This window comes from Virgibacillus profundi, assembly GCF_002287375.1.
Lineage (GTDB): Bacteria > Bacillota > Bacilli > Bacillales > Amphibacillaceae > Virgibacillus_K > Virgibacillus_K profundi.
Genome location: NZ_NPOA01000005.1, coordinates 173,015 through 230,685, shown reverse-complemented (window position 1 = coordinate 230,685; position 57,671 = coordinate 173,015). Strand labels below are relative to the sequence as shown.

54 protein-coding genes (2 of these 54 running past the window's edge) are annotated in these 57,671 nt (G+C 36.5%); all 54 read right to left on the bottom strand.

What is annotated here, in order from left to right:
- Window positions 1-689: the 5' portion of a helix-turn-helix domain-containing protein gene (locus CIL05_RS09340; RefSeq protein ID WP_095655264.1), read on the bottom strand. The gene continues 220 nt to the left of window position 1, outside the view; 689 of the gene's 909 nt are visible here — the first part of the coding sequence; it begins with the start codon at window positions 687-689; its stop codon lies off the left edge, out of view.
- Window positions 690-706: 17 nt separating this feature from the next.
- Window positions 707-1,498, bottom strand: a complete 792-nt coding sequence (locus CIL05_RS09335; RefSeq protein WP_095655263.1) for a DUF3388 domain-containing protein — start codon at window positions 1,496-1,498, stop codon at window positions 707-709.
- 166 nt (window positions 1,499-1,664) lie between these two features.
- Window positions 1,665-1,928 (bottom strand): DUF3243 domain-containing protein, encoded by a 264-nt coding sequence (locus CIL05_RS09330; protein WP_095655262.1) that lies wholly within the window; start codon window positions 1,926-1,928, stop codon window positions 1,665-1,667.
- A gap of 88 nt (window positions 1,929-2,016) precedes the next feature.
- Window positions 2,017-2,733, bottom strand: coding sequence for an elongation factor P 5-aminopentanone reductase (ymfI, locus tag CIL05_RS09325; RefSeq protein WP_095655261.1), 717 nt, complete (start codon window positions 2,731-2,733; stop codon window positions 2,017-2,019).
- 9 nt (window positions 2,734-2,742) lie between these two features.
- Entirely contained in the window at window positions 2,743-4,026 is a 1,284-nt protein-coding gene (yfmH, locus tag CIL05_RS09320; protein WP_095655260.1) for an EF-P 5-aminopentanol modification-associated protein YfmH, read from the bottom strand.
- On the bottom strand, window positions 4,019-5,308 hold the full coding sequence (gene yfmF / locus CIL05_RS09315; protein ID WP_095655259.1) for an EF-P 5-aminopentanol modification-associated protein YfmF: 1,290 nt from the start codon (window positions 5,306-5,308) through the stop codon (window positions 4,019-4,021). The genes yfmH and yfmF overlap by 8 nt, the downstream gene beginning before the upstream one ends.
- Before the next feature lie 121 nt (window positions 5,309-5,429).
- Window positions 5,430-6,383, bottom strand: a complete 954-nt coding sequence (locus CIL05_RS09310; protein WP_095655258.1) for an ABC transporter permease — start codon at window positions 6,381-6,383, stop codon at window positions 5,430-5,432.
- Window positions 6,384-7,433 (bottom strand): ABC transporter permease, encoded by a 1,050-nt coding sequence (locus CIL05_RS09305; protein ID WP_095655257.1) that lies wholly within the window; start codon window positions 7,431-7,433, stop codon window positions 6,384-6,386.
- The gene (locus CIL05_RS09300) at window positions 7,420-8,958 is read right to left on the bottom strand and encodes an ABC transporter ATP-binding protein (RefSeq protein ID WP_095655256.1); all 1,539 of its coding nucleotides are present in this window, start codon (window positions 8,956-8,958) and stop codon (window positions 7,420-7,422) included. The genes CIL05_RS09305 and CIL05_RS09300 overlap by 14 nt, the downstream gene beginning before the upstream one ends.
- A gap of 159 nt (window positions 8,959-9,117) precedes the next feature.
- Window positions 9,118-10,236, bottom strand: coding sequence for a BMP family lipoprotein (locus tag CIL05_RS09295; protein ID WP_095655255.1), 1,119 nt, complete (start codon window positions 10,234-10,236; stop codon window positions 9,118-9,120).
- Between the two features lie 100 nt (window positions 10,237-10,336).
- On the bottom strand, window positions 10,337-11,062 hold the full coding sequence (locus CIL05_RS09290) for a GntR family transcriptional regulator (protein WP_095655254.1): 726 nt from the start codon (window positions 11,060-11,062) through the stop codon (window positions 10,337-10,339).
- 242 nt (window positions 11,063-11,304) lie between these two features.
- On the bottom strand, window positions 11,305-13,566 hold the full coding sequence (locus CIL05_RS09285; RefSeq protein ID WP_095655253.1) for an FtsK/SpoIIIE family DNA translocase: 2,262 nt from the start codon (window positions 13,564-13,566) through the stop codon (window positions 11,305-11,307).
- Between the two features lie 758 nt (window positions 13,567-14,324).
- Window positions 14,325-14,531, bottom strand: coding sequence for a YlzJ-like family protein (locus CIL05_RS09280; RefSeq protein WP_095655252.1), 207 nt, complete (start codon window positions 14,529-14,531; stop codon window positions 14,325-14,327).
- Complete coding sequence (locus tag CIL05_RS09275) at window positions 14,528-15,262, bottom strand: ClpP family protease (RefSeq protein ID WP_095655251.1); 735 nt, start codon at window positions 15,260-15,262, stop codon at window positions 14,528-14,530. The genes CIL05_RS09280 and CIL05_RS09275 overlap by 4 nt, the downstream gene beginning before the upstream one ends.
- Window positions 15,263-15,458: 196 nt before the next feature.
- Window positions 15,459-16,325, bottom strand: a complete 867-nt coding sequence (dapA, locus tag CIL05_RS09270; RefSeq protein ID WP_095655250.1) for a 4-hydroxy-tetrahydrodipicolinate synthase — start codon at window positions 16,323-16,325, stop codon at window positions 15,459-15,461.
- A gap of 23 nt (window positions 16,326-16,348) precedes the next feature.
- A complete protein-coding gene (gene dapG / locus CIL05_RS09265) occupies window positions 16,349-17,599 on the bottom strand; it encodes an aspartate kinase (protein WP_095655249.1) in 1,251 nt (416 codons plus the stop codon).
- A gap of 49 nt (window positions 17,600-17,648) precedes the next feature.
- A complete protein-coding gene (gene asd / locus CIL05_RS09260; protein ID WP_095655248.1) occupies window positions 17,649-18,695 on the bottom strand; it encodes an aspartate-semialdehyde dehydrogenase in 1,047 nt (348 codons plus the stop codon).
- Between the two features lie 66 nt (window positions 18,696-18,761).
- The gene (gene dpaB / locus CIL05_RS09255) at window positions 18,762-19,349 is read right to left on the bottom strand and encodes a dipicolinate synthase subunit B (RefSeq protein ID WP_095655247.1); all 588 of its coding nucleotides are present in this window, start codon (window positions 19,347-19,349) and stop codon (window positions 18,762-18,764) included.
- On the bottom strand, window positions 19,346-20,230 hold the full coding sequence (dpaA, locus tag CIL05_RS09250; protein ID WP_095655246.1) for a dipicolinic acid synthetase subunit A: 885 nt from the start codon (window positions 20,228-20,230) through the stop codon (window positions 19,346-19,348). Before dpaA ends, dpaB begins: the two co-directional genes overlap by 4 nt.
- Before the next feature lie 292 nt (window positions 20,231-20,522).
- Complete coding sequence (locus tag CIL05_RS09245) at window positions 20,523-20,765, bottom strand: YlmC/YmxH family sporulation protein (protein WP_095655245.1); 243 nt, start codon at window positions 20,763-20,765, stop codon at window positions 20,523-20,525.
- A 72-nt stretch (window positions 20,766-20,837) separates the two neighbouring features.
- Complete coding sequence (locus CIL05_RS09240) at window positions 20,838-22,061, bottom strand: M16 family metallopeptidase (RefSeq protein ID WP_095655244.1); 1,224 nt, start codon at window positions 22,059-22,061, stop codon at window positions 20,838-20,840.
- Between the two features lie 18 nt (window positions 22,062-22,079).
- The gene (locus CIL05_RS09235; protein WP_095655243.1) at window positions 22,080-23,024 is read right to left on the bottom strand and encodes a polysaccharide deacetylase family protein; all 945 of its coding nucleotides are present in this window, start codon (window positions 23,022-23,024) and stop codon (window positions 22,080-22,082) included.
- A 157-nt stretch (window positions 23,025-23,181) separates the two neighbouring features.
- A complete protein-coding gene (locus CIL05_RS09230; protein ID WP_095655242.1) occupies window positions 23,182-25,296 on the bottom strand; it encodes a polyribonucleotide nucleotidyltransferase in 2,115 nt (704 codons plus the stop codon).
- A gap of 132 nt (window positions 25,297-25,428) precedes the next feature.
- Window positions 25,429-25,698, bottom strand: a complete 270-nt coding sequence (rpsO, locus tag CIL05_RS09225; RefSeq protein ID WP_095655241.1) for a 30S ribosomal protein S15 — start codon at window positions 25,696-25,698, stop codon at window positions 25,429-25,431.
- Between the two features lie 147 nt (window positions 25,699-25,845).
- Window positions 25,846-26,784, bottom strand: a complete 939-nt coding sequence (locus tag CIL05_RS09220) for a bifunctional riboflavin kinase/FAD synthetase (RefSeq protein WP_095655240.1) — start codon at window positions 26,782-26,784, stop codon at window positions 25,846-25,848.
- Between the two features lie 57 nt (window positions 26,785-26,841).
- A complete protein-coding gene (gene truB, locus CIL05_RS09215; RefSeq protein WP_095655239.1) occupies window positions 26,842-27,738 on the bottom strand; it encodes a tRNA pseudouridine(55) synthase TruB in 897 nt (298 codons plus the stop codon).
- Between the two features lie 82 nt (window positions 27,739-27,820).
- Window positions 27,821-28,162 (bottom strand): 30S ribosome-binding factor RbfA, encoded by a 342-nt coding sequence (rbfA, locus tag CIL05_RS09210; protein WP_095655238.1) that lies wholly within the window; start codon window positions 28,160-28,162, stop codon window positions 27,821-27,823.
- 47 nt (window positions 28,163-28,209) lie between these two features.
- Window positions 28,210-28,488 (bottom strand): DUF503 domain-containing protein, encoded by a 279-nt coding sequence (locus CIL05_RS09205; protein WP_095655237.1) that lies wholly within the window; start codon window positions 28,486-28,488, stop codon window positions 28,210-28,212.
- On the bottom strand, window positions 28,485-30,674 hold the full coding sequence (gene infB / locus CIL05_RS09200; RefSeq protein ID WP_095655236.1) for a translation initiation factor IF-2: 2,190 nt from the start codon (window positions 30,672-30,674) through the stop codon (window positions 28,485-28,487). Before infB ends, CIL05_RS09205 begins: the two co-directional genes overlap by 4 nt.
- A gap of 20 nt (window positions 30,675-30,694) precedes the next feature.
- The gene (locus CIL05_RS09195; protein ID WP_095655235.1) at window positions 30,695-30,994 is read right to left on the bottom strand and encodes a YlxQ family RNA-binding protein; all 300 of its coding nucleotides are present in this window, start codon (window positions 30,992-30,994) and stop codon (window positions 30,695-30,697) included.
- A complete protein-coding gene (gene rnpM, locus CIL05_RS09190; protein WP_095655234.1) occupies window positions 30,984-31,265 on the bottom strand; it encodes an RNase P modulator RnpM in 282 nt (93 codons plus the stop codon). The genes CIL05_RS09195 and rnpM overlap by 11 nt, the downstream gene beginning before the upstream one ends.
- Before the next feature lie 12 nt (window positions 31,266-31,277).
- Window positions 31,278-32,375, bottom strand: a complete 1,098-nt coding sequence (gene nusA / locus CIL05_RS09185; protein WP_095655233.1) for a transcription termination factor NusA — start codon at window positions 32,373-32,375, stop codon at window positions 31,278-31,280.
- A 14-nt stretch (window positions 32,376-32,389) separates the two neighbouring features.
- Complete coding sequence (gene rimP / locus CIL05_RS09180; RefSeq protein ID WP_095655232.1) at window positions 32,390-32,860, bottom strand: ribosome maturation factor RimP; 471 nt, start codon at window positions 32,858-32,860, stop codon at window positions 32,390-32,392.
- A gap of 863 nt (window positions 32,861-33,723) precedes the next feature.
- Window positions 33,724-38,016, bottom strand: coding sequence for a PolC-type DNA polymerase III (locus tag CIL05_RS09175; RefSeq protein WP_095655231.1), 4,293 nt, complete (start codon window positions 38,014-38,016; stop codon window positions 33,724-33,726).
- Window positions 38,017-38,145: 129 nt separating this feature from the next.
- On the bottom strand, window positions 38,146-39,411 hold the full coding sequence (gene rseP, locus CIL05_RS09170) for an RIP metalloprotease RseP (protein ID WP_095655230.1): 1,266 nt from the start codon (window positions 39,409-39,411) through the stop codon (window positions 38,146-38,148).
- Between the two features lie 121 nt (window positions 39,412-39,532).
- A complete protein-coding gene (locus CIL05_RS09165) occupies window positions 39,533-40,315 on the bottom strand; it encodes a phosphatidate cytidylyltransferase (RefSeq protein ID WP_095655229.1) in 783 nt (260 codons plus the stop codon).
- Window positions 40,316-40,330: 15 nt separating this feature from the next.
- Window positions 40,331-41,092, bottom strand: a complete 762-nt coding sequence (gene uppS, locus CIL05_RS09160; RefSeq protein WP_095655228.1) for an undecaprenyl pyrophosphate synthase — start codon at window positions 41,090-41,092, stop codon at window positions 40,331-40,333.
- 185 nt (window positions 41,093-41,277) lie between these two features.
- Window positions 41,278-41,835, bottom strand: a complete 558-nt coding sequence (gene frr, locus CIL05_RS09155) for a ribosome recycling factor (protein WP_095655227.1) — start codon at window positions 41,833-41,835, stop codon at window positions 41,278-41,280.
- Window positions 41,836-41,837: 2 nt separating this feature from the next.
- Window positions 41,838-42,560, bottom strand: coding sequence for a UMP kinase (gene pyrH / locus CIL05_RS09150; RefSeq protein WP_095655226.1), 723 nt, complete (start codon window positions 42,558-42,560; stop codon window positions 41,838-41,840).
- A 100-nt stretch (window positions 42,561-42,660) separates the two neighbouring features.
- A complete protein-coding gene (gene tsf, locus CIL05_RS09145) occupies window positions 42,661-43,545 on the bottom strand; it encodes a translation elongation factor Ts (RefSeq protein WP_095655225.1) in 885 nt (294 codons plus the stop codon).
- A 108-nt stretch (window positions 43,546-43,653) separates the two neighbouring features.
- Window positions 43,654-44,400, bottom strand: coding sequence for a 30S ribosomal protein S2 (gene rpsB / locus CIL05_RS09140; protein WP_095655224.1), 747 nt, complete (start codon window positions 44,398-44,400; stop codon window positions 43,654-43,656).
- Between the two features lie 196 nt (window positions 44,401-44,596).
- Window positions 44,597-45,031: a DUF6115 domain-containing protein gene (locus CIL05_RS09135; protein ID WP_095655223.1), complete on the bottom strand. Its 435-nt coding sequence runs from the start codon at window positions 45,029-45,031 to the stop codon at window positions 44,597-44,599.
- 11 nt (window positions 45,032-45,042) lie between these two features.
- On the bottom strand, window positions 45,043-45,348 hold the full coding sequence (locus CIL05_RS09130; protein ID WP_095655222.1) for a hypothetical protein: 306 nt from the start codon (window positions 45,346-45,348) through the stop codon (window positions 45,043-45,045).
- A 55-nt stretch (window positions 45,349-45,403) separates the two neighbouring features.
- Window positions 45,404-46,768, bottom strand: a complete 1,365-nt coding sequence (locus CIL05_RS09125) for a flagellar assembly protein A (RefSeq protein ID WP_165769090.1) — start codon at window positions 46,766-46,768, stop codon at window positions 45,404-45,406.
- An 18-nt stretch (window positions 46,769-46,786) separates the two neighbouring features.
- Window positions 46,787-47,566 (bottom strand): FliA/WhiG family RNA polymerase sigma factor, encoded by a 780-nt coding sequence (locus CIL05_RS09120; RefSeq protein ID WP_095655220.1) that lies wholly within the window; start codon window positions 47,564-47,566, stop codon window positions 46,787-46,789.
- A gap of 119 nt (window positions 47,567-47,685) precedes the next feature.
- Window positions 47,686-48,183: a chemotaxis protein CheD gene (locus tag CIL05_RS09115; RefSeq protein WP_095655219.1), complete on the bottom strand. Its 498-nt coding sequence runs from the start codon at window positions 48,181-48,183 to the stop codon at window positions 47,686-47,688.
- Window positions 48,176-48,811: a chemotaxis protein CheC gene (locus tag CIL05_RS09110; protein ID WP_095655218.1), complete on the bottom strand. Its 636-nt coding sequence runs from the start codon at window positions 48,809-48,811 to the stop codon at window positions 48,176-48,178. Before CIL05_RS09110 ends, CIL05_RS09115 begins: the two co-directional genes overlap by 8 nt.
- 4 nt (window positions 48,812-48,815) lie before the next feature.
- Window positions 48,816-49,286: a chemotaxis protein CheW gene (locus CIL05_RS09105; RefSeq protein WP_206207763.1), complete on the bottom strand. Its 471-nt coding sequence runs from the start codon at window positions 49,284-49,286 to the stop codon at window positions 48,816-48,818.
- A gap of 483 nt (window positions 49,287-49,769) precedes the next feature.
- Entirely contained in the window at window positions 49,770-51,782 is a 2,013-nt protein-coding gene (locus tag CIL05_RS09100; protein WP_095655216.1) for a chemotaxis protein CheA, read from the bottom strand.
- Between the two features lies 1 nt (window position 51,783).
- Window positions 51,784-52,839, bottom strand: a complete 1,056-nt coding sequence (locus CIL05_RS09095; RefSeq protein WP_095655215.1) for a protein-glutamate methylesterase/protein-glutamine glutaminase — start codon at window positions 52,837-52,839, stop codon at window positions 51,784-51,786.
- A 5-nt stretch (window positions 52,840-52,844) separates the two neighbouring features.
- Window positions 52,845-53,708 (bottom strand): MinD/ParA family protein, encoded by an 864-nt coding sequence (locus tag CIL05_RS09090; protein WP_240510150.1) that lies wholly within the window; start codon window positions 53,706-53,708, stop codon window positions 52,845-52,847.
- Window positions 53,701-54,828, bottom strand: coding sequence for a flagellar biosynthesis GTPase FlhF (gene flhF, locus CIL05_RS09085; protein WP_095655214.1), 1,128 nt, complete (start codon window positions 54,826-54,828; stop codon window positions 53,701-53,703). Before flhF ends, CIL05_RS09090 begins: the two co-directional genes overlap by 8 nt.
- Entirely contained in the window at window positions 54,825-56,858 is a 2,034-nt protein-coding gene (gene flhA, locus CIL05_RS09080) for a flagellar biosynthesis protein FlhA (RefSeq protein WP_095655213.1), read from the bottom strand. The genes flhF and flhA overlap by 4 nt, the downstream gene beginning before the upstream one ends.
- A gap of 80 nt (window positions 56,859-56,938) precedes the next feature.
- Window positions 56,939-57,671, bottom strand: partial view of a flagellar biosynthesis protein FlhB gene (gene flhB / locus CIL05_RS09075; protein ID WP_095655212.1) — the 3' portion only. It continues 347 nt past the right edge of the window; only the last 733 of its 1,080 coding nucleotides appear in the window; its start codon lies off the right edge, out of view; its stop codon occupies window positions 56,939-56,941.

The window sequence follows — 57,671 nt, the reverse complement described above, 5'->3', positions numbered from 1 at the left end:
ACATCCAACCATGAATAGCCTTCAGATTCAATCGTTAGTAGGACTTCTTCCCCCGGATTATTTAATTCAAATGTCGATACAGGTACAGATCCAGAACCTTCTTCTACAAGACTTAGCTCGGATTCAGACCCTTCTTCAGTTTGTTCATCTTCACCTGTTTCCTCCGTATTTGAATCTTCTGTAGCTTCAGTTCCCTCATCTTCTGTATTATTATTTTGTTCCGTATTGTCATCCGGGTAATTAATAGTTATATTATCATTTGGTTCCTCCTGGGGTGCGGATCCATCCTCAGACATTGTTTCCTTAATCAAATACCAGGCAACAAAGATAATACCAATAATTAATAAAACTACAATAATCGTTGGAATGATGGAGAAAATGGCTGAATTTTTGTCAGAATTATTTTCTTTTCTTGATCGTTGTATCCGTGTATATTGAAGATCATTTTCTTCTTCAGTTTTAGGGATTTCTTCCTTATATTCCTCTAACAAATCATTAGGATTAAGGCCTACAGCATTCGCATATTCTTTAATAAATGCTCTTGCATAAAATTTACCTGGCAGGATATGGAAGTTTCCTTCCTCAATTGCCAGTAAATATCTTTTTTGAATCTTCGTTGTTTCCTGTAAGCTATCCAAAGAAATGTTATTTGCTTCTCTGGCTTCTTTTAATCTTGCACCTATTTCCATAACTAACACCATCCATTTTAAAAATCAAACATAGAAAAGCCATTTCCCTGGCTGAATTGTTCTTTTTCTACAGGTTCATATGTAATTTCTTCATCCTCATGACTGCGTAATTCAATAATGTAATCAAAGTCATCCATATTATATTCTGTAGCCTGAACAAAAATATCCGGATGTTCTACCACTTTAATGGAAGGCAGCTGCATGATTTCCCGAATAAGCTGCCAATGCTTTTCGTTTGATCGTCTTTTAGATACAACGCCATCAATAATATAAATATTATCGTTATTATACTCACCTTCGATCAATTGACTTCGAACAGTTTGTTTAAGCAAAGTACTGGAAACGAATAACCAACGTTTATTTGCACAAACACTTGCAGCAACGACCGATTCTGTTTTACCAACTCTTGGCATTCCACGTACGCCTATCAGTTTATGGCCTTCCTGTTTGTAAAGTTCGGCCATGAAGTCTACAAGTAATCCTAACTCATCCCGTACAAAACGCACGGTTTTACGGTCGCCTGCATCTCTATGAATATACTTACCATGACGTACAGCCAATTTATCACGAAGTTTTGGTTTTCTAATTTTTGTTACTTTTATTGTGTCCATTGTTTGTAATATCGATTTTAGTCTTGTAATATGCTCATCGAACTTTGAAAGAAGCAACATACCTCTTCTTCCGTTCTCAACCCCATTTATTGTAATAATATTAATTGACAACATTCCTAATAAAGAAGAAATATCACCCAGTAACCCAGGACGGTTCATTTGAATTTCATATTCAAGGTACCATTCTGTTTTTTCCATAATTAGCTCCTTTTATTAATATACTTTATTCATGGTAACCAATCCATTTTGTATATGCAATCTATATTCTATAATAAATGATTTTAAGACAAGTGAAAAGAGTTTAATCATATAAATAAAAAGAAGCTGTATTTTTAGTATACAGCTTCCCTCACCTTAATAGTATTTATTGATTTGTATTTCCCTGATTTTGTACAAGTTTAACCATCGTATTCGCAATTGCCTGCTGTTCATTCTCTGAAGCAGCATTCCATAATTCCCGCAGTACTGCTTCTTCATTATTCTTTGCATCAACACTTTGCGCAAGATAGTCGCCTACTTCATGAGCAACATTTTGAATTGTTTGCTCGCTCATGCCCTGTTGCTGTGCAGATTGAAGCTTATTAGCTAAAAAACCTTTCCAATTATCGAAATTATCCAGAACTGACATACATTTGCCTCCTTCAATTTTTTACATGTATAGTATTTGATTTTTTCTATCGTTTATACATGTTTTAAAATTGAACTTGGCTGCTGCCCTACCAGCCACCGGTCATATTAATGATTTCACCTTGAATATAACTAGAGTTATCCTCCAGTAAAAAATGAACAATGCCGGCGACTTCACTCGGTTTTCCTGCACGATTCATCGGTATTTCATTATATAGTTCCTTTTTTTCTTCATTCGTTAAATTATTATTCATTTTAGTTTCAATAAAACCAGGACTAACGGCGTTTACTGCTATGCCACTTGGAGCAACCTCTTTTGCCAATGCTTTTACAAAACTATTTTGGGCACCTTTTACAGAGGAATAGATTACTTCGTTGCTTGCACCCTGTTCTCCCCAAATTGATGTGATAAATACAATCTTGCCGAATTGCTGCCTGATCATGGAAGGCAGCAAATGTTTAGTGATCATCCATGGTGCTTTAACATGTAGTGCCAGCATTTCATCCATTATCTGTTCAGAGGTATCCTGAAATAAACCAAAATGAGCTGTTCCACTTGCAAAAATAATATAATCAACTGGAAAAACCAGTTCGGTAAGCAACCTTTTCGTTTCGGTTTCAATCCTTAAGTCAGCCTGGATCACAGTAAGCACACAATCATTGTTTATTTTGTTCCGGAATTTATCTATCATTTCCCTATTTTTATTATAATGCAGCAATAATTGATAACCGTCTTCTGCCAGTCGGCTGGCAATAGCAACACCAATATCTCCGCTGGCACCAATAATTAATACATTCTTCCCCATCCTATTCCCCTACTCTGCAGCTATTGTACAAACGGTTAATTGATCTTCTTTAATCCAATTTTGTACGAATTCATTAGCTTCCTGAAGTGTTAATTTTTGTATTGACGGGATTACATCAAATAGATCTATTTCCATTGTGTTGTAATGAATATATTTATTTGCAATAAATTCCAATGAATTCATTGCTCTTAAAAGCTGACCAATTTTTTTCTTTTTCATCCGTTCAAAATCCTCATCGGAAAGTGATGCAGTATTTGTCTTCAACAGCAATTCTTTAACTTTATCTGCAAATTGATCAGGCTGCTCCGTATTACTGCCAATCAACGTATAGCCAAAGTTTCTCTCCAGGTTTGTTTCAAAATGGAAGCTTGCATCAATAAACTCTCCATTATATAGTTCCTGATAAAATTCTCCGCCTTTTGAAAAATAAAAATCCAGAACCATACCTTGAAGCAGATCTTTTTTTAAAAATTCTTCCTTGGTTAACTCTGAAGCTGAATCTTTTATGCCAATTGTACATTTCGGAATCGATACAGGCATAATAATTTTATTTTCTTTCGTTGCAACTTTAGTAGGCTCCTCCGGAAATTCTCTTTCAATCGTATCCATTTTTTCGAAATCTTTTGATTGCTGATTATTTCTGATTAAATCCATCATACTTTCAGCATCAAAATTCCCAGCAATAAACAGGGTCATATTTTCCGGGTGGTAAAAGGTGTTATAACATGTGTACAGGTCATCTTTAGTGATCGAATTAATAGAATCTACCGTACCAGCAATGTCGATATTTACCGGATGGTTTTTGAATATAGCTTTAATCGTTCCCATAAATGACTGCCAATCAGGCTGGTCATCATACATTTTAATTTCCTGTGCAATTATTCCTTTTTCCTTTTCAACAGATTGTTCGGAAAAGTAAGGATCCTGAACAAAGTCAATTAATGTTTCCACATTTTTTTCGATATGATTGGTTGCTGAGAATAAATAAGCAGTTTTTGTAAATGATGTGTACGCATTTGGAGAAGCACCCTGCCGGCCAAAATCTGCAAATACATCACGATCTTCTTTTTCAAATAGTTTATGTTCCAAAAAATGTGCGACACCTTCCGGAACGTTAACTTTATCCTCTTTTCCAATAGGTACAAAGGTTTGATCAATTGATCCATAGTTTGTAGAAAACAAACCATATGTTTTAGCCATTTCCCGTTTTGGAAGTAAAAATACATTCAAACCATTATCCAGTTTTTCTGAGTATATCGTTTCTGCAATTGCCTCATAAGTTTGTTCATTCATTAGACACGCCTCCCTCACTTGTTAATAAATAAACTGTATCTTCATCGATTTTATCTGCAAGTTTCGTAACATCTTCCTTCGTTACCTTTTTGATGCTTTCAATTAATTTCTCAGGAGGAAGTTCCTTGTCACCCAATACCTGTTGATATAAAAGTTCAATTAATCCTTGCGGATGATCCATTGTTTCCAGTAACTGATTGACAATCAATTCCTTTGTTTCATTTAATTCCGTTTCGGTAAAATCTCCATCCTTCATTGCCGTCATTTGTAGTTTGATAATATCTTTGGCTTTTTCGAAATCATCTGGTGCAATCCCACTGAGCACCAGCAATAAACCTTTTTGGCTTTCAATACGGGATGCAGCATAATAAGCAAGGCTGTTTTTTTCTCTTACATTTATAAATAATTTAGAACTTGGAAATCCGCCAAATATCCCGTTAAATACATGTAAAGCAAAATAATCTTCATCCTTATACGTGGCATTAGTCCGGTAGCCTATATGCAGCTTAGCCTGCTGAATATTTTGTTTTTCAATAACTTCTTTGGGATCAGATTGTTGTTTACTCTCAAGTATATTTTGCTTCTCAGATGTACTGGTTTCTCCCCGATCCATTGTGGTTGTAATTTTTTCAGCGACTTCCTGTTCATCAAAATCCCCTACTATATAAATATCCAGTTGATCTTCAGACAGCATTTTTTTGTAATACTCATATAGGTTTTCAGCAGTTAGATTGTTTAAATCTTCCTCATAACCATGAACATGTAATTGATAGGCTTCACCTTCACACATCTCATCAATTAATCTCATATTTGCATAACTCATTTTATCATCCTGGATGGCATTTATTTTTTGGTTTAAGGTATTTTTTTCCCTATTAACTATATCTTTTTCAAAAGCATTATTTGAACTATTTGGTTTGAATAATAGCTCACCGAACAGTTTTATCCCCTCATCAATAATGGATGATTCTTTTGGAATAAACTTTTGATTGGCCAGCTCCATGCGGAAGCTGATAATATGGCTTTCACCCTTTTTTGAGCCATCTATTGAGAGTACAGCACCATATAATTCATCCAGTTTTAGTTGAAGCTCCTGTCTGCTGGGGTAGCTTTTTGTCCCCTGCTTTAAAATATAAGGGAGTAAAGCCCTTTTTGTAATGGTCTCACGATTTAATGGAGCTCTCAGCTTTGCTACAATATTAATTGTTTTGAATTTATTACTTTGAATAAAATGCATGTTCAGTCCATTTTTCTTCACAATCTTTTCTTCGACTTTATTCATTAATTATCCTCCAGTACGATGTAATCAACTATATTCTGCACATATTTACCATTTGTAATCCATTATAAACGAAAAAAAACAGACTTGCTATGTATACATAACAAGTCTGTTCCGTAGTCTCCTATCTACTTCCCTTAATATACGGCTCACCATTTGCTCTAGGAGCATCTGCACGGCCGATGAATCCTGCCAAGGCAAGTATTGTTAATACATATGGTGCAATAAGCAGGAACACCTGTGGGACACTTTCAAGCAGTGGTATATTGCCGCCAATTACACTTAAGCTTTGGGCAAATCCAAAGAATAGTGCTGCCCCCATAGCTCCCAGCGGATGCCATTTTCCAAAGATGACGGCAGCCAGTGCCATAAATCCCTGTCCAACAATTGTTGAATGGGAGAAATTTGATACAATCGTAAGCGCGAAAACAGATCCGCCTAACCCACCAAAAGCACCGGATAGAATAACAGCAATATAACGCATTTTATAAACATTGATACCGTTTGTATCTGCAGCCATTGGATGTTCACCAACAGCCCGTAATCTTAAGCCAAATGGTGTTTTATATAAAACATACCATGCAATAAATGCAAATAGGATGGCAACATATGATGTTGAATATATCCCTTGAAAAAATATAGGACCTATGAAAGGTATATCAGCTAGTAATGGTATATCTGTCCTGAAAAACGGCTCTGTGACCATATCAGTCTGGCCTTTGCCATACCATTGTTTCGTTAAATAAACACCTATTCCGAGTGCTAGCATGTTGATAGCTACACCACTAACCACCTGGTTTGCATTAAAAGATACGGATGCAATGGCATGGATGATTGAAAATATAGCACCAATAATCGCTGCAACGAAAATAGAAATCCATGGTGTCCATGATCCAAAAACATCGGCAAATGTCAGATTAAATACAATTCCGACAAACGCCCCCATTACCATTAATCCTTCCAATCCGATGTTTACGACACCGGATCGTTCACTGAATACTCCGCCCAAAGCAGTGAATATCAGGGGTGCTGAAAAGAATAAGACTGTTGGAATAAGTGATTGCAATACTTCAATCATTTATTTCCCCTCCTTTTTGAAGCGAAGTAATACCCAGCGAATAATGTAACTGGATGCTACAAAGAAAATGATAAGTGCAATAATAATATCAACCAATTCTGTCGGGACACCTGCACCTGTTGGCATTTGACCGGCACCCTCTTTAAGAACACCAAACAGGATAGCTGCAAGTACAACACCAAATGCATTGTTTGCACCAAGCAGTGCTACTGCAATCCCATCAAATCCAAGGTTGGTGAAACCGGACATAATCGATATTGTGCCATATGTTCCAAGCCCCTCCATTGCTCCAGCAAGTCCCGCAAAAGCTCCCGAAATTACCATAGAAAGGATAATATTTTTACTTACATTCATTCCGGCATATTTTGAAGCATGCTGGTTGAATCCAACTGCTTTTAATTCATACCCTGCCGTAGTCCTCTGGATGATAAACCACATGACAGCTGCAGCGAATAAAGCTATTACAATACCATAATGCATCCGTGAGAAATATGTCAGTCCCTGCAGCCATTCTGATGCTAATGAAGCTGTTGGGGCAATTGCATCTGTTGTTGTTTCTTGCTCTGTCAAAACACTCCTGACAATTTCGTTTACAGAGTATAATGCAATGTAGTTCATCATAATTGTTACAATTACTTCATGTACGCCTAGTTTAGCTTTTAACAGACCTGGTATAAAACCCCAAAGGGCACCTGCTGCAAGTGAAGCTAAAATCGCAAGTGGAAGATGAATTACCATGGGAGCATCAACAGCAAGACCAACCCATACTGCAGCAAGCCAGCCCACGATAACCTGTCCTTCTGCACCGATATTAAATAATCCGGTACGAAAAGCAAAGGCTACAGCCAGACCTGTAAGGAGCAAAGGAGTAATTCTTCTGACAGTTTCTCCAATTGTAAATGCATCACCAAAAGCACCATTCCATAAAGCTGTATAACCAAGGATTGGATTATAACCGGAAAAAAGCATAATAATCGCTCCGGCAATCAGCCCAAGCAATACAGAAATAATTGGTATTAAAATGGTGAATAATTTGTTACTCTTTGTCATTTGATTCACCTGCCCCACTAACCTGACTACCTGCCATCAAGAGACCAAGCTCATGTTCATTCGTTTCTTCAGGTTTCAAAATGGCATCAATCTTACCATCAAACATAACTGCAATTCTGTCACTAACATCAATAATTTCATCTAATTCAAAGGAAACTAGTAATACAGCCCGTCCTTTATCCCGTTCTTCTATCAATCTTGTATGGATAAATTCGATCGCACCTACATCAAGTCCCCTGGTTGGCTGTGCTGCAATTAACAAATCAGGTGATCGGTCAAGTTCACGGCCGATAATCGCTTTTTGCTGATTTCCACCCGAAAGAGCCCTCGCTTTTGTAAATTCGCTCGGTGTTCTTACATCAAACTCTTCTATTATCTCCTTCGCTTTTTCATATATTTCTTTATAATTAAGGATTGCAGCCTTTGAAAATGGTTTTTGATAATATGTCTGCAGGACAATATTTTCCCCAACTGGATAATCAAGAACCAAACCATATTTGTGACGATCTTGTGGTATATGCCCAATTCCGCTTTCAGTCACTTTTCTCGGTGATAGATTTTTAATGTTTTTACCTTTTAGCATGATGGAACCGGATTCACTTTTTCTGAGTCCTGTAATGGCCTCGACCAATTCAGTTTGACCATTACCATCAACCCCAGCTATTCCGACAATTTCACCTGCGCGTACATCAAGGTTCAACTCTTTTACCATACTTATTTTTCTTGAATCATTTACAACAAGCTTTTCAATTTTTAAAACAGTTTCTTTTGGTTCGGCAGGTTTCTTTTCTGTTTTAAAAACAACATCTCTGCCAACCATTAATGATGCAAGCCTTGAAACACTGGTATCAGCTACATCTACCGTCCCTATTCCTTTTCCTTTACGGATAACTGTACAGCGGTCACAAACCTGCATAATTTCTTTTAATTTATGTGTAATTAATATAATAGATTTTCCTTCGGCTATAAGTGATTGCATAATTTCAATAAGCTCGTGAATTTCCTGTGGTGTCAAAACAGCAGTAGGCTCGTCAAATATTAATACGTCTGCCCCGCGGTATAGTGTTTTTAATATTTCAACACGCTGCTGCATCCCGACTGTAATATCACTGATTCTAGCAGTAGCATCCACCTTTAAACCATACTTGTCTGAAATTTCCTGTACTTCTCTCTCTGCTTTTTTTATATCTATTTTTCCTTTTTTGGTAGGTTCGTTGCCAAGTATAATGTTTTGCGTTACTGTAAATGGTTCAACAAGCATAAAGTGCTGATGAACCATGCCAATTCCAAGATCATTGGCTATATTCGGGTTCGTGATATTTACTTTTTTTCCATTTACACGAATCTCACCTTTTTCAGGCTGATATAAACCAAATAGAACGTTCATTAAGGTAGATTTACCTGCACCATTTTCACCTAATAATGCATGTATTTCCCCTTTTTTCAGTTGAACTGTAATATCATCATTTGCTACAATTCCTGGAAATTCCTTTCGTATATTCAACATTTCTATAACGTATTCCACTATAGCTCACCCCTTTTATACCATAAAACTATTTATATATAGTTTTTATAAATTGCCAAATGAAAAGGATAATCAATTAATTATCCACTTCATTTGAAAATTTCAAAACTGGAATTAATGAAGGAAAAGGCTGAAATAATCAGCCTTTCCTTATTATTTTTAAAGTCCATCTACAAATGCTTCCGTTTCTTCACGGGTTTGAGGAACTTCTAATTCACCACTAGCAATTTTTTCCTGCCATTCTTCTACCTCGCTGATAATATCTTCTGTCATTGCTTCTTCATTTGTAGTAGCAAAACTTATAGCGTCTTCTTCCAGTCCATATTCCAGTAATCCTCCACCAGGAAAATCACCGTTCATCGCTTGGTTAGCAACATCTTGTACAGCAACGTCAACACGTTTGATCATAGAAGTTAACGTTACATTATGATCACCGATTTGTCCTTCTTCATGCTGGTCACGGTCAACACCAATTACCCAGATTTCACGCTCAGGATCATTTTGCTTAAGATCTTTTGCCTCGTTAAACACACCATTACCTGTTCCACCAGCTGCATGGAAAATTATATCAATATCATTATTGTACATAGTTGAAGCAATGATTTTTCCTTTAGCAGCATCACCAAATGACTCTGCATAATCAACTTCCACTTCAATATCAGGATTTACAGATTTAGCTCCTGCAATGAAACCGGATTCAAATTTATTAATTAATGGTGAATCGATACCACCAACAAACCCTAATTTATTCGTGTTTGTTTTTTTAGCTGCAGCTACCCCAACCAAAAACGAACCTTGATGTTCTTTAAATGTAATACTCACACCATTATCTGCTTCGATCGTATCATCAACTAATGCAAATTTAGTGTCAGGATATTGATCCGCAACCTTTTGAAGGTCTTCTTTCAATTCAAAGCCAATCCCAAAAATCAAATCATATTCATCACGGATTAAACGGTTTAAGTTTGGAATATAGTCAGCCTTTTCATCGGACTGTGCATAATTTATTCCATTACCTTTAGAAAGTCCATGCTCTTCTCCCCAAGCCTTCAACCCTTCCCATGATGACTGGTTAAATGATTTATCATCAACCCCACCAATATCTGTTACCATTGCAGCACTAAAATCTGTTGATGCTTCTTCATCTGATGTTTCATTGTCAGAACCACTGTCAGTATCTCCGCTTTCCTCATCAGATCCACCGCTTCCACATGCTGCCAGGATTATACCAAGGCTTAATAGCAAAGCAAATAATAATATAAATTTACGATTTTTCAATCTAAATACCCCCATATTTGTTAAATTTTACTTCCTGAAGCTGATAAAACATAGCTATTCTTTGGCCAATCACCTCCTAAAAAGCATCATATAAATCCCCTTACATTCTTTTCCTAAGAACATGAAAGCTGAACACATCTGGGCGAAAATAATTGGCTGAATAAAGTACGGGCTCATCGTCACTCGTATAATGCATTTGCTTTAGTAGTAGTAATGATTGCTCAGGTCCGCAGTCCAATATATTATAAATACGATCATGATAGCTGATAGGTTCGATATATGTAACAGCATAGGCAATGTGTTTACCTGTATATTCCTCCATTAGTTTGAATAACGAGTCTGCCGTATGTACACGTTCTAAAGGAATTAATTCAGACGGAATCTTATCAATACAAAACACCACCGGACTATTATCAGCTGTACGTACACGCTCGATATTTGCAAGTGATTGGATCTTTTTAGGGGAGAATAGTTTGCATTCCTCTTCTGTTGGTTCAAGAAGTTCTGTAGTTAAATATTGTGAACCCGCAGTTTTCCCCGATTGTTCTATCATATAAGTAACACTGTTCAATTGCTCTATCCCAGACGAATAAATCGGCTTTGGATTAACGAAAGTACCTACCCCATGCCGACGCGCGACTACATTTTCTTCTTCTAATATTCGCAGTGCTTCTCTTAATGTTGCACGTGATACACCTAATTGCCTGGACAATTGAAATTCCGATGGCAGTTTTTCTTTTTCTTTATATTTACCGCTTTCAATATCCCGTTTAATTTCATCAATTACTTGTAAATATAAATGTCTGGAATCTATTTTAATCGACATATAATCCCCCCTTTATCGATAGAGTATTAATTTACCAGAGATCCGAGATCCGACATCTGACGTTTGACTATTTTGTCCGTCATCAATATACCATTATTATTAAAATAAATAAATAGTTTAGATACATTTTATTAATAAAACATTAATATTCCTGTAACAATCAATAGTTTGGGAAAAATTAAAAAGACAATCTATTCCGTTTTCTATGGAACAGATTGTCTACTTATTATCTATTGGTAACTTTAAGATGATCTTTCTTCATCAGTTTGTGAAATCAATACTGTTCTCGGCTTACTACCTTCATACGGGCCGACAATCCCTCTATCTTCCATTGCATCAATTAGTCTTGCGGCTCTTGTATAACCAATTCTAAATCTGCGCTGGAGCATTGAAACACTGGCGCTTTGCATTTCTGTTATCAACTGAACGGCATCATCATATAGTTCATCATCTACCTGTTCGGTAACTTCATTCGTGTCTTCCGGTATCATTTCTTCCTGATAAGAAGCCTTTTGCTGATCAATACAATGATCTACGATTCTTTCAACTTCATCATCTGATAAAAATGCCCCCTGGACTCTCGTAGGTTTAGATTGTCCAACTGGAAGAAATAACATGTCCCCTCGTCCAAGTAGTTTCTCAGCTCCACCGGAATCAAGAATTGTCCGGGAATCTGTTGAAGATGAAACACTAAAAGCAATTCTAGATGGAATATTTGCTTTTATAACACCGGTAATAACATCAACAGAAGGACGCTGTGTTGCTATAATTAAATGAATACCGGCTGCACGAGCCATTTGAGCAAGTCTTGTTATTGAATCTTCTACATCATTTGATGCAACCATCATTAAATCTGCCAGCTCATCTACCAACACTACTATATATGGCAGGTTTGGTTGTGTTTCATCTGAAGTTACATTATATTTACGTATATATTCATTATATCCTTCAATATTTCGTGTGCCCGTATCTGAAAATAACTCGTACCTTCTTTCCATCTCTGAAACTACTTTTTTTAGTGCTCGTGATGCTTTCTTAGGATCTGTTACAACAGGTGCAAGTAAATGCGGGATTCCATTATAAACATTTAATTCCACTTTTTTTGGATCTATCATCATCATTTTAACTTCATGTGGCTTTGTGCGCATTAAAATGGTCGTAATTATACCATTTACGCATACACTTTTACCACTTCCAGTTGCACCAGCTATTAAAAGATGCGGCATCTTATTTAATTCAGCCATTATGGCATCACCGGAAATATCACGCCCTAAAGCAAATAACAACTTGGATACCTGATTATTTAACGTACTATCCAGTACCTCACGGAGCGAAACCATAGCAACTTCCTGATTTGGCACTTCTATACCAACTGCTGATTTACCTGGAATAGGTGCTTCAATTCGAATATCCTTAGCAGCCAGTGCAAGTGCAAGATCATCATGTAAACTAACAATTTTACTTACCTTCACACCTGCTTCCGGATATACTTCATATTTTGTTACAGCAGGCCCTACATGTACTTTCGTTATTTTTGCCTTGACTCCAAAACTATTAAAGGTTCTTTCCAGCTTTCTTACCGTTGCCTGAATTTGCGACTTTTCCTGCTGTTGTGAGTTATGTGCAGGCTCAGCCAATAAATCCGGTGAAGGTAATAGATATTCATGATTTTCTGTTTCCGTCATAGGCATCGTTTCTAAATTGATCTCTTCCTGCTTATCATCTGCCGGGGCTTCTTCCATTGTTTTTTCTATTTGCTGCTTTGGATTCGGATTGGCATAAGCCACGTCCGTGAAATCCTGGATAAATGGTTCTTCAATTTCCTCATCACTTTGTGGTACTTCAACTTCTGATTGCTTCTCCTCTTTAAGATTATTTTTTTCAATTCTGGCATGCTTCCATTTTTCCTGGACGTTTTTTATAAATACTTTCATTTTTTTCCCTATTTTAGAAAAAAGATCTCCTATAGAGAACTCTGTCATAAAAATAAGTCCAATAATAATTGAAAATACAGCAACAATTTTTGCTCCTGCTAAAGAGAATAAATAATAGCAAAAAGTAAATAGGAGAGCACCAACCATACCTCCGCCTAATTGACCAGCGGTACCTTGTCCTTCAATAAACATAAAGAAATTGTCCCAGGTTGTTCCAATAATTGAGACATCACCTGAGCCTAGTAATCTTTCAAATGTCTGAATATGTGTTAAGAGTAATACCCCAATGAATAAAATATAGAAACCTATCAGTTTTTTATTAAAAAAATTAGGATAGCGTCTTTTCACAACTAAAAGGATACCTGTAATCAATAAAAATATGGATGCTGTAAAATACCATATGCCTAAAAAGAAGCGAAAGATATTTTCTAATCCGCCTGGAATTGCCCCATCACTAATTGCACTGGCACCACTGCCAAAAATGGCCAGAAAGATAAATAGCAGTCCCAGTAATTCAAATTTCAGCTGTTTTTTCAGTTTACCTTTTCTTTTTTTTCTATTCTTTGCCATATTTTCACCTCTATTATTTTACAGGCAATCACACATGAGCAGTAAACCCCTGCCGAAAAAATGGCAAGGGTGTTCAATACATAATTATTATAAATTATATCATAAAACAGGACTCTTTTTGTAAGTATTGCTGCTTTAAACGTCGAATTAGATATAAAGTGCGACGTATGCGCTTGGTTGTTTTCCGCTGCGGATCGTTGCGGACCTTAGGGTACGGCTTCAGCCTCCTCGCGGAAGATCACCGCTGTGGGGTCTTCAGACACGTGCTGGGACTGCGTTTACTCGTCCCACCGAAAACCTCTTGTTCCCGCAGGAGTCAACGATCCTCCACTCCAAACAACTGCCAAAAATGTGCAAGCATTTATTTGAATTAATCAAGAACTTTTTAAAAAATTACAAAGCACAATTCTAGCGAAGGAAACACATGAAGACTCCTGCGGGAGGAGAGGCATAGGTGAGACCCCACAGTGCGAAGCACGAGGAGGCTCACCAGCCGCCCGCGGAAAGCGAAATGTGTTTCCGGAGCGCTGGACTAGCACTCATCTTGTAAAGACAGGCGAGAAAAGTCATGCTAAAGTTACGTCGTCTCTTATATTTTTTGTAACAAACAACAGATTTTTGGTGGGCGCAAGCAGTTCACAGACCCCAATCCTTTAGAAAACAGCCTAAAACAAAGCAGCATTCAGCTGGAATCCTAATTACAAATTCCCTTTTGCTTCTTCTTTGATTAGGCTGACAAAGTAAAAGTGACACGAAAATTAACGTAAAATTGTTCCAGGTGTATAGTTTTCATCCATAAAATCCTGTGGATCGGTCGAAAGCAACTGCAACAACTGATAGGAGCCATCAGCTGTTTGTTCTACATATAGGGATTTTCCTCCATAGGAAACACAGTGCCTGTTTGAAAAATCCTCTGGTGAATTTGGATAAATATCTGCTTCTGATAAAGGCGTATATAATATCATTGGATCACCTGATTTTCCACGGTTTTATTATCGTTTATTAATTCATTTATTTTTTGCATTGCCTCCTTAACACCACCGACTCCATCAATTAATCCATATTCAACGGCATCTGTTCCAATAACATTTGTTCCAATATCTCTAGTTAAATTTCCTTTGGCAAACATCAGATCCTTAAATTTCTCTTCCTTTATATTGGAATGGTTAACCACAAAATTAATTACCCTGTCCTGCATTTTATCTAAGTATTCAAATGTTTGAGGTACTCCAATCACCAGACCTGTTAAACGAACCGGATGTATTGTCATTGTCGCTGTTGGTACAATATAAGAATAATTCGTAGCAACTGCAATTGGTACCCCAATAGAATGACCACCACCTAAAACAATGGAGACAGTAGGTTTGGAGATAGAAGATATCATTTCTGAAAGTGCAAGTCCTGCTTCTACATCCCCTCCGACTGTATTAAGCAAAATAATTAATCCTTCTATTTTTGGATTTTGTTCAATTGCAATCAGTTGTGGCAGCAAATGCTCATATTTAGTTGTTTTATTTTGTGGTGGTAATTGAATATGACCTTCTACTTGTCCAATAATGGAAAGAACATGAATATTTGAATCTGGGGCCTGTGGTATGTTGGATTGACCTAATTGCTGTATTTTTTGTACCAATGCAGATGAGTTTTGCTGTTGGTCCTGATTCTGATCTTCTTTTTTCTCGGTTTTATTATTCATTATTCAACACTCCTCATATAAATTGATCACACTAATGATAGTATGAACGTAATGGAGTATTAACATGCGTAAGAAAAGCAGTGCCAGTTTAACAATGTAAAAATATATATCCAACAGGTCAGAAATGGCTTTTCAGGGAAATCACATTAAAAAGCTATCTACTGCCAAAATGAAATAAAACCGGTATAAACCGGTTTTATTGATCAACTATTTTCTTTAATTCTAATTTTTCCTGTTTGGTAAGAGCTACTAATGGCAAGCGTACACTGCCGACTTCGATTCCCTTCATTTGCAAAGCGGTCTTAACAGGTATTGGAGAGGGCTGAGAAAAAAGGCCATTCATAACAGGTAATAATTTACGATGTGTGAGAGCAGCCTTTTTTACATTCCCTTTTTTAAAATTGTTAACCATATCCTTTATTTCATTACCAATAATATGGGATGCGACAGAAACAACACCATCTGCCCCAATGGAAAGCATTGGTAATGTCAGCCCATCATCCCCACAGTAAACACTAAATTGATCACTGGTTTCTTCAATAATTTCTGAAACCTGGTCAAGGTCGCCACTCGCTTCTTTTACTGAAACAATGTTTTTAATTTTACTTAGGTTAATAATTGTTTCTGCATTCATCTTCACAACAGACCGCCCTGGTATATTATATAACATAATAGGTAAGGTTGTTTCCTTAGCAATAGCGGTAAAATGCTCATACATTCCGCTTTGGCTAGGTTTATTATAATATGGGACAACCAACATGATTGCATCCATTCCACAATTTTCAGCGTATTTTGTTAAAGTAATTGAATCGGCAGTATTGTTACTTCCGGTACCGGCAATTACCGGTACTCTTTTATTGACGACTTTTACGACATGCTTAAAAAGGTTTATTTTTTCTTCTGTAGATAAGGTTGGTGACTCACCGGTTGTACCCGATACTACAAGTCCCTCCGTTCCATTATTCAGCAAGTATTCGATTAACACAGTTGTTTTCTCTAAGTCCATATTTCCATCTTCATCAAATGGAGTTACCATCGCTGTTAATACATTACCGAAATTCATTTATTTCACCTTTCTTCGGGAATTTATGATGACATGATTTGATAATTTGTTCTCTTCTTTATATTGCTTAATTCAAACACATCATGTAATGCATTTACTGCCGTTACCAGATCTTTTTCATGGATAAGAATCCAGATTGTCGTATGACTATCTGCAGATTGTAAAATTTGCACCTCTGCATTCGTTAGCGCCTGCACAATTTTAGAAGCAACACCAGGAATTCCAGTCATTCCGGCACCTACAACAGATACCTTTGCACAGTTTTCAGTTATTTCCGGTTGAAATCCCAGATTTTCCAGTATATTAACAGCTTTTTTTGTAAATGCTTCAGGAACTGTATAAATAACTCCTGTTGGCGAAATATTGATGAAATCGATGGAAATACCTGCCTCTGCCATTGCCTTAAATACGTTTGATTGAAGGTGAAATACGTCTTCCCTGGTTGGAACTTTGATTTGTGTTATTGATACAAGATGTGCAATACCGGTAATTAGCCGGTCGGGAATATCAGTTCCAGCTTCCGGAATAATAGATGAAGTTATCATTGTACCTTTTTCGCTGGACCGGGTAGACCTGACCTGTAGTGGAATTTTTGCCTGCATTGCAATTTCAACCGCACGGGGGTGTATTACTTTAGCACCCTGGTATGCCAAATTGCAAATCTCAGTATAGGTAACATTAATTAATGGGCGTGCAGTTTTCACTACTGACGGATCTGCCGTCATAATACCGTTAACGTCTGTAAAGATTTCAATACGTTCAGCCATTAAAGCTGAACCAAGCGCTGCGGCTGTAGTATCACTGCCACCCCGTCCAATTGTCGTTATTTCACCACTTTCTGTTTGTCCCTGAAATCCAGCAACAACAACAACATCATTATTTTCAAATTCATTTAAAATTCTTTTTGTCTCCACTTTTTTAATTTTAGCTTGATTAAAGTCTGCTGTTGTTACAATTCCCGCTTGTGCACCTGTTAATGCAGAAGCAGTTATATGATTCTTCCTAAGTTCATTTGTTAGAACTACAGCAGAAATAATTTCTCCACATGACATGAGTAGATCGAGTTCACGATTTGAATTATTATTTGCAGGAAAGTCAACCATACCGAGTAATGTATCGGTTGCATACGGATCTGATTTTCTTCCCAATGCAGATACTACAACAACCAGCTTATATCCTTTAACCAAAGCTTTTTTAATATGTTTGATAACATATTTCCTGCTTTCTTCAGATTGTACAGATGTTCCACCAAATTTTTGAACTAATATCTGCATTGTAACACCTCTTACGTTAGTTACATTTTAAAGAGCGTTCATCCTCTTTTTATAGCCATTTATTTTTTATTAAACTCTCGGCAATCTGCACCGTATTCCATGCAGCACCCTTCATAAGATTATCGGCTACTACCCACATATGGAATCCCTTATCATTATCTAAATCTTTTCGAACACGACCAACAAAAACATCTTCTTTATTTACTGCATCTAATGGTGTTGGATAAGTCTGAGTACTTGGATCATCCTGTAAAACTACACCATCCGCAGTTTCTAATACTTTCCAAAGGTCAGCTACTGTCAAGCCTTCCTCTTCTACTTCTATATAGATACTTTCTGCATGAGAAGTGAAAAAAGGTAATCGAACACAAGTTGCTGCTACAGATAAATCAGGAGCATGCAAGATTTTCTTTGTTTCATTTATCATTTTCATTTCTTCAAATGTATAGCCATTATCCTGGAAAACGTCAATCTGCGGCAGCGCATTAAACGCAATTGGATAATGCTTTTTATCTCCTTTTACTGGAAGTAATTCTGCAGTTAATTCATCTTTATTCAAAAACTGCTTCGTTTGATTTTCCAGTTCCAAATTAGCTTCTGCTCCTGCGCCTGATACTGCTTGATATGTTGATACAATAACCCGGTTTATACCGTAAGAATCCTTGATTGGTTTTAATGCTGCAACCATCTGGATTGTAGAACAGTTAGGATTTGCAATAATACCCTGGTGGTTTGCTATATCTGCCTGGTTAACCTCAGGCACAACTAATGGAACATCCTCAGCCATTCGATAAGCACTGGTATTATCAACAACAACAGCTCCTCGTTTCACTGCTTCCGGAGCAAGTTGTTTTGATACAGAACCTCCTGCAGAAAATAAAGCAATATCTACACCTGTAAAACTTTCGGGAGTTGCTTCTTCAACAACTATTTCTTCATTTTTAAACATTACTTTTTTTCCTGCAGATCGTTTTGAAGATAATAGCTTTACCTCATTTATCGGAAAAGCTTTATCCTCCAGGATTTGCAATATTTTCTGTCCTACTGCACCTGTTGCTCCCAGTATTGCAATATTGTATGTTTTGTTTTCTGTCATTTTGATAACTCCCTTCACCCTAAAAAAATATTTATAGTCTTAACATTGTATTTTATCATAATTTACTTATTTATAGGGAATTATTACAGGCTGAATTTGTTCATGCTCCAATGCAGCTTTGACAGTATCAACTAAATAATCCAAATTAGCTACTAAAGAGTTAGGCTTTTTATATGGATTATCCTGACCGTATGGAATAAAATAAATATATTTAGTTGCCATTAAACGCATTAAATTAACCCCGTTTAATCCAAGGGCATCATTTGTTGTTATACCTAAGACAACAGGGCTTTGATTTCTCATGGTGGATTTGGCAGCCATTAATACAGGAGAATCTGTCAATGCGTTTGCCATCTTACTTAATGAATTTCCTGTTAATGGTGCAATTATCATACAATCCAGTGGATTTTTCGGTCCTAACGGTTCAGCTTCCGGCATAGTAGAAATAACACGTTTCCCGGTAATTGATTCAATTTTTTCAATATGCTCTTCTGCTTTTCCAAACTTTGTATCAATATTTTTTACCGTATAAGAAACGATCGGAATAACTTCAGCCTTTTCAGCCATCAGCTTTTCTATTTGCGGAAAGATCTGACTATACGTATGATGTGAACCAGTTAAACCAAAACCAATCCTTTTTCCCTCAAGGCTCATTTTGCTCCTCCTTCTTCCTGCAATAATTGTTTAATGACATCTGCCAAGATCTTTCCAGCTGTTTTTGGTGCTACAATACCCGGCAGGCTTTTTGCTAGGATGGCCTTAATCCCACGCTGTTCTGCATACTTAAAATCAGTTCCACCGGGATTTGAAGCCAGATCAAATATTAATGCATGTGGTGGCAGCTGTTGGATTGTTTTCTTATCAATTACCATGGCAGGAATTGTATTTATTAATAAATCACATGAATCCGTATACTTATCAAGCTTATCTAATGGTATTGCAGTTAAGCCTCTTTCCGTAATTCGCGCCAAATCCTTTATACTACTGGCGCTGACAGAAACTTTTGCTCCAAGTGCAGAAAATTTATTTGCAACCGTGTTTCCGACTCTTCCAAAACCGGTTACAATAATACGGGAAGAATGAATGGTATAGTCTGTATGTTCAATAGCCATCATTATTACCCCTTCTGCAGTGGGGATTGAATTATAAATAGCAACATCATCACGATTTAATAAAGGTATTAATGAAATATCAGCTTCTTCTGTTGCCGTATTTAAAAAACTATTTGTAATTCCAGTAAATACAAGTGCTGTTTTTTTCAATTTTTTAAACCATTGTTCAGTTATTTGAATCGGCTGATCCGAAAAAACAGTTTCTACATTTCCTTCCAGATCCATTCCGGTAATTGGTAAGATAATAGCATCCAATTTTTCTACTTCCAAATCTTTAAATTCTGTCTGTTTTAGACCTGTAAATCCCTGTTCCAATTTATTGTATCCTACAAGTATAATGGTTGTGTCAGGCAGTCCCTGCAACTGCCGGATTAATTCAAGATAGCGTCCGTCGCCACCTATAACAGCTATTAATCGACTCATTCTTAGTAAATACCTCCAGACCATACTTTTCCTAATAGTGGATGTTCAAAAAGCCTATTCTATCCACCTTTTGAACACGTTTTAAAATCATTTCTTTATAGCTTATGTGTTTGTAGGCTGATAGTGATAAGGTTTTTAAAAATATTAGAAAACTGGCTATCGCCATGCCTTTTTTGGCGATGCCTTAGCCCGCACTTATGCAAGTGGGAAAGTTTTATACTTTCCTCCTTGCCAAAAATAAAAAGGCTGGTATCTCTAAAAATCGATACCAGCCTTGCTTTGATACGAGTTGCTACTCGAATTGATCGGTTTCTACCATGATCATATCTTCACCAATCTTCTTTATTGCTTTCCAGCGGATTTTCGTTTCTTCTCCCTCTTTTTTTAGTCCAAACCATTTATAGTTCGGAATAATAAATGCTTCTATCTGCCCTGTTCTTTCATCAATTTCCAAATCTGTCTGCCCCAGGATTCCTAACCTTGATCCCTGATTGACATCTACAATTTCTTTTCCACTGATTTCTTTATAGCGCATCGATTACCCTCCATCATTAATAGGTAATACATATATATGCAAAAAAAACTAACCTATGTTAGTTCACATAAGTTAGTTAATCATTTTAGGTGCAATTAAAGCTTGAGAAGCCGATTGTTTAAATATGGTTTCAATTACTTCTTGAATGGATTCATGACTAACTTCATCAATTTCCAGAATCATTTCATCTAATGTACGATGTCGCTGTAACAGTAGCTCATTTCTGCCATTACGGCTCATTCTGCTATTTGTACTTTCAAGACTCAACATTAAGTTACCTTTAAGTTGTTCTTTGCTATTATTTAGTTCTTTATCAGTTAGACCTTTAGCTATCAGGCTATCCACCGTTTTACTTATTGTCTCTTTTAATAATGGTAATTGTTCTTTACCGGTTCCAGCATAAATTGTGAGTAATCCATTGTCCAGGAAGGATGAATGATAAGAAAAGACCGAATAGGCTAATCCTTGTTTTTCCCTCACGTCCTGAAAAAGTCTTGAACTCATGCTTCCACCGAGAACATTATTCATGATAACCAAGCTGTAAACATTTTCATGGCCAATTTCCAGTCCATCATACCCTAAACATAAATGTGCTTGTTCTGTATCTTTGTTACGTTCGATATTATTTGCCAAAAAGGCTGGTTTTATTATTTGTGCACGTTCAAAATCAGATTGATAGCCTCCAAAATGACTATCAATTTTATTTATAAAAGACTCTTCCACATTCCCCGCTACCGATATCACAACATTATCCGGAGTATAACGCTCTTTGATATAATTTCTCAATGTATCCGGTTTAAAGTCCTTAAGATGGTCTTCTGTTCCCAGAATTGCATATCCCAATGGATGTTCACCATAAGAAGCTCTTGCTAACAGGTCATGAACGATATCATCCGGTGTATCTTCATACATTTTGATTTCTTCATATACTACTTTTTTCTCCCGTTCCATTTCTTCTTCATCAAATGATGAATTAAAGAACATATCTGCTAAAATTTCTAAAGCATACTCTTTATGTGTATCCAGTACTTTTGCATAAAAACATGTGTACTCTTTGGAAGTAAAAGCGTTAACCTGACCACCAATGGAGTCGAATGCCTCAGCAATATCCTGTGCTGATCTTGTGTTTGTCCCTTTAAAAAACATATGCTCGAGAAAATGTGAAATACCATTATTTAGTTCTGTTTCATTACGGGATCCAGTTAGTACCCATATACCGATTGTAACAGAGCGAACGGCAGGGATCTTTTCCAATACGACTCGAAGTCCGTTCTTACTAGTGTGTTTTTCAATCAATTTGTATCCTCCTACGTGTTATCTTTCTTCACTAAGTAATTTTTCTATTGTACTTATTTTATAGTCCTGGTCTTTAATGTTTTTAATTAAAGCTCCAAGGTTATTTGCGATAGAAGATGTTGGATGCATTAATATCGTTGCACCTGGATGAATTTTACTATTTACTCGGTTTATCATAACAGAAACAGAAGGATTCTTCCAATCAATTGTATCAACCGTCCATAAAATTGTTTCCATTTTCAATTGGTGTGCCGTGAGAACAACCTGATCATTAAAACTTCCACTTGGGGGAGCGAACCATTCAGGTGTTTCTCCTGTTATTGCTTCGATTATTTCATTTGTTTGATTTATCTGTTCGAAGATACTTTGATTTGATATCCTTGCCATATCGGGGTGATTATATGCGTGATTCCCGATTACATGGTCTTGTTCATCAATCATTTTAACAAGTTCAGAATTATCTTTCGCCCACTTGCCTTCAATAAAAAATGTTGCTTTCACTTTATTTTCTTTTAATATATTTACTATTTCCGGAATGAACTCTGCTCCCCAGGAAACATTTATTAAAAATGCCACCATGTTTTTTTCCGGATGACCCCGATATATCGGAGAAGCAGCCAAATCTTTTATTGATATCTCGGGAGATTTCTGTTCATACACAAGTAGTGATTCGTTATACTGTCCTTCTTCTTTCATTTTCTCATATGATTTATCCAAATTTACGATGAGACCATTTCGTCCGGGTGTTTTCTTCCAAACATCATCAATATATGCATTTTGCGGAGGATCTTTTAAATCTGTACTTTTATCCTGGATTTCTTTATATAATACATCTTCTGTTTTAATTGCTTGTGATAATGTTTTGGCTTCCTTCATCATAAACGGATTATATTCCGAATTATATGCTAATCCAACGATAATTATAAACACACATAAATTAACAACACTTCGATATCGGTACATACAAATCCCCCCTTGTTCATTCATATGAACACATGGGACGAGGTATGATTTATTATCTTAAAAAATATTGACTCAATATCAGGTTTGTATAGCGTTACTCCGCTGGAAATCTATAAGTGCAAAAAAAAGAAACTGGCTATCCAGCTTCTCTTACTTCTTATGATTTAGCTTGTTCTTTTCTTTCTCTTTCTTCTTTTAAAATTGCTTTGCGAGAAAGGTTTACACGTCCCTGGTGATCAACTTCTTTAACTTTCACCATTATTTCATCACCAATTGCTACAACATCTTCCACTTTGTTCGTACGTTCTTCAGCAAGCTCGGAAATGTGAACAAGGCCATCTTTACCTTTAAATAATTCAACAAAGGCGCCGAATTTCTCAATTCGTTTTACTTTTCCTAAATACATTTGACCAACTTCAACTTCTCTTACAAGATCTTCAATAATCTTTTTGGCTTTATCATTCATTGCTGAATCTGTTGATGAAATGAATACACTTCCATCCTGCTCAATATCAATTTTAACTCCTGTTTCGTCAATGATTTGATTAATCTGTTTACCGCTTGGTCCAATGACAGCACGTATTTTATCAGGATTAATCTTCATTGTTAAAATTTTCGGAGCGTATGCGGAAAGCTCTGTTTTAGGTTCTTTAATTGTAGCAAGCATGGAATCAAGAATCTGCATACGACCTGTCTTAGCCTGGCTTAAAGCTTCTTCTAAAATTTGCTGTGAAAGTCCATCAATTTTTATATCCATTTGTAATGCAGTAACACCCTCTGCTGTTCCCGCTACCTTAAAGTCCATATCACCAAGTGCGTCTTCCATTCCTTGAATATCGGTTAGAATTGTATAATCATCTCCGGATTTAACCAGACCCATTGCAATACCTGCAACCGGAGCTTTAATAGGTACACCTGCAGCCATCATCGCCAGAGTACTTGCACAGATACTTGCCTGTGAAGTGGATCCGTTTGATTCCAATACTTCCGAAACAAGGCGTATCGTATAAGGAAATACTTTTTCAGATGGAATAACTTTTTCAAGTGCACGTTCTCCTAGTGCTCCATGTCCGATCTCGCGGCGTCCAGGGCCTCTAATTGGTCCCGTCTCACCAACACTATATTGTGGGAAGTTATAATGATGCATAAATCGTTTTGATTCTTCCAGGTCTAAACCATCCAAAATCTGCACATCACCTAGTGCTCCAAGTGTACATATACTAAGTGCCTGGGTTTGTCCACGTGTAAACAGCCCTGAACCATGAGTTCTTGGAAGTACATTGATTCGGGAAGATAATGGACGGATTTCTTCAGGCTTACGACCATCCGGGCGCACCTTTTCTTTTGTGATAAGACGACGCACTTCTTCTTTAACCATTTTATCCAGTACAGATTTCACTTGTTTGATAACTTCAGGTTCTTCTTCCACATAACCTTCTAGTACTTCATCTTTTACATTACTGATTGCTTCTTCTCTTGCATGCTTTTCTGTTACCTGAATTGCAGCAATTAGTTTTTCTTTTGCATCTGCTTCAATTTTTTGGGTTAATTCATCTTCCGGCTCAAATAATTTAACTGGTGACTTGTCAATTCCTGTCGCTTGTATAATTTCTTCTTGAAAAGCTACCAGCCGTTTAATTTCTTCATGGCCAAACATAATAGCTTCAAGCATCACGTCTTCAGGTACCTCATCTGCTTCAGCCTCAACCATGTTTATAGCATCCTTCGTACCTGCTACAGTTAGTTCCATATCGCTTTTTTCTTCCTGAGCAATTGTAGGATTAATTACGAACTCCCCATCTACTCGTCCAACATTAACACCTGCAATCGGTTCAGCAAATGGAATATTTGAAATGCTAAGTGCAATGGAGGAACCAATCATTGCCGCAATCTCTGATGGACAATCCTGATCAACACTCATTACCGTACTAATTACCTGTACTTCATTTCTAAAACCATCCGGGAATAAAGGACGGATAGGCCGGTCAATTAATCGTGAGGATAAAATAGCTTTTTCGCTGGGTCTTCCTTCACGTTTAATGAATCCTCCAGGTATTTTTCCAACGGCATATAAACGTTCTTCATAGTTCACAGTCAATGGAAAAAATGGTAAATCCTTTGGTTCTTTAGATGCTGTAGCTACTGATAATACAGATGTATCACCATAATGTATCATACATGCGCCATTTGCCTGCTTTGCTAATTCTCCTATTTCAACAGTAAACTTTCTACCAGAGATTTCTGTAGAGAATATTTGTTTTTCTTCTGACATTTTATATAGTACTCCTTTCAATAGAACATTCTATCCTTCATTTTATAGTTTATAAGCACGAATGTAAATTTTATGTAGTAAAAAATTCCCTTAAGTATAAAAAAAGCAGGATTTCTCCTGCTTTTTGAATAATTATCGGCGTAGGCCAAGTTTTTTAATTAATTCACGATAGCGGGTAACGTCTTTATTACGTAGGTAGTTAAGTAAATTACGGCGTTTACCAACCATTTTCAAAAGACCGCGACGTGAATGGTGGTCTTTTTTATGAACACGTAAATGTTCATTTAAAGTTGTGATCTCTTCAGTAAGTACAGCAATCTGTACTTCTGGAGAACCAGTGTCAGTTTCATGAACTTTGTATTCACTAATAATTTCATTCTTACGTACTTGTGTGATAGCCATCTGGCTCACCTCCTATTATTATGTCATAGCCCCAGTCCCCTAGCAAGCGTCGGAGTTACGATTTGCCAAGCGATGGTTTTACGTTATTTATCGTACATCTTTTTCGCGAAAAATGCAAGTAAAATCCGGGTTTATCTACATTAAAAACTAATTCAGAAAATAATCACGAATCTTTCTTTCGTCATCAGCAATTTTTTTAATGAGAGCTTCGGCACTATCGAACTTCGCTTCCTCGCGAATATATTTATGCCATTCAATGATAAGTTCTTCGCCATATAAATCATTATTATAATCAAAAATATTTACTTCTACAGATAAATCTTTTCGATCCGCTGTAAAGGTAGGATTTGTGCCGATATTAGCCATACCCTCATAAATTTCATTTTTATAATGTACTTTTACTGCGTATATTCCAGATTTAGGAAGTAACACATCAGGGTTTACTTGCAAATTTGCTGTTGGGTAACCAAGTTCTCTGCCCCGCTGGGCGCCTTTAATAACTATACCATCAAGTGTAAAAGTTCTTCCCAGCAGTACATTGGCCTCTTCTATTTTGCCTGTTTTAAACAGCTCTCTTATTTTCGTGGAACTGATTTTCTCCTTATCCAGTGTCACCTTATCGATTGCAGTATGTGTAAATAAACCATTTGCATGATCTTCTATCGTGCTCATATTTCCTTTTCCTTTATGCCCATAGGAATAATCAAACCCTGCAACCAAATGCTTCATATTTAATCCTATAATAAAATGATTAATAAATTCCTGTGGAGATAATAAGGATAATTCTTTATTAAATTTTATAATATACAAACGGTCAACATTTAATTTCTGCAGTATTTCTTTCTTTTCACGCATTGGTGTAATATATTTCACATGACGCGTGTCTTTTTTTAAAACAACGGAAGGATGGGGATGAAATGTAATAACCGCACTTTCCATATTTTCATTTATCGCCTTATTGACAGCAGCCCCGATTACTTCCTGATGACCTTTATGTATTCCATCAAAAAACCCGATTGCACATGCTGTCTCAGGTAATTCCTCCACATTCAATGTATGGGGGTATGTTAGCTCAATCGTTCTCAAATTCATTCACCTACACTTTTTTGTCCAGCTCCGACTTCTGAAGGGAAGCAGCTTATATTAATTATTAAACACACGAACAGGTTTAATTTGATCCGGTTTTTCCGGATGTATTTGATAAATTGCCAATAATTGCTGTTCGTGCATCATAATAAATGGATCTGTTAATATTCTTTGTTCAGGCTTTGGAAGCTTTTGGCCATTAAGCACTCTTTTTTTTGTTTCGTCATCAACAAGGTATTTATCTAAATGGTCCAAACCTGACAAAATTGACAGTAGCAGCTGATCCTGTTGATTTAATTTTACTTTCTCTTCTATAGTAGCAAAAGTTACCGTATTTTGCTGTTTAAATGCAGCAGTTTCTGTACGGATTAAATGAGACATATGTGCGGGGTAGCCTAACTGGTTTCCAATATCAACACATAGTGTACGGATATATGTACCTTTGGAGCAAATAATTTTCATACGAAAAGAATTCTTTTCCTCCTTATCTGTCGGCAATTTTTCTATGTGATGTATGACTACTTTTCTGGTCGGCCGTTCCACATGTTCATTTGCTCTTGCATATTCATACAGTTTTTTTCCGTTTACTTTGACAGCAGAATACATTGGCGGTATTTGAGTAATTGTCCCATTAAAAGATGTTAGCACCTCTTCAATTTCCTCATCTGTTGGGGGATAAACTACTTCCTTCTCTTCAATCACTTTTCCTTGGCTGTCTTCTGTATCTGTAGCCTTTCCAAGCATAACTTCTGCAATATAAGTTTTCTTTGTATCTGTTAAAAAAGGAACAATTTTGGTAGCCTGTCCAATACAAATTGGGAGTACTCCTTCCACTTCCGGGTCAAGCGTGCCTGTGTGTCCTACTTTTTTTGTTTTAAAAAGCTTGCGGATTATCATCACACAATCATGCGAAGTCATTCCTTTTGGCTTCCATAATGGTAAAATACCATTCATATTCTCTGCCTCCATCATGTATCTGTAGTACATGGAAAAAATCTGACTTGCTACATTAACAAGTCAGATCACTATTTTCCTATTAATCATTTAAATCACGTAAAATTGTATCTATACGATTACCATATTCAAATGCTTCATCGAATTCAAAGGTTAATTCAGGTGTCTTTCGCAATCGAATCCTTGAGCCAATTTCTGAGCGGATAAATCCTTTTGCTTTTGAAAGCCCTAAAAGGGTATCCTTTTTTTCCTGCTCATCACCTAAAACAGATATAAACACTTTAGCCTGCTGCAGGTCACCTGTAACTTCTACATCTGTAACTGTAACAAAACCCACTCTAGGATCTTTAAGTTTACGGGTAAGGATTTCACCCAATTCTTTCTTCATTTGTTCTGCTACTCTATTTGCACGTAATTCAGCCAATTTTTTCACCTCGTTTGTGGAAGCTTTTTATCTTTTAAAATCTCAGCTTATAAACGATCTACATTTGTTATTGTACGTTCCAGTTCCGGATATCCATCAATTATTCGCAGAACTTCCTGTATTACCTGTTCTGCATGATCTCGCATCGTTGAAATCGTAACAATCCCTATTTTGGTACGTTGCCATAAGTCATGAAAATCCAATTCCGTAATTGCTATATTAAAATCTTTTTTTAACTTAGCAAATAAACGTTTGATTACAGACCTTTTCTGCTTTAGTGAATGTCCATCATAAAACATACATTCTACTTCTGCATAGATAATCATTTACGCTCAATTTCCTCCATCACATATGCCTCAATTATGTCGCCTTCTTTAATATCATTGAAGTTTTTAATGGTAATCCCACATTCATAGTTCTGGGCTACTTCTTTTGCATCATCTTTAAATCGTTTTAATGCATCAATTTCTCCCTCGAATATAACGATACCGTCACGAATAAGTCTGATTCCGGCATCCCTTGTGATTTTGCCATCTGTAACATAACTGCCTGCAATTGTTCCAATTTTAGATACTTTAAATATTTCCCGAACTTCTGCTTGGCCGATAACTTTCTCTTCATATTCTGGGTCAAGCATGCCTTTCATTGCAGCTTCAATTTCTTCAATTGCTTTATAAATAACGCGGTGCAGACGGACATCTACTTTTTCGGATTCTGCAGCTTTTTTAGCATTAACGTCCGGACGAACATTAAAGCCGATTACTATTGCATTCGAGGCAGAGGCTAGAATAATATCTGATTCTGTAATGGCACCAACTCCAGTATGAATGATTTTGATATTCACACCTTCTACCTCGATTTTCCGAAGTGAACTTGCCAGTGCTTCAGCAGAACCCTGTACATCCGCTTTAAGAACAATATTAATTTCTTTCATTTCCCCCTGTTTGATTTTTTCAAACAAGTCATCCAGGCTAACCTTGGACTGTTCGCTGCGATTTTCAACTATAAAGTTCTGGTGACGGGCTTCTCCAATTTGACGGGCTTTTTTCTCATCAGCAAATACCAGGAATTGATCTCCTGCCTGTGGAACCTCATTTAAACCGGTTATTTCTACAGGAGTAGATGGTCCTGCTTCATTAACACGCTGACCAATATCACTAACCATAGCACGGACACGTCCATAGGTATTTCCAATTACAAGCGTATTCCCAACACGCAATGTCCCATTTTGTACAAGTAATGTTGCTACAGATCCTCTTCCTTTATCAAGCTGGGCATCAATTACCGTACCAAAAGCATTTGCCTTGGGATTAGCTTTTAATTCTTCAACTTCTGCAACTAAAAGTATCATCTCCAATAGATCGTCAATGCCTTCACGTTTTATTGCTGATAGGTTAACGAAAATTGTGTTTCCGCCCCAGTCTTCAGGAATAAGTTCATATTCTGTTAATTCCTGCATTACTCGATCCGGATTGGCCGCTTCCTTATCCATTTTGTTTACTGCTACAATAATAGGTACTTCTGCAGCTTTCGCATGATTAATAGCTTCAACAGTTTGAGGCATAACCCCATCATCGGCAGCTACAACCAGTATTGCAACATCGGTAACTTGAGCTCCTCTGGAACGCATGCTTGTAAAAGCAGCATGTCCTGGTGTATCAAGGAATGTAATTTTTTTACCTTCACTCTCTACTTGATATGCACCAATATGCTGGGTAATTCCACCTGCTTCTCCAGCCGTTACTTTTGTATGGCGAACCGAATCCAGAAGTGTTGTTTTACCGTGGTCAACGTGACCCATAATCGTAACTACAGCAGGTCTTTCAATTAGGTCAGCTTCATTTTCTTCACTGATGTATTTATCAAGGTCTGTATCTTCTAGTATAATCTCTTTTTCAACCTCTACTTCAAATTCTCCACATATTAACTCTATTGCATCATCATCAAGATCCTGGTTTTTTGTTGCCATTACACCAAGGAACATAAGCTTTTTAATTATTTCTGCTGATTCTTTATTAAGTTTCTCTGCAAGTTCACTTACAGTAAGGGTACCATTGTACTTAATATGTTTAGGTGTTTCTTTTATGATTGGTTTTTGATTAGTCACTTGTTTATTGTTTCCTTTTCCTTTTTTGCCCTTAGGTTTCCTGTTTTGGAAATTATTATTTCTGTTTGCTGGTTTATTATGAGCATTATTATTTTTATTTTGCGGCTTATTTTGCTGCCCTTGTTTATTTGGACTGTTTTTGGGCTTTTCTTTATTCTCTTGTTTATTATCATTTTTATTCACTGACTGCTTTACTTGGTTGGATGGAGTCTTTGTTTTTTGCTGCTGATTTTGATTTGTAGTTGATTTAGAATTAAATTTTCCATCCAATTTTGTTTTTGTATCAGCAGAAATAGTTGACATGTGATTTGTTACTTCAACCTTTATTTCTTTTAAATAATTTAATACATCTTTACTTGACGTATTATTTTGTTTTGCATATTCATATACACGCATTTTACTCATACGTTCACCCCCGAATTTAATTACCCGAGTAACGATTTAATCTTAGTAGCAAACCCTGCATCTAAAATAGCAATAGCTACCCTATGGGATTTTCCAATAGCATGTGATAATGTTTCCCGATCATCTACTATTTCAATTGGTACTTCATAGAATTTACATTTATCTGTTAGTTTCTTCCTGGTTTGTGGCCCTATATCACTGGCCAGTAATACTAATTTTGCCTTATTTTGCTGAATATCTTTCACAATTGTTTCTTCACCTAACGAGCACTTTCTAGCTCTGTAGGCAAGCCCAATCATATTCAAATAATTATTTTTCATTTTTTGTACCATCTACCAGTTGTTTTAACTCTTCATAAACAGCTGGGTCTACCTCTGCATTTAATTGTCTGCTTAACACATTTGCCTTTTTAGCTTTTTCGATAACACCCAAATCACGTGATAAATACGCCCCCCGACCATTTTTCTTTCCCGTCGGATCAACAAAAACCTGTCCTTCTTTATTACGGACTACACGGATTAACTCTTTTTTTGGTTTTAATTCATTCGTTATAATACATTTTCGTTCAGGAACTTTCCTTTTTTGAACCATCATGGATCCTCCTTATTCAAACAAATCTTCAACATCATTGTCAGAATAAGTATCTTCTTCCGTAAGAAGACCTTGTTCTCTTGCTTCCGATTCACTTTTGATATCAATTTTCCAGCCAGTTAATTTAGCGGCAAGTCTTGCGTTTTGCCCCCGTTTTCCAATAGCCAGTGATAATTGATAGTCGGGAACGATAACCGTGGTAGCTTTTTCTTCTTCTTTAACTAAGACATCAACTACTTTTGAAGGGCTGAGTGCATTTGAAACATACACAACGGGATCCTCTGACCACTCCACGACATCTATTTTTTCACCCTTAAGTTCATCAACAATTGTTTGAACACGCTGTCCTTTTTGTCCTACACATGAACCAACCGGATCGATATCAGGATCAGCAGCATAAACAGATACTTTTGACCGGTCTCCAGCTTCTCTTGCAACAGACTTAATTTCGACAATTCCATCATAAATCTCCGGAACTTCCATTTCAAACAGACGTTTCAGGAGTCCAGGATGAGATCTTGAAATATAAATTTGTGGTCCTTTGCTTGTATTTTCCACTTTCGTAATAAATACTTTCAATCGATCATGGACATGATATTCTTCTGTAGGCATTTGCTCAGGTTCTGCGAGTTTAGCTTCAATTTTACCAAGATTTACATAGACAAATCTTGGATCCTTACGCTGAATAATACCAGTCATTACATCCTCTTCACGGTCAGCATACTCACTAAAAATAACTCCGCGTTCTGCTTCCCTTACACGCTGTGTAACAACCTGTTTTGCCGCTTGAGCTGCGATACGGCCAAAGTCTTGCGGAGTAACTTCAACTTCAATAATGTCTTCCAGCTCATAATTCGGATCTATTTCCTTCGCTTCATCTACAGACAATTCCTGTTGTTTATCCTCAACTTCTTCTACAACCGTCTTCCTTGAGAAGACACCCATTTTACCTGTGTCCTCATTTAATTCCACCCGAACATTTGTTGCGGATTTGAAATTCTTTTTATACGCAGATATTAAGGCTGCTTCCAATGCTTCCATAAGAACATCTTTATTAATACCTTTTTCTTTTGCTAAATAATCAATCGCATCAAACAATTGACTGCTCACTTTCTTTTCCCCCTTTAGAACATTACAGCAAGTCTGGCTTTTGCTATCTTGTCATATGGAATTTCCACTTGTTTTTTTCGAGTTTTTATTTTGTATTCTATAGTAAGCATATTATTCGTAAATTCCTTTAAAATACCTTCATACTCTTTTTCACCATCAATTGGCTCATACAATTTTATATACATATTTTGGTTCAGATTTTTCTCGAAATCATTTTTCGTTTTTAAAGGACGTTCAACCCCCGGTGATGATACTTCCAGAAAATAAGCTTCTTTAACAGGATCCATTTCGTCAAGTTTTTCACTTAATTCTTCTGAAACTTCACCACATTCTGCAATGTCAATCCCACCATCTTTATCAATATAAACACGCAAGAACCAGTCTTTTCCTTCTTTTACATATTCAATATCAACTAATTCCAGGTCCTTATCCTCTAAAATAGGCTGTACTAATTCCTCAGTTGTTTTAATTACTTGGGAACTCAACATTCATCCTCCTTTATTCAGTTGTATTTGTTCCATTGACATCCTTATTATGAACAATCATACCGATTTTCATTTGAGTACTTCCTAAATCAATATAAAACCCCTGCCGGAAGACGTGGCAAGGGGAAGTTTAACTCATGAAGATTGAAGTATGAAGAAAGAGTGGGCATTCACCCACTCTTTTTACCGTCCGTATCAATTACTTACCAAGAAAATTATATCATAAGAGTGCTTATGACGCAAGACAGCTTAATTTAATAATAGTATATCCTTAAATCCTGTTTATTAAACATAACGCTGTATGCTTTTTTCATCAAGGATCTTTTTGTAAACTCTGGGACTGCACTTCGTTCGCCCCACAAAAATACTGTTGCTTTTATAACTTTCGTAGTTTCTATAGAAGACGACGTAACTGCTCCGTTGATTTCCGCTTCGGGCAGTCGCTTTCCGCGGGCACGGCTTCAGCCTCCTCGCGGAAAACCACCGCTGCGGGGTCTTCAGACTCGTGCTTTTCCCGCAGGAGTCGACTGCCCTACGCTCCAATCAACCATCATAAGAATGGGTAGCAATAGTTTAATTCAATCAATAATAATCACCTTTTGAAGTTGCAAAACACTCTCTCAGCGAAGGAAATACACGAAGACTCCTGCGGGAGCAGAGGCCTAGATGAGACCCCGCAGTGCGAAGCATGAGGAGGCTCATCAGCCGCCCGCGGAAAGCGTAGTGTATTTCCGTAGCGGTTGATGAAATTATCACTATTGATTTTACGTCGCAGTTTACATCAACTATGATGCAGAATAACACCAAATCTCTTCGGTGGGACGAGCAGTGCGCAGTCCCAATCTATGCAAAACAGCCTTCATTTAAAACAATGACAATTGATTTTTTTCTGCCATTCCTTCTAAACAGCCGTGATTATCAAGATACTCCAAAACTGTTTTCGAGATTCTGCTTCTCTCACGCAAATCTTCTTTTGATAGGAATTCACCTTCTTCACGCGCTTTAACAATATTTATCGCAGCATTCGTCCCAAGTCCATCAACTGCGTTAAATGGCGGTGTTAACGAGTTACCATCCACAATAAACTCAGAAGCGCTTGATTTATAAAGATCTACCTTATTAAAGGAAAAGCCTCTTTCACACATTTCCAGTGAGATTTCCAATACGGTTAACAAACTTTTTTCTTTTGGTGCTGCATCATTTCCCTTTACAGTAATACTTTCAATTCGTTGTTTAATAGCCTCTGAACCTTTGACCATTGTATCCAATTCAAAATCAGCAGCACGAACAGTAAAATAGGCTGCATAGAAAAATATCGGATGGTGCACTTTAAAATATGCAATCCGGACTGCCATTAAAACATATGCAGCAGCATGGGCTTTTGGAAACATATACTTAATTTTTTTACAGGATTCGATATACCAATTTGGAACATCATGTTTTTTCATTTCATGGATCCATTCATCCTTAAGTCCCTTACCTTTACGAACAAACTCCATGATATTAAATGCCAACGAGGCATCCAGGCCTTTATGCATTAAATAAACCATAATATCATCACGACAACCGATAACATCAGGAAGTTCGCATATTCCATCATTTATTAATTCCTGTGCATTTCCTAACCATACATCCGTACCATGTGATAGTCCGGAGATTATAACTAGTTCTGCAAAAGTACTCGGTTTTGTATCTTCAAGCATTTGTCTAACAAATTTTGTCCCAAATTCGGGTACGCCTAATGTTCCGGTTTTACAATTAATTTGTTCCGGAGTAACTCCAAGTGACTCCGGACCTGAAAATATTTTCATTACTTCCGGGTCGTCAACAGGTATTGTTTTCGGGTCAATTCCGCTTAAATCCTGAAGCATACGAATCACTGTTGGATCATCATGTCCAAGTATATCAAGCTTCAATAAATTAGCATCTATAGAATGAAAGTCAAAATGTGTTGTTTTCCATTCACTTTTCCGATCATCTGCTGGAAATTGTATTGGAGTGAAATCATAGATTTCCTTATCATCAGGTACAACAATAATTCCACCAGGATGCTGACCAGTTGTTCTTCTCACACCGGTACAGCCTTGTACTAAACGATCAACCTCAGCATTTTTATACACAAGCTGTTTATCTGATGCATATCCTTTAACATATCCGTATGCTGTTTTTTCCGCAATCGTACCAATTGTACCTGCACGGTATACATTATCTTCACCAAATAATTCTTTCGTATAGTTATGTGCTTTCGGCTGATAGTCCCCTGAGAAATTCAAATCAATATCGGGAACCTTATCCCCTTTAAAGCCCAGGAATGTCTCAAATGGAATATCCTGGCCATCTTTGGTTAATGGTATATCGCAATTGGAGCAATTTTTATCAGGTAAGTCAAAACCACTGCCTACTGTTCCATCTGTAATAAATTCATTATGATGACATTTTGGACAAACATAGTGTGGTGGCAGTGGATTTACCTCTGTAATTTCCGTCATTGTTGCAACTAAAGAAGAACCCACAGACCCACGAGAGCCAACTAAATATCCATCATCCAGTGATTTCTTTACCAGCTTATGTGAAATTAAGTAAATCACAGCAAATCCATGTCCAATGATACTGGCCAATTCTTTTTCCAAACGGTCAGTAACTATTTGAGGAACTTCCTCTCCATAAATTGCTTTCGCATGATTATAGCAAAGATCACGCATTTCCTGCTCTGCACCTTCGATTGTTGGTGTGAATAACCCATCTTTAACCGGAGAAACTTCCTCGATTGATTCAGCTAAAGCATTCGTATTTGTAACAACGATTTCCTTCGCTTTTTCTTCGCCTAAAAAGTTAAAACATTCCATCATTTCATCAGTTGTTCTAAACGGTGTATCAGGCAAAGTTTGACGACTTAAAGGGTTCCCGGCCTGTGAAGCAATAAGAATCTGTCGGTACAATTTATCATGATCATCGATATAATGTACATTTCCGGTCGCTACAACTTTTTTACCCATTCGTTCTCCAAGCTCTGTCAGCTTCGTAATAATATCTAATAATTGTGCTTCATTCTGGACAAGATCTTTTTCAATTAAATGTGCATAATTAGCTGGTGGCTGCACCTCTATATAATCATAAAATTCAGCAGCACTTTCAGCTTCCTCAGCTGATTTTTGCATCATTGTTTCAAAAACTTCCCCTTTATCACAGGCAGAACCGATTAGAATACCTTCCCGCATTTTTTGCATGAGAGAACGTGGAATTCGTGGAACCCGATAAAAATAATCAATATGTGCACGGGAAACCAGCTTATAAATATTTTTTAATCCTACCTCGTTTTTTGCAAGTAATATACAGTGGAAGGGACGTGAACGCTGGTAAGCATTTCCTTCACCCATATGATTATTCAAATGCTGGTGGTTGCTTATTTCTTTTTTCAAAAGTCCCTGTACTAATTTCCAAAGCAAGTATCCAGTAGCTTCAGCATCATAAATTGCACGGTGATGCTGGGTTAATTCAATATCTAAATGCTTACATAACGTATTTAAACGATGGTTTTTCAATTCCGGAATTAAAAATCTAGCAAGCTCTAATGTATCTATAACCGGATTTTTTACTTTCTCATAGTCTATTCTCTTAAATCCCTGATTTAGAAAGCCGATATCAAAACTTGCATTATGAGCTACTAGAATACTGTCATCCATCCATTCGTAAAAATCCTTTAGTACATCATTAATTTCCGGTGCATCCCTGACCATGTCATCCGTAATCCCTGTTAAATCGGTAGTTGTTTGTGATAATGGATGATGCGGGTTAGCAAAAGATTCGAAACGATCAACGACTTCACCCTGCTGAATTTTTACACCAGCAAGCTCTATTATCGTGTCATAGACTGCGGAAAGACCAGTTGTTTCCACGTCAAATACGACATAGGTTCCTGTTTCTAAATCGATATCATGTTCGTTGTACGCAATTGGAACACCATCATCCACGAGATTGGCTTCCACCCCATATAACACTTTAATACCATTTTTCTTCCCTGCCGCATGCGCATCTGGAAACCCTTGAACTCCTGCATGATCTGTTATCGCTACAGCTTTATGTCCCCATTTTGCCGCCTGTTGGACTAAGTTGGAAGGTGAAACGACTGCATCCATCTGACTCATCGTTGTATGGGCATGAAGTTCAACTCTTTTCTCGTCTTCAGGAGCTTTATCATTACGTGTCTCCACCTTAATTTCCTGGATGTCGTTAGCCATCATAGCCAATTCATTTGTATACATATCTGTTTGTATACTACCTCTTGCCTTGATCCACATTCCTTGTTTGGCAGATTTAAATTTCTCTGCATCTTCATCCCCTTTGGAGAACATCTTAATTTGCAGGGAATCAGAGTAGTCTGTAGCTTTAATAATCAGCAGACTTCTACCTGAGCGTAATTCACGAACGTCAACATTAAATACATATCCCTGAACGGTTACCCGTCGCTCTTCATCCTGAATTTCTTCCATAAGAATCGCTTCATCCTGAATTTTATACCCAAGCATTAAAGGTTTATTGCCATCTTGTATTTTTTCCTGATCCCGTTTTTCTTTTTCCTGGACGGTTTTTAACACGATTTCTTTGTCTTCCATAGCCTTTTGGTCTCTAAATTTCTGAATATCTGCATCATCGATTGTTTTCACTTCTATATCCAGAGAATATGACAGTGTACCTATTTTTCCACAGTAAACCTTAAAGCTTTCTTCCAGGCGTTTTTTTAATGCACTTGCTTCCGCTCCGTTCCTTGCAGTTAACATAATTTTATTATTGTTCACACGAGGAACTTGATTATGAACTAAATCTTTATATGCTGGTGACAAATTAGTTATCGAATTTATGAAGTTCTGCCAATATCCACTAATTGTCTTTTCGTCACACTCTTTTTCATCTGCTTGTAGGGTTAAATCCACATTCGCAACCTGCTGAAACGATTCTTTCAGCTTTACTGTCAGCAGCTGGTATATGTCAATTGGAAGAACCTTCTTTACACTGATATAAAAATGCCATGTTTTCGTTTGCTTATATACTTCCAGTTTTTCCAGGTAGCTTTCCTGAAAGTAGCTTTCAACGTATTCTTCAGGTATTTGCAGCTGTTTTAATAATAAATTCATTTTTTCTATTTTTGATATATCCAAAGGTACCCCTCCTAATACGCCTAACAATTTAGCTATAATAATGGAAACCCTTGTCACAGTTAAAAGACAAGGGTTTTTGTATCGTACTGAAATTTGAGTATGTTTGTTTTAATGGTAATGGACACCCTCCTACAGAAATAGACGCTGTATATCATTCCATGTTACTACAATCATTAGAAGCATTAATAATGCAAATCCAACAAAGTGGAAGATCCCTTCTTTTTCAGGGGCAATAGGCTTGCCTCTCACAGCCTCGAGTCCAACAAACATTAATCGGCCCCCATCAAGTGCTGGGAGTGGTACCAAATTAACAATCCCTAAATTAACACTTAGGATTGCAGTCCACATCATGAAGTTCATAAAACCTGTTTGAATAACCTGATCTGTTGCATCATAAATCCCCACAGGACCTGATAGCATCTCAATCGAATACTGACCTGTAACCAACATCATCAGATTTGTCAAAATTAATTTAGTATATTCATATGTTTGTGTAAATCCATATTTAAATGTACCAAAAAATGATTTTTCTATTGCTGTGTATACACCGATTTGTCCAATTGCTTCTTCCTGTCCTTCCAATGTTACTTCATTTGGAATAACAGTTAGTGATTCCTGTGATTCGCCTCGCTGTACAATCATATCTAACTCCTGCCCTGGATTATCTCTTACTATTGAAGTAAATTCATCCCAGGTTGAAATGGAATTCCCTTCCATTTCAATTATTTCATCATTTTGTTGTAGTCCAGCTTCTTCCGCAGGACTTCCTGCCTGTATTTCACCCATTTTAGCTTCTTCGCTAGGGATCCCCCAGATCAAACCAATTAGAACAAAGATTACAATTGCCAAAATGAAGTTCATCATTGGACCTGCAAATAATTGCATGGCTCTTTTTCCAACACTTTTTGATGCAAATTGACGATCATATGGAGCGATCTGTGTTTCTTTTTCATCCATAACAAAAAATGCTTTTCGGTCAACTTCAAAGATGAGTTTTTCATCATGTTCATCAATCTCATAACCTTCAATGCGCAAGTTATGATCCAAATCAGCATATTCAACTTCAATAACCCGTGCATTAGGATGTTTGGATTTATTATTAACAATTATTTTATTAACTTGTCCCGCGTCATTAAATTCCAATCCAATATGATGACCTGGTTTTAATTCTACAATTTCAGGGTCCTCTCCAGCAACCCTTACATATCCACCTGCAGGGATCAAACGAATCGTATATAATGTTTCATTTCTCGTAAATGAGAATATCTTTGGTCCAAAGCCAATCGCAAATTCACGTGCGAGCATTCCAGCTCGTTTCGCAAAAATCAAATGGCCCCACTCATGAATAAACACAAGTAAACCAAACATAAATATAAACGCAATAACTGTAGTCAAAAGAAGCACCTTCCTTTATTCGGTATGGAAACGGATCTGATTGTTAAAAACGGTTCAAAAATAGCTTGCCTTATAAGTATATTTTGAGCAGTACTGAAATATTTGCTTTTTATTATTTTTATTAGATAAAACCAACAAAGTGCAACAATGGTAGTACAAAAAGCAAACTATCAAATCGATCCAATATTCCACCATGTCCAGGTAAAATATTACCTGAATCTTTTACACCGTAGTGACGCTTGAAGGCAGACTCAACCAAATCTCCAATTTGTCCGAAAACAGACGCCAAAACAGTTACGCCTATTACTACAAGCATGGAAGAAGAAACGGGACTTACGAGCTGAAAAATAACTGCAACAATACAGGCTAATAAAATCCCTCCAAGTGCCCCTTCGACCGTCTTATTTGGACTAATCATTGGCCACAGCTTCTTTTTGCCAAGTGCACGTCCGAAGAAGTAGGCTCCTGTATCAGTTGCCCAAACGATGAATAATGCAAAAAACACAAAACTCAAGCCTTCCTCACGGGTTTCAATTAAATAATAGAACCCCATACCAACATAGATTACTGATAACAAAGTAAATCCGGCATCATCAAAATTAAATTTATTTTTCACCAACACTGTGTATGACAATAAAAGCATCACACCAAGCATGATTATTTCTGTTTGAGAAAACCATGTGTATGGAATAATATCAGTATTATCCAATAAAATGATCCATAATAAACCAATTGATAAAATAGATGGAAGGGAATATCCAGCTATTTTATGCATTTTCATCAGTTCAATTAGTCCAATTGTCGCAATAACATACACAAAAAGTGTAAATGGCAAATTACCATATATAACAAAGGGCAGGAATATGATTATTGCTAATATCGCTGTTATAACTCGTTGTTTCATGTAACATTCATCACCTTAAATGCCCCCGTATCTTCTTTTACGCTGTTGATACTCCATTAGAGCCTGCTTGAAAATTACTTCATCAAAATCCGGCCATAGTACATCTGTAAACCAAAACTCAGTATAAGCTAGCTGCCATAATAAAAAGTTACTCAATCGCTGTTCACCACTTGTGCGAATCAATAAATCAGGATCACTTAATCCCTGTGTATACAAGTATTCCGAGAATACTTTTTCATCCAATGTATCAAGGGAAATTTTTGAACAATCAATATCTGACATAATTTGTTTAATTGCACGCATGATTTCCAATCTACTACCATAGTTTAATGCAAAGTTTAATAATAATCCATTATTATTCTTTGTTTTATCTTTCGCATATTGAACTGCTTGTTTTGTATGATCAGGTAAAGCATCAAAATCTCCAATTGTATCAATTCTGACATTATTATCCATTAATTCAGGTAAATAAATATGTAAAAATTCCTTTGGGAGCTTCATCAAAAATTCAATCTCTGATCTTGGCCTTTTCCAATTTTCAGTTGAGAATGCATATAAAGTAAGAACTTTAACATTAGATTGACTGGCAGCTCTTACAACCTTATTAACTGAGCTTATGCCTTCTTTATGTCCCGCAATACGAGGCAGTCCTCTTTTCTTTGCCCAGCGACCATTACCATCCATGATTATCGCAACATGATTTGGAACATTTTCAAGTATATTTTCATCATGAAGTTCAGTTTGTTTATTTTTAAAAAAAGGAAGTTTCATTGACATGTTCGATCCTCCGAATGCTGTTGATTATCCATTTACAATCCTTTCAACTAAGATCACTGTGAAGGAAAAAGAATGAATCATCATTATATCATTAAAATCATTCTATATTATAACGATTTCCAATAAGAATACAAAAGCCCCCTTAAACAAGAGGGCAATTACATCCTATTCTACATTGAATCGGACTAAACTTCCATGATTTCTTTTTCTTTATTTTTTGCTAGGCTATCAATTTTACCAATTTGATCATTCGTTTCTTTTTGAACATCATCCTGAGCAGAACGTAACTCATCTTCTGTCAGATCGCCATCTTTTTCTACTTTTTTCAGTTGATCATTTGCATCACGACGTACATTTCGTACCTGAACACGTGATTCCTCCGCATATTTCCCAACAAGCTTAACTAAATCTTTACGTCTTTCCTCCGTTAAAGATGGAATACTGATTCGAACGACATTTCCGTCACTTGATGGAGACAAGCCAAGGTCTGCTTTTTGAATTGCTTTTTCCACATCAGAAATTGCTGATTTATCATATGGAGTAATTACAAGTAATCTGGCTTCAGGAGCTGAAACTGTTGCTAATTGATTTAGTGGTGTAGATGCTCCATAATAATCAACATAAACACTGTCCAATAGACTTGGATTTGCTCTTCCTGCCCTAACAGTTGCCAGACTCTTTGAAAATGCCTGTACAGCCTGAGTCATTTTCTCCTGCATTTGTTTCTTAATTGCTTCCGACATACTTATTTCCCCCTTATTGTTGTTCCGATTGTTTCACCCTGAACAACTTTTTTAATATTTCCTGCTTCCGTAATGGAAAATACAATTAATGGAATGTCATTATCCATACATAATGAAGAGGCTGTTGAATCCATTACACCAAGTCCTTCATTTAGCATTTCCATATAAGATAGACTATCATATTTCCTTGCATCTTTATTAATTTTTGGATCATCTGTATAAACACCATCAACATTGTTTTTTGCCATTAAAATTACTTCTGCTTCAATTTCGGCTGCACGTAATGCAGCTGTAGTGTCTGTAGAAAAATATGGATTTCCTGTACCTGCTGCAAAAATGACAACACGTTTTTTTTCTAAATGGCGAATAGCTTTTCTCCTTATGTAAGGCTCAGCTACCTGGCGCATCTCAATTGATGTTTGAACACGGGTTTGGATTCCAATCGTTTCCAGTCCATCCTGAAGTGCAAGTGAGTTCATAATCGTTGCTAACATGCCCATATAATCGGCTGTAGCCCGATCCATTCCCATTTCACTTCCGACTTTTCCACGCCAAATATTTCCTCCGCCAACAACGACAGCAATTTCAACACCTAATTCAGCTACCTCTTTAATCTGGTTTGCAATAGAATGTATAATTTTGGGTTCAATACCTTGCCCTTGTTCGCCACTTAAAGCTTCTCCGCTTAATTTCAGCACAATTCTACGGTAACGAGCTGTTGTCATAATAACCTCCATAGATATTTATTAGTTTATATATGGTATATTTCCTATTTATTTACTTAAGAAATAGGGAACAACAAGTGTCCCCTATTTTAAATTTTAATTATTTTTTAATTTGGCTCATTACTTCATCAGCAAAGTTTTCTTCACGTTTTTCCATTCCTTCGCCTACTTCATAACGAACGAATGATTTTACTGTAGCACCTTTATCTGCAACATATTTTTTAACTTTTTGATCTGGATCTTTAACGAAGCTTTGATCCAAAAGACAAATTTCTTCAAAGAATTTACCCAGACGGCCTTCTACCATTTTTTCAACAATTTTTTCCGGTTTTCCTTCATTGAGAGCTTGTGCTTTTAATAATTCGCGCTCATGATTAACTTCTTCTTCTGAAACCGCATCACGGGAAACATAACGTGGATTAACTGCAGCAACATGCATCGCTATATCTTTAGCAAGTGCCTCATCTGTAGAACCTTCGATTAATGAAAGTACACCAATACTACCACCCATATGAAGATATGCACCAAATGTATCGTTATCTGTTTTGTTTAATACTGTAAAACGGCGCAATGAAATTTTTTCACCAATTTTTGAAATAGCTGAGTTAATATAAGTTTCAATTGTATCGCCATTCCCATGAAGCTCCTGTTTCAAAGCTTCCTCTACAGTAGCTGGCTTTTCTTTTATAATATGTTTTCCAAGCTCTGCCAGTAACTCTTTGAATTGATCATTTTTTGTTACAAAGTCAGTCTCACAATTCACTTCTAATAGAACAGCTGTATTATTATCTACTTCAATGTAAGTAGATCCTTCTGCTGCAATGCGATCAGCCTTTTTTGCAGCCTTGGAAATACCTTTTTCACGCAGGTAGTCCATTGCTTTATCAATATTTCCATCAGTTTCCTGTAGTGCTTTTTTACAATCCATCATACCTGCACCAGTTTTTTCACGTAATTCTTTAACCATCTTAGCAGTAATAGCCATTGTTAGTCCTCCTTGTAGTGGATGTTTTTTAATATTGCTTAGTCATTTTCTCAAAAAAGGTGATAAAAGGCTTTTATCCTCTTATCACCCTCAACTTTTTTGTAAAGATTACTCTTGATTTGATTCAGTATCAGCCGGAACGGTTTCTTCAGCTGGAACTTCTTCTACTTCTTCGCTTTGTTTAACTTCTAAGATAGCATCAGCCATTTTTGAAGTTAGAAGTTTCACCGCACGAATAGCATCATCATTCGCTGGAATAACATAATCAATTTCATCCGGATCACAGTTTGTATCAACAATTCCAATTATAGGAATCTTTAATTTATGTGCTTCAGCGATCGCAATACGTTCTTTACGAGGATCAATAACAAACATTGCATCCGGAAGCTTAGTCATTTCTTTAATTCCACCAAGGAACTTAACTAAACGATCTTTTTCTTTTAATAAATCAACAACTTCTTTTTTCGGTAATACTTCAAATGTTCCATCTTCTTCCATACGCTCAATGTCTTTTAGACGATTAATACGTTTGCGGATCGTTTGGAAGTTTGTAAGTGTACCACCTAACCAACGTTGGTTAACATAGTACATACCAGAACGAGTTGCTTCATCACGCACAGAATCCTGTGCTTGTTTTTTTGTACCTACGAAAAGAACCGTGCCACCATTTGATGCGATCTCTTTTACATATTTGTACGCTTCATCAACCTTTTTAACTGTTTTTTGCAGGTCAATGATATAAATTCCGTTACGCTCCGTAAAGATGTATTTTTTCATCTTTGGATTCCAACGGCGTGTCTGATGTCCAAAATGTACACCAGCTTCCAACAATTGTTTCATAGAAATTGCTGCCATAATAAATTCCTCCTAAATGGTTTTTTTCCTCCGCTTTAGATCATTTTTGCATAAAGACTATTAATATAAATAGCAACCCATATACAAATTACTAAGCGTGTGTTTTTATAACTTGTTCATGATTTTATACTGAACATAGTATTTACACCAGAAATTACTATATCACAAAGAGCTCATGTAATCAAGTTTTTATTTTTTATCCATACAATTTTATGATTAGAGCTGCTTCCGTTTTTCCACAGTTTAATTGTTGAGCAATTTCTGTTTCGGAGAAGCCTTCCTTGTATAATTGCAAAATTCTTGCCTGCAAAGAGGCTTCCACCCGGTCTTCCACATTACTTTTTGGGGGCGTATAATAAATTTGTTCATCTTCTTCCTGTTGGTTTAGTTTTGTGTCAACTAGACTCTCTTGCGGGTCTGTCACCGATTTTTCTTTTGTAGCAATGGTTGAAGATTCTTTTTGCAGCAATCTATTTTCATTTTTTATTTCCTGCAGATATGTCTCAAAAAGTTCAGTTATATCACTGGAATCCTTTTGCTTTAATTCCTGAATCTGTTTAAGTAATTGGTAAATCGCAAATAATGCGATCAAATGTAATATAAAACTTATAATTAGTAAAAACGATACCATTTAAACCCCTTCTATCCATTTAAATCTAACCTGCTACCTAAATAAGGATGATTAGTTTTTTTGTTAAGTTGTTGGGACTTTTCCTGCTCTTGGTCATTATCATTCGAGTCATTGTCTCTTTCTTTTTTTATCTTCACACCATCATTAATATGATCAGACTCATTAATCCGTTTTCGTTTTAATTCTTCCTGTTTTAATTGACTTTGGGCAAGTGACCCTTGAAATTGTTGACTTTGCTTCTGCATTTGATCCTGAAGCTTTCCAGCGTCCTGTGTCCTTGGAAGTGCCACCTGCATTTCTATCGATTTCCAGCCCATCCAAATCACTTCCTAGAAAATTATAGTACTTGTCTGAACTTTCATCATGAAGTAATTAAATAGAATGAATTACAATTTCGTTATGGCTTAACTTTATTTGAACATAATGATGATTTGTATTCATGATACGTTTGTATTTTCCAAAAGTAACAACAACACTCTGGTATATATTATTTCTGACTACAAGCCTGGCTTCTGTTTCACTACCTATAGCAGAATTCATCTCCTCCAGCATAAAATCGATTTTTTCCAGTTGCTCTTTCGTTTTATTTAACGAATTTTTTTGTTTAAGCACGGTGATACGCAGCCTTGGATTATTTGAAAGATCCTGTGTATGTAATTTTTCACCCAGTATAGCTAATTTCTCCAATGTTGACCGTAATTCCTCTTTTTTGGTGAGCAAACTTTTTTCTTTTTTATCAATCGTATTATCCACCCCAAATATTATTTCTGTTTTCGTACTCATTCGGTTGCCGATATCTTTTGCTTCAACAGATTTTCCTGCTGACAAAGATCCGCCAATAATATTTCCTTGTTGGCAAAATACATGATTTACAGCGGTACATTCACTGTGCAAAATGGAGTTCTCCACATACAAGTCATTTCCGGCAAATACATTACCTTGATTTATGTAGCCAATATTAATATTTTCATTTGCTCTGATATATCCTTTTTTCTGACCTGCCACTCCCTCAGATATATAAATGGAACCACCGGCAATTACAGTAGCCGCTTCGACCATACCATGGATTTTAATGTCTCCATCTGCTTTCACTGTATATCCTGCGGGAATATCACCATGTACAATTATCGTCCCTGTAAAATTCAAATTCCCATTTTTCATGGAAAGTGTTTCATCCACTTCAAAAACCGGTTGAACTTGGATGTAATTGCCACTAACACTTAATTGCCCATCTGAGGCTGCATAAAAAGATTGATCCTTTTCATTATAAACAACATTTTTACCGGCTTTTTTGGATACGGGCTTACCTTTTATTGCCGGAACTTTTACTTTACCTACATTTATGCCTTCCTTCCCCTCTGTAGGCATGGTAAGTATTGCTAACTTTTGCCCTTTTTTTACAGAAGGTATATGCATAACATCACGAAAATCCCACTCAGAAGTACGATCTATTTCATTCGTATATTTTAACTCATATGTAATTTTACCATCTATTCCATTTACAGGAAGTGTGCCATGTGCAATAGTTAATGGAAAGTTTTCGAATGAAAAATTGGTAAGTACCTGTTTTATGATGTCCTGCTTTATACCATAATTCACTTTATTTTTCTGTAAAAATTGTTTTAGATTTGTTTCATTGATCTCCAACTCATTTTTATATGAATCCGTACAATAGAGTACTGCAGACATTTGATCACTTGATAGCTTAATGTAAAAGTATTCGTTCAAATTATCCATATCCATTCCCCTCTCTTTTTAAGAGAATGCCTGTATCTTTTTCATCGTATTTCTTAATTTAAATATGGATTTCTTGTGTATTTGTGAAATTCTGGAAGTCGTCAGACCCAAAACCTGTCCAATTTCAGTTAATGTTAATTCATCATTATAAAATAGACTGATTACCATTTGTTCATTTTTATTTAATGATTTAATACCTTGAATAAGCTCTCCATTTATTTCGTTATTCAGAATATGGTCCTCTGGCATTACTGCTGTTTCATCCGGAATCGTATATCCGACACCTTCTTTGTGTGAACTGCCTGAGCCGGTTGGCTTTTCTTCAATTGAGAGCACATTTGCAAAAAGAGAATCATTTATCAAACCTTCCACTTCCTGTGGTGTCATATCCAATTGTACAGCTATTTCTTCAGCTGTCGGTTCTCGTTGAAGGTGCTGTTCCAATTCTCTTGATACGCGTTCTATCTTTTTTGTTTTCTCTCGTAAAGAACGCGGAAGCCAATCCTCTTTTCTTAATCCATCAATAATTGCCCCGCGAATACGGAAAGATGCATATGTATCGAATTTCAAATCACGACTTGGCTCAAATTTTTTTAATGCATCGTATAAGCCTATTAAACCAAAGCTTCTAATATCATCTTTGTTTACATTACTCGGTAAATGGCTTGAGATTCGCTCTACATGAAAGCTTACTAAATACATATAATTCTGTATTAAATCGTTTGCCGCATCATTGCAGTTGTTATTCAACCAATCATTCCATAGTTTTTGTTCCTGGGAAGAATTATTGGCTTTCATATATACACTCCTCTCTGTCACGGTTTTTTTAATATTACTGGAAATTATAAAATTCCAGGCTTTACTTGGCTAATACATGTCAGGACATACTCAGCTCCGGCGCTTTTGTTGACCTCCTTTCAAATAAACGTTTCCTCTTTATTAACTTTGCGTATTTTTAGTTTGCTTGTAACTGGATCAAATTCAATCGTTCTTCCAACATTTCCACCTACATCAGATGAAATAATCGGAATGTGGTTTTTATTTAATATATTTTGTACAGCCTCAACGTTTCTTGGGCCAATTCTTATAATATCTGAATTAGAACTAAACTGAAACATCTGTGCACCACCTGCCAGCTTAGCTTTAAGCCGACTTTTTCCAGCACCCGCATTAACCAATTTTTCCACTAAAATTGGGACGGCTGTATCTGCATATTTATATTCATTAAAACTGGATTGCCTGGTTAAACTGGAATCAGGCAGTAGAACATGTGAAAGACCGGCAATTTTTTTGGATGAATCATATAGTACGACCCCAACACATGAACCCAGTCCCATCGTTCTAATTAAATTTGGTGCAGATACGATATTTAAATCAGCAATCCCCACACTTATAACTGTTTGTGTTTTATTCATGGCTATTAATTCCCAGTGCGTTAAAAATTTTCGGAAAAGAATCAGGATCTGGAAGAAAAAGGAAATTACCATGTATTCCTTTAATTGAACTACTATGATTAATTTTTGTATCTATTATGATGGCATAATCAGACACTTGTGAAAGCTCCAGTAATCCTGCAGTTAGTATTGCACCAGCCATATCTATACTCAAATGTGGTATAGATGGCTGCATATTTATATTCGTGAAATCAGATAGGGCCGATAAATAGGAACCTGTTAAAATATTACCAGCTTCCTGTAAAACAGATATCGCTAATTCGTTTTCAAATCCATCTGCCAACAAATCAAATTTCGGATCATTTGTCATTTGACTTATTAAATATTCAGCTTCTTCAATCGTTAAAATAAAATACACTGTACCTGGCGCATCCCCATGGATTCTAAAAAAAACTGTTGCAACAATTTCTTCAGCTCCACCGATCAAATCCATCATTTCGTCATAGCTGACTATATTTACAGAGGGAACCTGCATATCTACTTTCTTATTAATCAATTTGGACATGGAAGTTGCTGCATTCCCTGCACCTATATTACCTATTTCTCTTAGCGCATCTTTTTGGAAACTTGTAAGATTAGTAAATTCCATTTGCTTAGCCTTCCGCTGTCTTTAACTCATTAATTTCTTCATGTGTTAAAACCTTCTGTAAGTTAAGCAATATAAGCAGGCGATCCTCAAGTTTAGCTACACCTTCAATATAATCTACATCAACAGTTCCAATTACTTCTGGGGCAGGCTCTATGGATTTTTCCGGAATATCAATGACATCATTTGCAGAATCAACAATCAGACCTACTTCCATCTCATCTAAATATATAATAATAATTCGGGTAGATTCATTAAACTGCGTTTCCTCTAATCCAAAACGAACTCTTAAATCTATTATTGGAGTAACAACACCTCGTAGATTTATAACCCCTTTTACGAAATCAGCTGTTTGCGGGACTCGTGTAATTGGCTGTATTCGTTCGATTGAACCGACCTGTTGAACGGAGACTGCGTATTCTTCCTCTTTCAATTGAAATACAATTACTTTTCTATCAACTATAATTTCATTTTCCATCATAATTCCTCCCAGAAAGGTTCTTTACTTTAGGCTGTGTTTTTAAATTTTTTTACCGCAAAAGATATAAATAGCAACGTAAATGGTAGTGTGTCTAATCGACCGCTACGGAAACACACTTCGCTTTCCGTGGGCGGCTGGTGAGCCTCCTCGTGCTATGCACTGCGGGGTCTCACCGAGGCCTTTCCTCCCACAGGAGTCTATGTGTGTTTCCTACGCTGGGATGGTGCTTTGTAACTCTTTAACTTTTTGATTAATTCAAACAAATACTTATACATTTGAGGGGTTGTTTGGAGCGGAGGACCGTTGACTCCTGCGGGAACAGCACGTGTCTGAAGACCCCACAGCGGTGATCTTCCGCGAGGAGGCTGAAGCCGTGCCCGCGGAAAGCAACGGTCCGCAGCGGAAAACAACCGAGCGCATACGTCGTCTTTCACATCCAATACGAGGGATTAAAAAGCAACGGAACTTACAAAAAAAGCGTTATTTTATTAATGCATTGCTATCAATGATTAAAGCTACTTCGCCATCTCCAAGTATTGTCGCACCTGATATTGCGAATGTGTTTGATAAATAATTTCCAAGCGATTTTAAAACAACTTCCTGTTGGCCTATAAAGGAATCTACTATTAATCCAGCCATTTTATCCCCTTTTTTTACAATGACAATGGAGATATAATCATTCTCCTCATCATCATTTGTTTTTACAGAGAATATATCACTTAAAAAGGCCAATGGAACAATTTTCCCGCGAAAATCAATTACTTTATTATTATGGGCATGCAGTATTTGATCTTTATGAATAATTGCTGTTTCCAAAATAGAAGATAATGGAATTGCATATTTTTCATTTTCCAGTTCAACAAGCAATACGGAAATAATTGTTAATGTTAATGGTAACTGAATCGAAAAAGTAGATCCCGCATCATGTTTGGCGTCAATGGATATACTACCACCTAATGATTCGATTGTATTCTTTACAACGTCAAGACCAACACCACGACCGGAAATATCCGAGACACTTTCCGCTGTAGAGAATCCACTTTCCATGATCAATTCAAATATTTGCTGATCTGTTAAAAGGGAAACCTGATTTTCACTTACTATCCCCTTATCCAGCGCTTTCTTTAACACTTTCTCTTTATCGATGCCGGCACCATCATCGGCAATTTCAATAAACACATGATTTCCACTATGATATGCTTTGAGTTTTATTGTACCTTGTTCAGGCTTTCCTATCGTCCTGCGTTCCTCAGGCATTTCAATACCATGGTCAACCGCATTTCGTATTAAGTGAACCAACGGATCGCCAATTTCATCAATTACAGTTCGATCCAATTCGGTTTCTGCACCAATAATTTCAATTTCCACATTTTTTTTCAGGTCTTTTGCCAGCTGCCGGATCATCCTTGGGAAACGATTAAACACCTGATCAATTGGAACCATTCGCATTGTTAAAATTATATTTTGTAAGTCAGCAGAAACACGGGAAATATGTTCAACAGTATCTTGCAGGTCATGGTGATCCAATTCCATTGATATTTGCTCCAAACGTCCTTTATCGATCACAAATTCTTCAAATAGATTCATCAATACATCAAGTCTATCAATATTGACTCTGATTGTTTTACTTGAAGTTGATTTATTAGTTTTAGCAGCTGGGCTTCCCTGTTGCTTATTTTCATTTGTTTTCTCAATTTTACGGTTATCTGTATTCTTACTTTCCTGGTATGTATTAGTGGAAAACTGATTCATTTGCACTGTGTCAATTTCAGATACTTTATTAATTTTTTCAGCAATATCTGTCTGTTCATGGTTTGAGACAAGCAAAACAGTGAATGATAAATCAAATTTCTCTTCTTCCAGATCATTTACTGATGGTTGTGTTTTAATCACTTCACCAAGCTTTTCCAATACATCAAATACCATGAATACACGCGCACCTTTTAATAAACAGTCCACACGTAGTGTAACCGTAATCTCATAATTGGAAAAACCTCTATCAGATGATTCGTTTAGAATGGATAATTCAAACTCATTTAGTGATTCAATTGTTTGCAAGGAATTTATATCAACTTGTTCAGGACTTGTACCATCTGCTACTATTTGTACTGAATTTCCATTTTCAAGTCTATCAAGCTTTGAAACAACTTGCTCTACATCACGCTTACCATTTCTCCCGTTAGCTATATCTTCGACCATTTCGGTTAAATGATCGACCGCCTCAAACATAATGTCCATCATGTCTGTATGTACGGAAATTTTTTCGTATTTAATCGCATCAAAAATATTTTCCAGTTTATGTGTAAGACTGGCTAAATCGTTATAACCCATTGTTGCAGACATGCCTTTAAGTGTGTGGGCTGCACGAAAAATTTCATCAATAATCGATTTTTCTGCAGGACTTTTTTCAAGTGCCAGTAACTGTTTATATAAAGCCTCTATATGTTCCTTGCTTTCATCAATAAAAACATCTAAATAATCAGCTGTCTCCATACTAGTTCCCCCTTGTATGATTCACCAGATTTGATATTGTTTCACTAACTTGATTTAATGGAACCACGTAATTTACACATTTTGTCTTAACAGCAGCTTTAGGCATCCCGTATACAATTGATGTTTCTTCAGTCTCAGCAATGACAACCGTATTTGGATCAGTCTTTCTCAAATACTTGATCCCCTCTGAGCCGTCACTGCCCATACCGGTTAAAATAACAGCAATTTTATTTCTGTTTTTCAAATCACCTACAGATTTAAATACTAAATCCACCGCTGGTCTGTGTCCATATAAAGGAGAATCTTTATTCAGCTCAATTACAATTGAATTCCCATCACTTTTTGCTAACATATGGTAGTTACCTGGCGCTATATAAGCAGTGTTATCCTTTAATGTTTCTCCGTGTTCCGCTTCTTTTACACGAATAGGAGCTATTAAATTAAGTCTCACGGCAAGAGATTTAGTAAATCCGGCCGGCATATGCTGTACAATCAGAATTGGTGCATTAAAGTCTGCAGGCAATGCTGTTAGTACAGCCTGTAATGCCCTTGGTCCACCTGTTGATGTTCCAATTGCAACAACTGTTTTAACGTGAGACCTTCTAGAGGCAGTCCGAGATGTATGTATGTCTTCTGCTTGATATGATGTATTCATTTTAACTTCAGCAGCTGTTAACACTTTAGATATGATCTCCTGTTTAATTGTAGTAATATCCAAAGAGATCGGCCCAGATGGTTTTGTGATAAAATCAACAGCTCCATTGGAAATTGCCTGAACTGTTTTTTCTTTTCCTTCTTCGGAAATACTTGATAGCATAACAACAGGCAATGGATTGTTCTTCATAATTTCCTTTAATGCAGTAATTCCATCCATCACCGGCATATGAATATCTAAAGTAACTACATCAGGCTTCAGCTTTCTAACCTTTCTGAGACCATCCTCGCCATTTCTTGCAGTTCCAATAACTTGTATCCGATGATCACTGTCCAAGATGTCCTGGATTACTTTTCTCATAAATGCTGAATCATCAATTACGATTACACGAATAGGACACATTTACATTACCTCGCCATGATATATTGTTTTAACTTCTGTACAAAAGAAGTCGCTTCTATATGATTTATATCTTGTGATTTTGTCAGATAAAACAAGCTAATTTGTTTTACTGCTTTTGATGCAGCTGATTTTTCATTTAACAAAAGAAAAGGAATTTGCCGCCTGACAGCACTGGTTACCGTCTTATCTTCAGGGAGTATCCCCATCATATGAATATTAATATGTAAAAACTTTTGAATAACATTTTTAAATCTTTCAAGCGATTTCAGTCCTTCTTTTTGCGTGTTAGAGCGGTTCATTACTACATATATCGGCATTTCAGGCTGATTGTTTATAACATGTTTTATCATTCCATATGCATCTGTGATCGATGTGGGTTCCGGTGTTGTAATTACAATACATTCATCGGAAGCAAGGATGAAAAATAAACTATCCTTTGTAGCTCCTGCTCCCATATCAAAAATGATGTAATCATACATCTGTATTAATTCATTATACTGATCTAAAAAATAATCCATTTTCACCTGATTCAGATTAAATAAACTTCCGGCTCCTGAACCACCTGCTATGTAGGCTAGATTATTTGGCCCATGTTCTATGATCTCATGAACAGATAACTGTTCATTAAACATATCGATAATTGTTTTCTGAGCATTTAAGCCTAATAAAATATCAATATTTCCCATACCGACATCTAAATCGAATAATAGTACTTTTTTATGATTATTAATTAGTTCGAGTGAAAAATTCAAGGCAATATTAGACTTTCCAACGCCTCCCTTTCCACTTATAAATGAAAGGGTTTTCGCCTGCTTTGGCTCTTTCGATATCTGCAATTGTCTGCGTAAAACTGCAGCCTGATCACGCATCAGCATTCGCTCCTATTATATACCCACTAATTACAGCCGGTGTAACCCGCAGCATGTCATCAGGCACATCCTGCCCATTAGTCAAGTAAGCAATTCCAATTTGTTTGTTAACAGCAATGTTCAGCATGCTTCCATATTGCTTCGTTTCATCAATTTTTGTAAATATGACACCTTTAATAGGCAAATGATAAAATTGATCGTAAATCTCACTAAGATCCTTTGGTTTTGCAGTGAGTGCCAGGACCAGGTATGTATCCACATCTAAGTTAATATCCATATTATCTTTTAATTGATTCACATATTTCTCGTCACGGAAATTCCGTCCTGCAGTGTCAACAAGCACCAAGTCATATGATTCTAATTTATTTATAGCGTTTTGATAATCTTCCATCGTATAAGCAACTTCTATTGGAATATCCAGAATCCTGGCATATGTTTTCAATTGTTCTATTGCCGCTATCCTGTAAGTATCCATTGTAATAAAAGCTACTTTTTTATGATCTTTTAACATGCAGTTTGCGGCAATTTTTGCCAGAGTCGTTGTTTTCCCTACACCTGTTGGCCCAATAAAATGAATAATTTTCTTTTCATACGTTATCCCCTCGAAGGATAATTCACTTAAGTCATTTTCCAATTCCATTTTAACATCAGACATAATTTGATCGTAACTTGGTTTAATTTCACTTTCAGCATGTTTTTCCACTACTGTATTTATGACCTGATCTGCCAGCTTTTTCTGAATCTCCTGATCTATCAAATGCTGATGGACTATTTTAAAATCAGCTGTGTAATTGTTTTTCTCCTGTATGGTTTGAAGTTCGATAATTTTCTTTAAGTGTTTAATTTCATTTAGCACTTCCGTATTCGAATTATCATTATCGGCATTTTTCCGGGTAGAGAAATGTTCTTTTGCCGTTCCTTTGAGTTTATTTGATTTAATGTCTACTGGCTGTGGATCCAGTGCTGCAACTACCTCTATTTGCTTCTTTTTAAAAAAACCAAAAAATCCTCCCTGTACAACCTCTTTGGAATTCAGGATAACAGCATCTGAACCGAGCTCTTTTCTTATTTGATTCATTACTTCTGGCATTGTTGGTGCCACATATTTCTTTACCTTCATGCTATATTCACCACCCCAACACTTTGGACATTTACAGTAGGTTCTAATTCATTATAGGATAATACAGCCACCTGTGGTAAGAATCGCTCCACTAATTGTTTTAAATACATTCGTATAGCCGGGGAACATAATACTACAGCTGTTTCTTCCTGTAATGTCAGTTTTTCAACTTCTTCATGCATTATTTTAATAATATTCTGCTGTGATTCCGGATCAAGTGATAAATAATTACCATGCTCTGTTTGCTGAATATTTTCGGCAATCATTTTTTCCACCTTGCCTGATACAGTGATCACTTTCAAAGCCATGTCATCATGTACAAATTGTTTGGTGATTTGTGATGACAATGCCTGCCTCGCGTATTCTGCGAGTAATTCCGTATCATTCGTCATTTTTGCAAAATCAGCAAGTGTTTCAAAAATAATTGGTAAATTACGGATCGAAATATTCTCTTTTAGCAGTTTAGCAAGTACTTTTTGAATGTCACCAATGGCCAAGGGTTCAGGTGTGACCTCTTCAACGAGAATTGGATAATTTTCTTTTAAATGATCAATTAGTTGTTTGGTTTCTTCTCTGCCAAGCAATGTATGGGCATATTGCTTGATCACTTCCGTAATATGTGTAGAAACAACGGAAGGAGGGTCTACTACTGTATAACCTGATAATTCGGCCTCATCCTTACTCTCTTCATTAATCCATTTTGCCGGCAGACCAAATGCCGGTTCCTTTGTATCGATTCCCTCAATTTGATCGTCATCAATATCCGGTGCCATTGCCAAATAATGATCGAGTAACAATTCTCCAGCAGCCACTTCATTTCCCTTTATCTTTAATCGATATTCATTTGGATTCAATTGAATATTGTCACGGATACGCACAACAGGGATTACGATACCTAATTCAATCGCTAACTGGCGCCGTATCATTATAATTCGATCCAATAGATCGCCACCCTGGTTTGTATCAGCCAAAGGTATTAGTGCATAGCCAAATTCAAATTCTACTGGATCCATATTTAATAGATTTACTACATTTTCCGGTGACTTCATCTGAGAGCTCTCTGTTTGATCCTCTTCCTCTATATCAGGGATATCTGGTTCACTCGACTGCCTTTGCAGTAGATAGCCACTAAGGGCAAGAAGTCCTGCAATTATGGTTGTTAAGAAAAAGTTAATTGGTGTTAAACCAAGCAGAAAAATAGTACCTGCAGCAATAAAAATTAATTTAGGATATTGTAATAGCTGTCCTGTTACTTCCGTTCCAAGGTTACCTTCACTGGTAGCTCTTGTTACAACAATCCCTGTTGCTGTTGAGATTAATAATGCAGGAATTTGGCTGACTAGACCATCCCCTACGGTAAGTCGCATAAAGACATTGATCGATTCCTGAAAAGACATATCCAGTTGAACCATACCAATAATAAGACCAAAAATAATATTGATTAAAACAATGATTATTCCAGCAATTGCATCCCCTTTTACAAACTTACTCGCACCATCCATTGAACCATGGAAGTCTGCTTCTCTTTCTACTTTTTCGCGCCTTTCCCTTGCTTGTGTTTCTGAAATTAAGCCAGCATTTAAATCAGCATCAATACTCATTTGCTTCCCTGGCATGGCATCAAGTGAAAACCGTGCTGCCACTTCTGAAACACGCTCCGAACCTTTCGTAATAACAAGGAAATTAATAATAACCAGGATGATGAATACGACAAAACCTACCAATGGATTACCACCGATGACAAATGTACCAAACGTGTCTACTACTCCACCGGCATCTGCTTCAGATAATATCGAGCGGGTTGTGGAGACATTAAGTGCAAGGCGAAATAAAGTTAAAAGTAATATAAGCGTAGGAAAAACGGAAAATTGCAGTGCCTCCTGTGTATTCATTGATACTAAAATAACGATTAATGCAAGCGTTATATTAATCAAAATGAGTACACTTAATAGCCATCCGGGTAAAGGGATAACCAACATAATAATAATTAAAATAACTGCTAAAAGTACGGATAGATCACGTGCTTTCATTGATGTCTCTCCTCATTGCTTTAAGTGGATGTTCAAAGAGTAAAGAGTCTACTATTCATCCTCCATTTTGAACACGCTCTTTAAACTTTTTTCTCTAATCTGTAAACATATGCCAATATTTCAGCAACAGCCTGGTAAAATTCCTCCGGTATAATGTCATCAATATCAATTGCGCTATGTAGTGCTCTTGCAAGTTGTCTGTCTTCAACTGTTATCACACCATTTGCCTTAGCAATTTCTTTTATTTTTAAAGCTATTTGATCTGCCCCTTTTGCAATGACATAAGGAGCTGCAGCCTTTTCTTCATCGTATTTAATGGCAATTGCATAATGTGTAGGGTTTGTAATAACAACATCTGCTGTTGGCACCTCACTCATCATACGTCTTGTTGCCATCTGCCTTTGTCTTTCTTTAATTTTGGATTTAATTAAGGGATCACCCTCAATATTTTTATATTCATCCTTAACATCCTGTTTCGACATTTTCATATTCTTTTCAAAATCATAGCGCTGGTAGGCATAATCAAAAACAGATAAAAATAGTAAAGCAATGGTTGCTGATATCCCCATGATGACAGTAACTCTTCCAAAAAAAGCCAATGCATTTTCAGCATTTTTAAAGGCAAGCATCATCATTTCATCTTTGTAAATCCAGATAACCATAAATGTAATAACACCGATAAAAACAATTTTTAAGAATGACTTTAGTAATTCAACAATAGCTCTTATTGAAAATATGCGTTTTGCCCCTTGAATTGGATCGATTTTTTTCAAATCAAGTTTTAATGGTTCTGTTGTGAACAAAAATCCAATT

What these genes read in the sequence shown, in the direction of transcription:
- CIL05_RS09335 (WP_095655263.1), bottom strand. Translation starts at nt 1,498, where the DNA reads ATGGAAAAAACAGAATGGTACCTTGAATATGAAATTCAAATGAACCGT.
- CIL05_RS09330 (WP_095655262.1), bottom strand. Translation starts at nt 1,928, where the DNA reads ATGTCAGTTCTGGATAATTTCGATAATTGGAAAGGTTTTTTAGCTAAT.
- ymfI (WP_095655261.1), bottom strand. Translation starts at nt 2,733, where the DNA reads ATGGGGAAGAATGTATTAATTATTGGTGCCAGCGGAGATATTGGTGTT.
- yfmH (WP_095655260.1), bottom strand. Translation starts at nt 4,026, where the DNA reads ATGAATGAACAAACTTATGAGGCAATTGCAGAAACGATATACTCAGAA.
- yfmF (WP_095655259.1), bottom strand. Translation starts at nt 5,308, where the DNA reads ATGAATAAAGTCGAAGAAAAGATTGTGAAGAAAAATGGACTGAACATG.
- CIL05_RS09310 (WP_095655258.1), bottom strand. Translation starts at nt 6,383, where the DNA reads ATGATTGAAGTATTGCAATCACTTATTCCAACAGTCTTATTCTTTTCA.
- CIL05_RS09305 (WP_095655257.1), bottom strand. Translation starts at nt 7,433, where the DNA reads ATGACAAAGAGTAACAAATTATTCACCATTTTAATACCAATTATTTCT.
- CIL05_RS09290 (WP_095655254.1), bottom strand. Translation starts at nt 11,062, where the DNA reads ATGTCGATTAAAATAGATTCCAGACATTTATATTTACAAGTAATTGAT.
- CIL05_RS09285 (WP_095655253.1), bottom strand. Translation starts at nt 13,566, where the DNA reads ATGGCAAAGAATAGAAAAAAAAGAAAAGGTAAACTGAAAAAACAGCTG.
- CIL05_RS09280 (WP_095655252.1), bottom strand. Translation starts at nt 14,531, where the DNA reads ATGATATTATATACGCCTTTATCAGAAGCAGATATTTATCCAAATTCA.
- CIL05_RS09275 (WP_095655251.1), bottom strand. Translation starts at nt 15,262, where the DNA reads ATGAATAATAAAACCGAGAAAAAAGAAGATCAGAATCAGGACCAACAG.
- dapA (WP_095655250.1), bottom strand. Translation starts at nt 16,325, where the DNA reads ATGAATTTCGGTAATGTATTAACAGCGATGGTAACTCCATTTGATGAA.
- dapG (WP_095655249.1), bottom strand. Translation starts at nt 17,599, where the DNA reads ATGCAGATATTAGTTCAAAAATTTGGTGGAACATCTGTACAATCTGAA.
- asd (WP_095655248.1), bottom strand. Translation starts at nt 18,695, where the DNA reads ATGACAGAAAACAAAACATACAATATTGCAATACTGGGAGCAACAGGT.
- dpaB (WP_095655247.1), bottom strand. Translation starts at nt 19,349, where the DNA reads ATGAGCCTTGAGGGAAAAAGGATTGGTTTTGGTTTAACTGGTTCACAT.
- dpaA (WP_095655246.1), bottom strand. Translation starts at nt 20,230, where the DNA reads ATGAGTCGATTAATAGCTGTTATAGGTGGCGACGGACGCTATCTTGAA.
- CIL05_RS09245 (WP_095655245.1), bottom strand. Translation starts at nt 20,765, where the DNA reads ATGCGCTATAAAGAAATCAGTGGAAAAGAAATTGTAGATGTCAATCAG.
- CIL05_RS09235 (WP_095655243.1), bottom strand. Translation starts at nt 23,024, where the DNA reads ATGTACCGATATCGAAGTGTTGTTAATTTATGTGTGTTTATAATTATC.
- CIL05_RS09230 (WP_095655242.1), bottom strand. Translation starts at nt 25,296, where the DNA reads ATGTCAGAAGAAAAACAAATATTCTCTACAGAAATCTCTGGTAGAAAG.
- rpsO (WP_095655241.1), bottom strand. Translation starts at nt 25,698, where the DNA reads ATGGCTATCACACAAGTACGTAAGAATGAAATTATTAGTGAATACAAA.
- truB (WP_095655239.1), bottom strand. Translation starts at nt 27,738, where the DNA reads ATGAATGGTATTTTACCATTATGGAAGCCAAAAGGAATGACTTCGCAT.
- CIL05_RS09205 (WP_095655237.1), bottom strand. Translation starts at nt 28,488, where the DNA reads ATGATTATCTATGCAGAAGTAGAATGTATGTTTTATGATGGACATTCA.
- infB (WP_095655236.1), bottom strand. Translation starts at nt 30,674, where the DNA reads ATGAGTAAAATGCGTGTATATGAATATGCAAAACAAAATAATACGTCA.
- CIL05_RS09195 (WP_095655235.1), bottom strand. Translation starts at nt 30,994, where the DNA reads ATGAAAAATAATTATTTGAATATGATTGGGCTTGCCTACAGAGCTAGA.
- rnpM (WP_095655234.1), bottom strand. Translation starts at nt 31,265, where the DNA reads ATGGTTCAAAAAAGGAAAGTTCCTGAACGAAAATGTATTATAACGAAT.
- CIL05_RS09165 (WP_095655229.1), bottom strand. Translation starts at nt 40,315, where the DNA reads ATGAAACAACGAGTTATAACAGCGATATTAGCAATAATCATATTCCTG.
- uppS (WP_095655228.1), bottom strand. Translation starts at nt 41,092, where the DNA reads ATGTCAATGAAACTTCCTTTTTTTAAAAATAAACAAACTGAACTTCAT.
- frr (WP_095655227.1), bottom strand. Translation starts at nt 41,835, where the DNA reads ATGTCGGAAGCAATTAAGAAACAAATGCAGGAGAAAATGACTCAGGCT.
- pyrH (WP_095655226.1), bottom strand. Translation starts at nt 42,560, where the DNA reads ATGACAACAGCTCGTTACCGTAGAATTGTGCTGAAATTAAGCGGAGAA.
- tsf (WP_095655225.1), bottom strand. Translation starts at nt 43,545, where the DNA reads ATGGCTATTACTGCTAAGATGGTTAAAGAATTACGTGAAAAAACTGGT.
- rpsB (WP_095655224.1), bottom strand. Translation starts at nt 44,400, where the DNA reads ATGGCAGCAATTTCTATGAAACAATTGTTGGAAGCTGGTGTACATTTT.
- CIL05_RS09135 (WP_095655223.1), bottom strand. Translation starts at nt 45,031, where the DNA reads ATGGTATCGTTTTTACTAATTATAAGTTTTATATTACATTTGATCGCA.
- CIL05_RS09130 (WP_095655222.1), bottom strand. Translation starts at nt 45,348, where the DNA reads ATGGGCTGGAAATCGATAGAAATGCAGGTGGCACTTCCAAGGACACAG.
- CIL05_RS09125 (WP_165769090.1), bottom strand. Translation starts at nt 46,768, where the DNA reads ATGGATAATTTGAACGAATACTTTTACATTAAGCTATCAAGTGATCAA.
- CIL05_RS09120 (WP_095655220.1), bottom strand. Translation starts at nt 47,566, where the DNA reads ATGAAAGCCAATAATTCTTCCCAGGAACAAAAACTATGGAATGATTGG.
- CIL05_RS09115 (WP_095655219.1), bottom strand. Translation starts at nt 48,183, where the DNA reads ATGAATAAAACACAAACAGTTATAAGTGTGGGGATTGCTGATTTAAAT.
- CIL05_RS09110 (WP_095655218.1), bottom strand. Translation starts at nt 48,811, where the DNA reads ATGGAATTTACTAATCTTACAAGTTTCCAAAAAGATGCGCTAAGAGAA.
- CIL05_RS09105 (WP_206207763.1), bottom strand. Translation starts at nt 49,286, where the DNA reads ATGGAAAATGAAATTATAGTTGATAGAAAAGTAATTGTATTTCAATTG.
- CIL05_RS09100 (WP_095655216.1), bottom strand. Translation starts at nt 51,782, where the DNA reads ATGGAGACAGCTGATTATTTAGATGTTTTTATTGATGAAAGCAAGGAA.
- CIL05_RS09095 (WP_095655215.1), bottom strand. Translation starts at nt 52,839, where the DNA reads ATGTGTCCTATTCGTGTAATCGTAATTGATGATTCAGCATTTATGAGA.
- CIL05_RS09090 (WP_240510150.1), bottom strand. Translation starts at nt 53,708, where the DNA reads ATGCGTGATCAGGCTGCAGTTTTACGCAGACAATTGCAGATATCGAAA.
- flhF (WP_095655214.1), bottom strand. Translation starts at nt 54,828, where the DNA reads ATGAAGGTAAAGAAATATGTGGCACCAACAATGCCAGAAGTAATGAAT.
- flhA (WP_095655213.1), bottom strand. Translation starts at nt 56,858, where the DNA reads ATGAAAGCACGTGATCTATCCGTACTTTTAGCAGTTATTTTAATTATT.